Below are 57,167 nucleotides of genomic sequence, written 5' to 3' on the forward strand. Positions count from 1 at the left end.
GCAGCCTTGAGCCGCGCAAGCGCGTGCACCACGCCGGCCGGCACCGGTCGCCCGCTGATCGGGAAGTTCTCGACCGCCCGGGCCGTCTGCGCCCCCCACAGGGCGTCGGCCGGCACCTGGACCTCACCCATCGAGTCGTGCTCTGTCCGGAACGTCTGCTTGGCGGCGTCGCTCATGCCCTCATCATCCCCAGAAAGCGCGTCCTTTCACCGAAAGGGCTGTCGTATGCCGTTGCGCGGGCGCAGGCTTGTAGGGCGCGGGCGCCGACGCGACACCACTGTCCGATGCAGCACCAGAAGGAGATGCCCATGGCTCACCGCCCCGTCCTCACCGCGGCTCTCGTCTCCGTCGCAACCGCCCTCGCCGGAGCCGCGGTCGCGGTCGCCGCCCCGCCCGGTGACGTGCTCGTCTCGAACGGCAGCCGGCCGACGCCCTTCTCGCAGAACAAGCAGAACGAGCCGGCTGTGGCCATCGATGCGGCGAACCCCAACGTCGTCGTGGCGGGATCGAACGACGAGATCGACCTGGAGTCGTGCGCCGCTGGTGACCCGTCCACCTGCCCGTTCACCCCGGGCGTCGGTGTCTCCGGCGTCTACTTCTCGTTCGACAGCGGCGCGAGCTGGACCCAGCCGACCTACAACGGCTGGACGGCACGCGACTGCCTCGGTCCGGCCGCCTGCACGCCGCACCCCGGCCCGATCGGGACCCTGCCGAAGTACTACGAGAGCGGCCTGGTCTCCGACGGCGACCCGGCGGTCGCGTTCGGTCCGCGGATGAAAAACGGCACCTTCTCCTGGGCCAACGGCTCACGCCTCTACTACGCCAACCTGACCTCGAACTTCAACGCGAAGCGCACCGAGACCTTCAAGGGGGCCGAGGCGATCGCCGTGTCACGCACCGACGACGTCGCCGCCGCCGCGGCGGGCCAGGACAACGCCTGGATGAGCCCGGTGCTGATCTCCAAGCAGTCCGCGACGACGTTCTCCGACAAGGAGCAGGTCTGGGCCGACAACGCCTCGAGCAGCCGCTACTTCGGCAACGTCTACGTCTGCTGGGCCTCGTTCCGCAGCAACAGCAAGGGCCAGGCCCTGCCGACGCCGCTCAACGTCGCGCGCTCGACCGACGGCGGCAGCACCTGGACGCAGAAGCAGGTGGGCCCCGCGACCGACAACCGCAACAACTCGCAGCCCGACGGGTGCACGGTCCGCACCGACAGCCTCGGCAACGTCTACGTCTTCGGCATCGGCACGCGCGGTGGCGCCAGCTACCAGATGATGTACAAGTCCACAGACGGCGGCGCCCACTGGGCCGGCCCGACGCTGATCACCACGGTGACCGCTCCCGGGGTCCCCGACCCGGTGCTCGGCCGCCCCGTGATGGACGGTGTCGCCGGCGCACGCGTCGACCTGGCCGCCGGGCCGAGCGTCGACATCGCCAACGGTGCACCGAGCGGCGCCGGCGCGACGAACGAGATCGTCATGACGTGGTCCGACGGGCGCGCCGGGCTCAACAACGAGCAGCTCATGCTCGAGAGCTCGACGGACGGCGGCGCCTCGTGGGTGGGCCCGACCGCGGTGCCGCTCCGGACGTTGGACAAGAGCACCGCGACCGACCGACCTGTCTACACGGCGCCGGCGCTCTCGCCCAACGGCAAGGACCTCTACGTCACCGTGAACGCCTTCACGACGCCCTACCAGCCGACCACGACGACACCCCGCAACCTCGTCGGTGAGGTGATCCACGCCGACGTGGCGGCAGGCGTACCCACCGGCTGGAAGCTGCTGCACCGGGGCGCGGACGGCGACCCGCGCGGCACGTCGCAGAACGGCCTGACGGCAGAGTTCCTCGGCGACTACGTCTACACGGCGGCCACCGACAGTGGGGCGGTCGGCGTGTGGAACGACGCGCGGAACGCCGCGGACTGCCCGGCCATCGACGCATACCGTGCCTCGCTCTACACGAGCACCCCGGCCACCCCGCCCGACGTGCTCGCGTCCTGCCCGGCGACGTTCGGCAACAGCGACATCTTCGGGGCCCACGTGCTGGATCCCACCCCCTGAGCCGGTCCTCCCGCTCACCGGCCGGCCCGACCGCACCAGCGGCCGGGCCGGTCAGCTGTCGAGGGTCGGCACAGGCTCCTCGCGTCCGGTCCCGGGGCAGCCCTCGGAGCCCGCGCACGACCAACCCGCCGGGGACGTATGCCGTGTGCTGGGCCGCGCGGCCGGGGTGACGTCCGCCTCGGGTGAGCGGCGAGGCGTCAGGGCCTCTGCCTCGGTCGCGTCGACGGCGTCCCGAGGCGGGTTGCGGATGAGCAGCCAGGAGACGAGGCCACCCAGGGCCAGGAGGCCCGCGCAGAGCAGCATCGCCGACCGGTACCCGGCCGAGAAGGCCTGCGGCACGCCATACGCGGCCCCGCTCAGCCCGACGACCGCCGGCAGGGCGGCGACGGCGAGGAGGCTGCCGGCACGGGCCACGGCGTTGTTGACCCCGCTCGCGACGCCGGCGTAGCGGTCGGGGGCGGCTGCGAGCACGGTCGCGGTGAGCGGGGCCACCAGCAGCGTCAGACCGAGTCCGAAGACCGTCACGCCGGGCAGGACACCGCTCCAGTAGCTCGACCCGGCACCCGCCCCGGAGAGCAGGAGGGTGCCGATCCCGCATACGACCGGTCCGACCGTCATCGGCAGCCGCGGCCCGATGCGCGTGGCCAGCTCACCCCCGCGGGCGGCGAGCAGGAGCATCAGCACCGTGATCGGCAGCGTCGCGAGGCCGGCCTCGAGGGGCCCGTAGCCGAGGACGGTCTGCAGCTGCAGCGTGAGGAAGAAGAAGACGGCCCCGAGCGCGGCGTAGACGAGCAGCGTCATGGCGTTGGCGGCGCTGAACTGCCGGGAGCGGAACAGCGCCGGAGGAACCATCGGGTGGGAGCTGCGGCGCTCGACGACGACGAACGCGGCCCCGAGGGCGAGCCCGAGGGCGCCGACGAGAAGTGCCCGCGTCGACCCGAGCGCCTCGTGCTCGATGAGCGCCAGCGTCACGGTCCCGAGGGACACGGTCGCGAGCACGGCGCCGACGACGTCGAAGCGGCGCTCGGCCAGCGGGTCGCTGGTCTCGGGGACGTGCCGCAGCGCGATCCACACCGTGGCCGCACCGAGCGGCACGTTGACGAGGAAGGCCCAGCGCCAGCTGGCGTACTGCACGAGCCACCCACCGACGAACGGCCCGACCGCCGAGGCGACGCCGCCGAGCCCTGACCAGGCGCCGATGGCCTTGCCGCGGTCGGCAGGACGGAAGGAGCCCTGGATCATCGCCAGGCTGCCCGGGGTCAGCAGTGCCCCGCCGACCCCCTGGAGCACGCGGGCCACGACCAGCTGGCCGGGTGACTGCGCCAGGCCGCACGCGGCCGAGGCGACCGTGAACCACGCGACGCCGACGACGAAGATCCTGCGTCGGCCGTAGCGGTCGCCCAGCGACCCGCCGAGCAGGATGAGCGAGGCGAGGGCGAGCAGGTAGCCGTTGGTGACCCACTGCAGGTCGGCGAGGCTGGCGTGCAGCTCGTCGCCGAGGCGCACCAGTGCGACGTTGACGACCGTCCCGTCGAGCAGCGCCATCCCCGAGCCGAGGACGGCGGCCGCGATGACGAAGCGGCCGGTGCGTGACGCGAGGGCGACGTCGCTCATTCCGGCAGTCTGTCACCCGGGGCGACGCAGGCCCATGGGCTGTTCAGCGTGGGACGTCAGCGTGGGCAGTCGTCGACCGGCAGCGCCGCGCGCCTTGCGGCCCGGGCGCCACGCAGGCTGAGGAGCGAGTCCACGGTGAGCACGATGAGGGCGACCCACACGATGCCGAAACCGATCCACCGCTCGGCCGGCATGTGCTCACCCAGCAGGAACACGGCACAGAGCAGCTGCATGACCGGGGTGACGAACTGGATCAGCCCGACCGTCACGAGCGGGATGCGCCGGGCGGCCGCAGCGAAGCACAGCAGCGGCAGCGCCGTGACGACGCCCGAGAGCACGAGCAGCGAGGTGTGCCAGGCCCCGTGGTGCCCGAACTGCAGGTCCCCCTGCGCGCCAACCACGAGGAGCGCGATGACGGCGACCGGCGCCAGCACGACGGTCTCGACGGTCAGGCCGTGGATCGCGTCGAGGCTGACGCCCACCTTCTTCTTCGTCAGGCCGTACAGCGCGAACGACAGCGCCAGGACGAGCGCCACCCATGGCACGCGCCCGCCGCTGACGCCGAGGTAGACGCCGGCGGCGACTCCGATGCCGACCGCCACCCACTGGAGCACCCGCAGGCGCTCGCGGAGCACCACGACGCCGAGCGCCACCGTGACGAGCGGGTTGAGGAAGTAGCCGAGCGCGGCCTCGGAGGTGTTGCCCGAGGTCACCGCCGCGACGTAGACGACCCAGTTGACGGCGATGAGCACCGCGGCGACGGCCGTGCCGGCGAGCAGCCTGGGTCGTCTCAGCAGTGGCCGGACCCAGGAGAAGTCGCGCACGACGAGCAGCACGACGACGCAGAAGAGCAGCGTCCACAGGATGCGGTTGGCGAGGATCTCCCACGGCCCGGCGGGCTTGAGCGCGTCGAAGTAGAGCGGGAAGAGCCCCCAGATGCCGTATGCCGCGAAGCCGAGGAGGGTGCCCCGGCCAACCTCCCCGGTGGGCGCCGTCGAGGGCGGCGTGACCGTGGTGACGCTCTGGCGGGAGCTCACGCCCCCACGGTCCAGGTGTCCCGACCCGCGAGCAGCGCGTCGATGTCGGCGTCGGTGACCTCACCGGTGCGGGCGGAGGTGATCTGCTCGCGCAGCGAGTCGTCGTAGGTCGGGCGCTGCACGTTGCGGAACACGCCCATCGGGACGTGGCCGAGGTCGGGGCTGTCGAGCCGCGACAGGGCGAACGCAGCCGACGGGTCCTCGGCCGCGGCGTCGTGGACGACGATGCGGTCAAGGTGGGCCTCGGTGCGCGGGACGACGGCGAGCGAGCCCCGGTCGTCACGGACGACGACGTTGTCGCCGGCGGCGACCTCTTCACCGTCGGTGAGGTGCAGGATGCGCGCGGCCGCCTCGGTGCGGTCCTTGAGCACGTCGAAGACGCCGTCGTTGAAGATCGGGCAGTTCTGGTAGATCTCCACCAGCGCCGAGCCGCGGTGCTCGGCCGCGGCCCGCAGCACCGAGGTCAGGTGCTGCCGGTCGGAGTCCATCGTGCGCGCCACGAAGCTGGCCTCGGCGCCGAGCGCCAGCGAGACCGGGTTGAAGGGCCGGTCGAGCGAGCCGAGCGGGCTCGACTTGGTCACCTGGCCGACGTGCGAGGTGGGGGAGTACTGGCCCTTGGTCAGGCCGTAGATCTCGTTGTTGAAGAGCAGGATCTTGAGGTTGACGTTGCGGCGGAGCGCGTGGATCAGGTGGTTGCCGCCGATCGAGAGGGCATCGCCGTCACCGGTGACGACCCACACCGACAGGTCCTCGCGCGTCGCGGCGAGGCCGGTCGCGATGGCCGGGGCGCGCCCGTGGATCGAGTGCATGCCGTACGTGTCGAGGTAGTACGGGAAGCGCGAGCTGCAGCCGATGCCCGAGACGAAGACGATGTTCTCGCGCTTGAGGCCGAGCTCCGGCAGGAAGCCCTGCACCGAGGCGAGGATCGCGTAGTCGCCGCAGCCGGGGCACCAGCGCACCTCCTGGTCGGAGGTGAAGTCCTTCTTCGTCAGGGCCGAGCCGTCGGCGAGGCGGGGGACGCCCGCGGTGCCGGTGGCACCCGGCGCAGCAGACGGCATACCGAGTTCGATGGTCACTTGGCGGCCTCCTTCAGGGGCGCGTCGGTCAGGGAGGTCACCGCGGTCGCGATGACGTCGGCGAGCTCGCCCGCCTGGAAGGGCAGGCCGCGCACCGACGTGTGCGACTCGACGTCGACGAGGTACTTCGCGCGCAGCAGCATCGCGAGCTGGCCGAGGTTCATCTCGGGGACGATGACGCGCGAGTAGGAGCGCAGCACCTCGCCGGTGTTGGCAGGGAAGGGGTTGAGGTGGCGCAGGTGCGCCTGGGCCACGCGGGCGCCGGAGGCCCGGGCCAGGCGTACGCCCGCGGCGATGGGCCCGAAGGTCGAGCCCCAGCCGAGCACGAGCACGTCGGCGTCGCCCGTCGGGTCGTCGACGGTGAGCGGCGCGATCGTGTCGGCGATGCCGTCGATCTTGGCCTGGCGCAGCCGCGTCATGTGGTCGTGGTTGTCGGGGTCGTAGGAGATGTTGCCCGTGACGTCGGCCTTCTCGATGCCTCCGACGCGGTGCTCGAGGCCCGGCGTGCCGGGGATCGCCCACGGGCGGGCGAGCGTCTCGGGGTCGCGCAGGTAGGGGTGGAAGGTCGGCTCGCCCTTGGCGTCGACGGCGTTGGGCTCGGTCGCGAAATCGACGGCGAGGTCGGGCAGCTCCGCGGTGTGCGGCAGCCGCCACGGCTCGGAGCCGTTGGCGAGGTAGCCGTCGGACAGCACGATGACCGGGGTGCGGTAGGTCGTCGCGATGCGCACGGCCTCGACGGCGATGTCGAAGCAGTCGGCCGGTGTCGAAGGCGCCACGACGGCCACCGGCGACTCGCCGTTGCGGCCGAAGAGCGCCTGCAGCAGGTCGGCCTGCTCGGTCTTGGTCGGCAGGCCGGTCGAGGGGCCGCCGCGCTGGATGTCGCACACGACGAGCGGCAGCTCGAGCGAGATGGCGAGACCGATCGTCTCGGCCTTGAGGGCCAGGCCCGGGCCGGAGGTCGTGGTGACGCCGAGCGCGCCGCCGAAGGAGGCGCCCAGGGCGGCGCCGACCCCCGCGATCTCGTCCTCGGCCTGCATCGTCGCCACGCCGTAGCGCTTGAGGCCGGCGAGCGTGTGCAGGATGTCGGAGGCCGGGGTGATCGGGTAGCTGCCGAGGAAGAGCGGCAGGTGCGCGCGGTGCGCGGCGGCGACGAGGCCGAGCGACATGGCGACATTGCCGGTGACGTTGCGGTAGGTGCCCGCGGGCATCGTGGCCGGGGCGACCTCGTAGGAGACGGCGAAGTCCTCGGTGGTCTCGCCGTAGTTGTAGCCGGCCCGCAGGGCGGCGAGGTTGGCCTCGAGGATCTGCGGCTTGTCGGCGAACTTGGCCTTGAGGAACGCCTCGGTGCCGTCCATCGGTCGCGTGTAGAGCCAGGAGAGCAGGCCCAGCGCGAACATGTTCTTCGCGCGCTCCTTCTCCTTGCGGGTCAGGTCGGTGAACTCGGCGAGGGCCTCGACGGCGATCGACGTGAGGGCCACCGGGTGGACGTCGTAGCTGTCGAGCGTCCCGTCCTCGAGGGGGCTGGTCGCATAGCCCACCTTGGCGAGGCTGCGCTTGGTGAACTCGTCGGTGTTGACGATCACCGTCGCACCGCGGGGTAGGTCGCGCAGGTTCGCCTTGAGCGCGGCCGGGTTCATCGCGACGAGCACGTCGGGGGCGTCGCCGGGCGTCAGCACGTTGTGGTCGGCGAAGTGCAGCTGGAAGCTCGAGACGCCGGGCAGGGTGCCCTGGGGCGCGCGGATCTCGGCGGGGAAGTTCGGCAGTGTCGACAGGTCGTTGCCCAGCAGTGCGGTCTGCGAGGTGAACCTGTCACCGGTCAGCTGCATGCCGTCACCGGAGTCGCCGGCGAATCGGATGACCACTCGATCGAGCTTCTGGACCAGTTTGGTGCTCATGCTCTGCGACGTCCCTCGAACTTCCCTACGAAGTGCCCGGAGCCCGGTGCGGCGAGCACCTTTACATCGTAGTTCGCGCCCTATTGACATCTGCGCCGGTTGTCAGGTCGTGGACACGGCGCAACGGCTCTGACGGCGACCGTGGCGGGGCCCGCACAGCGGGAGCCGGTCTGGATAGGCTGGTTGACATGTCCGGGTACGTGGCCGTCGCAGCGGTGCTGGGGGCGGGCGTCCTGCTCGTCACGGCAGCGATGGTGGCCCGGCGCCTGCTGGCCCCGCGCGCCCCGCACGCGGCCAAGCTGACGACGTACGAGTCCGGCGTCGACCCGGTGGGCGAGGGCTGGGCCCAGACGAAGGTGCGCTACTTCGTCTTCTCCTTCCTCTACGTCATCTTCGCCGTCGACGCCGTCTACCTCTTCCCGTGGGCAACCGTCCTGCGCGACGCGGACCTCGGGCGCGCGAGCCTGGTGGAGATGGGCCTGTTCATCGGCGTGCTCGTGCTCGGCCTGGGCCACGCGGCGCGGCGTGGACTGTTGAGGTGGGTGTGATGGCGGGCGAGTCCGCGCAGCAGCCGGGCGCGCAGGCGGGCGGCCAGCCGGTCGCCCTGCCGATGCCGACGGTCGGCCCGGCCTCGATGGGCGTGGTCGGAGGCCACGCGCCCCGGCCGATCAAGGTCGTGCTGAACTGGGGCCGGCGCTACTCGCTGTGGGTCTTCAACTTCGGGCTCGCCTGCTGCGCCATCGAGTTCATCGCCGCGTCGATGGGCCGCCACGACTTCATCCGCCTCGGCGTCATCCCCTTCGCGCCGGGCCCGCGCCAGGCCGACCTCATGGTCGTCTCCGGCACCGTCACCGACAAGATGGCGCCGGCGATCCGCCGCCTCTACGACCAGATGCCCGAGCCGAAGTACGTCATCTCCTTCGGCGCCTGCTCCAACTCCGGCGGCCCCTACTGGGACTCCTACTCCGTCACCAAGGGCGTCGACCAGGTCGTGCCCGTCGACGTCTACGTCCCTGGCTGCCCGCCGCGCCCCGAGGCGCTGCTGCACGGGATCATCCGCCTGCAGGAGCAGATCGCGAGCGAGCGCCTCTCGGCCCAGAAGCTCAAGGGCAGGTATGCCGGCACGCGCGTCGCGAGCGCCGGTGACGTCCGCCGTCCCCTCCTTCGCCGACCCGCCGCGCCCGCCGCGCCTGCCGCTCCGGCTGCCCCCGCCGCACCCGGGGAGGGTGGACGGTGAAGGTCACCGACGTGCGCGACGTGCCCTTCCCCGAGTGGGTCTCGGCGGTGCAGGAGCTGCGCGAGGAGGGCTACGCGTACTTCGACTGGCTGACGGCCGTCGACCAGGCCGACGCAGCCGAGGACGCGGGCTTCGACCTCGTGTGCCACCTGCTCGACACCCGCGAGCCGCGGGCGCTGCGTTCCGTCCTCCTGCGTACCCGGGCCCCGGAGGGCCGCCCGGTCCCCTCGCTGACGGGCGTCTTCCGCGGGGCGGGCTGGCACGAGCGCGAGACGCACGAGATGTTCGGCATCGACTTCGAGGGCTTCGACGACGGCAGCGGCCTCGGCCTGCGCCCCCTGCTGCTGCCGGACGGTTTCGAGGGCACGCCACTGCGCAAGTCGTTCGTCCTCGCCGCGCGGGCGTCCAAGGCGTGGCCGGGCGCCAAGGAGCCGGGGGAGGGCCACGACTCGGCGCGCGCCCCCGGCCGCCGCCGCGTCCAGGCCCCCGGCGTGCCCGGCCCGGAGTGGGGTCCGCGGTGAGCCTGCACCTGGCCCCCGGGCTCGAGGTGGTGCTGCGCGCGGTCGCCGTGCTCGCCGCCTTCCTGGTGCTGCCGCTGCTCGTCGGGCAGACCGAGCACAAGGTGATGGCGCACATGCAGGGCCGGCTCGGGCCGATGTATGCCGGCGGCTTCCACGGCTGGGCCCAGCTCGTCGCCGACGGGGTGAAGTTCGTCCAGAAGGAGGACATCACCCCCGCGCGCGCCGACCGGTGGGCGTTCCGGCTCGCGCCGTTCGTCGCGCTCATCCCGTACCTCGTGGCGCTCGCCGTCATCCCGCTCTCGCCGCGCGTCGTGGGGGCGGACGTCGAGGCGAGCGTCGTGCTCGTGCTCGCCGTCATCGGCGTCGGCATCATCGGCACGCTGATGGCCGGGTGGGCCTCGGCCAACAAGTACTCCCTGCTCGGGGGCATGCGCGCCGCCGCCCAGCTCGTCTCGTACGAGCTGCCGATGGTGCTCGCCGTCGCCTCCGTCGCACTCGCCGCAGGCACGCTCTCGCTCGTCGGCATCGCGAACGCCTGGAACCCGTGGTGGCTCCTGTGGCAGCTGCCCGGCATGGTCGTCTTCCTCGTCGCGGCCCTCGCCGAGCTGCAGCGGCCGCCGTTCGACATGCCGCTCGCCGACTCCGAGATCGTCTTCGGCGCCTTCACCGAGTACACCGGACTGCGCTTCGCCTTCTTCCTGCTCGCCGAGTACGCCGGCATCGTGGTGATGTCGCTGCTCTTCGCGGTGCTCTACCTCGGCGGCTGGGCCGGTCCGCTGGAGTCGTGGCTCGGCTGGCTGTGGACCCTGCTCAAGGGCTTCGTCGTCGCCGTCGTCGTCATCTGGCTGCGCGTGTCGTGGCCGCGCATGCGCGAGGACCAGCTCCAGCGCCTTGCCTGGGTGTGGCTCGTGCCGCTCGCGCTCCTGCAGCTGGCCATCACCGCCGTCGGGGTGGTGCTCACCTCGTGACCCGCCCCGCCTCCCTCCACCCGTCGAAAGGCCAGACTTTGCGGCTCCGTGCACGTCGAGAGGCCACCCTTTGCGGATTCCCAACCGTCGAGAGGCCACTCTTCGCGACCGCGGGCCCGCGCCCTCGACGTGACCACTCGACTGCAGCCCACCCGCATACTTTGGCCACTCGACGGTGGGGCATGCGCAAACTCTGGCCTCTCGACGGTGGGTCATGCGCAAACTCTGGCCTCTCGACGGTGGAAGGGCGGTGAGCGGACGTGGGTGACGGCATACTCCCGGGGCTCGTCAAGGGGCTCGCGACGACGGCGAAGTCGCTGACGCGGCACACGCACACGGCGGAGTACCCCGACGTCGCGCCGGCCCTCCCGCCGCGTTCGCGCGGTGTCATCGCGCTCACAGAGGAGAACTGCACGTCGTGCATGCTGTGCGCGCGCGAGTGCCCCGACTGGTGCATCTACATCGACTCGCACAAGGAGGAGCTGCCTCCGACGACGCCCGGCGGCCGCGCCCGCCAGCGCAACGTCCTCGACCGCTTCGCCATCGACTTCTCGCTCTGCATGTACTGCGGCATCTGCATCGAGGTGTGCCCCTTCGACGCGCTGCACTGGAGCCCGGAGTTCGAGTACGCCGAGGTCGACATCCGCGACCTGCTGCACGAGAAGGACCGCCTCGGTGCGTGGATGGCGACGGTGCCTCCGCCGCCGGCGCTCGACCCCGGCAGCGCCGACCCCGCGGAGGTCGCCGCGGCAGCCCGGCCACCTCGCGGCTCCGCCGGTGGGAGTACGGGTGCAGCCGGCGCGCCTGCCCGCCCGACCCGGGTGCGCCGCCAGCCCGGGGCCACCGTGCCCACCCCGTCCGCCGCATCCTCCTCGCCGGCCACGCCGACCACCCCGCAGGCCACATCGACGACCCCCCAGGCCACCCCGCCGGCCGTCGAGCGCACGAAGGTCATGCCCGCGGTGGAGGCACCCCAAGCAGAGGCCCCGGGCACCGTCGCACCGCCATCGAGCGCAGAGCAGACCGCCCCGATCCCGGTCGCCGAAGCAGCCGACGCCGCTGCCGCGCAGGGCGACTCGACCCAGGTGCTGCCCACCGTCTCGACCGACGAGAGCGCGGCCGACGACCACGACGGCGGCAGCTCCGGCAGCGCCGGCAGCGACACCGGCGGTGGCGCGTGACGACCCGCGACATCGTCTTCACCGCTGTCGGGGCCATCACCGCGCTGTCGGCCCTGCTGTCGGTGACGACCAAGCACGTGGTCCATGCCGCCCTCTGGCTGCTCGTGTCGCTCGGCTCGCTCGCCGGCGCCTACCTCGTGCTGGGGCAGGAGCTCGTCGGCCTCGTCCAGCTCCTCGTCTACGTCGGCGCCATCGTCGTGCTCGTCCTGTTCGCCCTGATGCTGACCCGCGCGCCGATCGGGCCGCACGAGCAGATCGACACGCCCTGGTGGCAGCGGCTGGCCGGTGCCCTGCTCGGCGCGGCGACCACCGTGCTGCTGGCCTCGCTTCTGCTGCCGTTCTTCTCGGACGCGAGCGTCGACCTCGACCAGAGGGCGAGCGCCACCCCGCAGATCGCCCAGGCGGTCTTCGGCACGTGGGTCTGGCCCTTCGAGCTGCTCTCGGTGCTCCTGCTCGTCGCGCTCATCGGCGCCTTCGCGGTCTCCCGGCTCGTGCTGGGCGACGGTGGGCGACGTCCCGCGGCCGGCACCCGGCCGGAGCCGGGCGCCGCCGGTGCCGCCGGTGCCGAGGGTGCCGAGGGCCACGTGAGCCGACCCGAGCCGGACGGCGCCACCGCCGCCCTGCCCACCGCAGGCGCCGGGGAGCGCGCATGATCCACCTGTCGCTGCCCGCCGCCCTGGCAACGCTGCTCGCCGGGTTCGGCGTCTACGGCGTCCTCGCCCGACGCAACGCGGTGCTCGTGCTCATCGGGGTCGAGCTCATCCTCAACGCCGCCAACCTGCTGCTCGTCACGGCCGGCACCCGCGCCGCAGGCTCCTACGCCGCCGGCCCGGTGCTCACGCTCTTCGTCATCACCATCGCCGCGGCCGAGATCACGGTGGCCCTGGCCATCATCCTCGTGATGTTCCGCCGCGCAGGCCACATCGACCTCACCGCAGTCCCGGACCTCACGGACGAGTCCGACGGCAACCGGCGGCCGGCGGCAGCGGGGGAGGGCACTCCGTGAGCTGGGTCGTGCGGCTGGTCGTCGTCCTTCCGGCGCTGGCGGCCCTCGCGGGCCTGCTGGCGCGCCGCCAACGGGTCCTCGCGGCCGGGATCGCCGTCGGCAGCTCCGCCGTCGTCACCGTGCTGGCCTTCCTCGAGTGGGTCGCGCCGACCCGCAGCGCCGACATCGGCACGATCGGGCGCCTGCCGCTCGGTGACCTGTCCGTGCCGCTGCACCTGCTCTCCGACCGACTCTCGGGCCTGACCGCGTTCGTCGTCGCGCTGGTCGTGCTCGGGATCCAGGTGTTCACCACGTGGTACCTCCACGACGACCCTCGCTACACCCGCTTCGCCGCGACCGTGTCGCTCTTCGCCGCCGGCATGCTGCTCGTCGTGCAGTCGGGCGACCTCGTGCTGACGCTCGTCGGCTGGGAGGTCATGGGCTGGTGCTCGTGGCTGCTCATCGGCCACGACAGCGAGCGGGCGGCGGCGCGACGGGCGGCGTACAAGGCGTTCCTCGTCACCCGGGTGGCCGACATCGGCATGGTCGTCGGCATCATCGCGCTGTCGGTGCGGGCGCGGTCCACCGACCTCATGGCCGTGCTCACGGCGCCCGGCAGCCACCCGCTGCTCACCGTCGGGCTCGTCGGCGTCGTCATCGGCGTGGCCGGCAAGTCGGGCCTCGTCCCCTTCCACGACTGGCTGCCCGACGCCATGGAGGGCCCCACGCCCGCGTCGGCCCTGATCCACGCCGCCACCATGGTCGCCGCCGGCACCTACGTGATCGCCCGGCTGTTCCCCCTCTACGCCACGCACGACGGAGCCCGCACCCTGCTCGCGGTGCTCACCGCCGTGACCATGGTCTACGCCGCCCTGCTCGCACTGGCCCAGACCGACCTCAAGCGGATGCTCGCCTACTCGACCCTGAGCCAGGTCGCGATCATGCTCTCCGCGCTGGCCGCGGCACCGCCCGAGCTCGGACCCGGCGCCGGAGTCGGCCACCTCATCGCGCACGCCTTCTTCAAGGCGCTCCTCTTCCTCGGTGCCGGCTGGCTGTCGGTGCTGGCCGGAGCCACCGCCCTGGCCGCGCTGCGCGGGCGACTGCGCCCGACGGGGGCGCTGCGCTGGTCGATGGGCATCGGCCTGGCCGCCCTGGCCGGGGTGCCGCCGCTCGTCGGCTTCTTCACCAAGGACACCGTCATCGACGCCGCCCTCGAGGGAGCCACCAGCGGCGGCGGCCTGCGGGCGTGGATCGTCGTCCTGGCGCTCTTCGTCACGGTCGTGCTCACCGCCGCCTACTGCACCCGTGCCTGGCTGCTGCTCGACACCCCTGTGGCCGCCACCGGCCCCGCACCGCAGCCGCCACCCGCCGTGGTCGCCGAGGAGGAGGTCGCCATCGTGATGAGTGCCGACAGCGCGGACGACGCCGAGGTCGAGCGCGTCCACGCCCACGGCCACCCGACCATCACGCTGTCCGCCGCGCTCGTCGTGTCGGTCCTCGCCGCCCTGACCGTCGTCGGGGTCCTCTTCCTGCTCAGCCTGCGCGGGGCGGTGCAGGTGGGAATCCTCAGCGCGCTGCTGTCGGTCCTGCTCGTCGCCGGCGCCGCGTATGCCGTGTGGTCCGTCAGCGACCGCGGCCGCGTCGACGTCGCCGACCGCATCCCGGTGGGCGTCCGCGACTCGGCGGTGCGCGGCTTCGGTGCCGACACGGCACACGTCGGCTTCGGCCGGGCCGTGACGGCGCTGGCCCGCCTCGTGGTGGCGCTCGACCGCGACGTCGTCGACGCCTACCCGCGCGCCACGGCCGTCGTCGCCCGCGCAGCGGGTCGGGCGGGGGAGCGCGGCCACCGCGCCGTGCCCTCGCTCTCGGTGCTCAGCCTGCTCGTCGGGGCCGTGATCGTCGCGATCCTCGGGGTGACGGCGTGGCGGTGACCCTCATGCTCCTGCTGCCACTGCTCGGAGCCATCGCCTGCATCGCCATCCCCGGCGAGTCCCGGGTCGAGCGCGGCATCGCCCACGGATGCACCCTCGTGACCGCGGTGCTCGCCGTCGTCGTCGTCGCGGACCGCCAGTCCGTCGATGTGCCGTGGATCCGGTCGCTCGGCGTGCGGTGGCACTTCGGCGTCGACGGACTCTCCGCCGCGCTCGTGCTGCTGACCGCGGTGCTCGCCGTCGCCGTCGTGGCCCACGCGCTCTCGGGGCCGATCCCCAAGGGCGGCACCGGATCGACGTTCCTCGGCTGCATCCTGCTCGTCGAGACCGGCGCGCTCGCGACCTTCATGGCCCGCGACGCCGTGCTCTTCTTCATCGCCTTCGAGGTGGTGCTCGTGCCGATGTGGGTGCTCGTGCGCCGCTTCGGCGACGACCACGTGCGCGACGAGACGCGCGCCGACGCCGCCGGGCGCTTCGTGCTCTTCACCGCGCTCGGGTCGACGCTGATGCTCGTGGGCATCCTGCTGCTCCTGCACCACCAGGGCACCAGCGACCTCGCCCTCCTCGCCGCCCGTCACGGCGCCGGGCTGTCCCGGTCGCTGCAGGTGGCGATCGCCGCGCTGCTGCTGCTCGGGCTCGGCATCAAGGTGCCGCTGTGGCCGCTGCACACCTGGCTCCCCTCCGCCCACACCATCGCCCCGACCGCCGGCTCGGTGCTGCTGGCCGCCGTCCTGCTCAAGATGGGCACCTACGGCATCGTCCGGCTCGCCGTCGGCACCGTGCCGCGAGGGGTGGCCGAGCTCAGCCCCGCGCTCGCGGTGCTGGGCGTCGTCGGCATCCTCTGGGGAGGCCTCGCCTGTCTCGTGGAGCGCGACCTCAAGCGCCTCATCGCCTACAGCTCCGTGGCCCACATGGGCTTCGTCGCCCTCGCGATCGCCTCGGGCAGCGAGACGGGCCTGCAGGCCGCGCTCTTCGGCAACATCGCCCACGGCGTCGTGTCGGCCCTGCTCTTCTTCGTCGTCGGTGACCTCAAGGAGCAGTGGGGCTCGGCAGACCTGCGGGTTGCCCGAGCGGCGCTGCGCGACAGGGCCCCCCGCTTCGGGTTCGCACTCGTCGTGGGTCTGGCCGCCGCCCTCGGCCTGCCGGGTCTCGTCAGCTTCTGGGGTGAGTTCCTCGCGCTGTATGCCGCGTGGTCGCCGGCGCCCGGCCGCCCCGTCGGGCTGATGCGGGCCTGCGTCGTGCTCGGAGCCGTCGGGCTCGCACTGGCCGCCGCCTACTCGCTGAGCGTGGCCCGCATCGTGTGGGCGGGGGAGGGCAGCGACGCTGCAGAAGGAGCGGCGGCCGAGCCGGTCGCCGACGCCCGAGGCGTGCGCTGGGCCGTCGCCATGTCGCTCGTCGTCGTCATCGTCACGCTCGGCGTGCTGCCGCACCTGCTGCTCGGCCTCTCCGACGCCGCGACCACGGGACTGCTGTCCGGGCTGGGAGCGGGCCGGTGAAGAGCCTGACCATCGACTACACCACCGTGCTGCCCGCCCTGCTGCCGGTCGTCGGCCTCGTCGTCGTGCTCGTTGCCGACCTCGTCAACCCCCGCCTGCGGCAGACGCCGTATGCCGTCGCGGCCCTCGCCGCCCTCGGGTCGGCGCTGGCGACCGTGCCGGGTCTCTCGCTCGGCGGCGGCTCGACGAGGCAGACCTTCTGCCTCGTCGCACGCGGGGCCCCCGCGGGCGGGACGCTGCCGGGGATCGACGGGCTGCCGCAGGTGTGCCTGTGGCAGGCCGATGCGCTCGGCAGCACGCTGCAGCTCGCCGCCGCCCTCTCGGCGCTGGTGTGCATCGCCCTGGCATGGCCAGGTGCCCGGCGCGACCGCCGCGCGGACAGCACCCGTGAGCCGGTGGAGGCCGTGCTGCTGCTCGCCGCCCTCGCCGGCACCGTCGTGGTGGCCGCCAGCCGCGACGTCGGCACGTGGCTCATCGCGCTCGAGCTCGCGACCCTGCCCGTCATCGCGCTGGTCGCGCTCTCCGGCCGCCGCTCCGCCGTCGCCGGCGCGACCCAGCTGCTCGTCACGTCGCTCGTGTCGTTCGCGCTGCTCGTGCTCGGGGTGGCGCTGTGGTTCACCGCGACCGGCAGCCCGTTCCTGACGCCCGATGCCGCGCTCTCCTCGGGTGGGGTCTTCGGCCTCGCCGAGGCCCTCACCAGCAGTGCCCCGACCGGCGCCGCCGGGGCGACGCCGGTCGTCTATCCCTCCCTCGCGAGCGGACTCGTGGCCCTGGCCACGGTGCTCGTCGTGGCCGGTGTCGGCTTCAAGCTCTCGCTCGTGCCGTTCCACGCGTGGACGCCCACGGCCTACGCCGGCTCGTCGGTGCCCGTCGCGACGTTCCTCGCGACGGTCTCGAAGGTCGCGGCCCTCGCGGCGCTGCTCGTCGTGCTGCGGGCGGTGGCCGTGCTCGGCACGCCCGCCGTCCTGTCGATCGCGATCCTCGCCGCGCTCAGCATGACGCTCGGCAACGTCATGGCCCTGCGACAGGACGACGTCGTGCGCCTGCTGGCCTGGTCGACCGTGGCCCAGGCGGGGTGGGTGGTGCTCCCGCTCGTCAGCATCTCCGCCCTCGGCGTCGCTGCCAGCGCGACCTACCTGCTCACCTACGTCGTCGCCACGCTCGTGGCCTTCGCCGTCGTGGCGGTGACGCTCCGGGACCAGCCGGGCGACGCGCGTCACCTCACGGCATACGCAGGCCTCTGGCAGCGCAGTCCCTGGCGGGCCGGCGCGCTCGCGCTCGCACTCACCTCGCTCGCCGGGCTGCCGCCGGGCGTCATCGGCCTCGTCGGCAAGATCACGGCGCTGCGGCCGGTCGTGGCGCAGGGCTGGGTCTGGCTCGCCGTCATCGCCGCCGTCAACGCGGTGATCGGGGTGGCCGTCTACTTGCGCTGGTTCCGGGTCGTCATCAGCCCGCCCGCCGGTGCCGCGCCGGAGCGCGCGTCCGCGGCCGCGACCCTGGCGGCAGCACGGCGACGTCCGGGCCTGGTCGCCGGTCTCGTGCTTGCTGCGGCGGTGCTCGTCGTCGTCAGCGTGCAGCCCGACCTCCTGCTCCAGCTGCTGGGCTGACCCGGGGGTCGCCGCCCCTGCCGGGGCACGTCAAGAGCCCCGAGGCGGTGCCTCGGGGCTCTCGGTCCGGCCGGTGCGTCTCGCGGTTGAACCGTCGGCCGGGTCTGTGGGGGTCAGGCGGTCTGGGGGACCCGCTGCGGCTCGGCGGTGGCGAGCCTGATGTCCTCGGCGGTCTTCGCGTGCCACAGGCCCAGCAGCCCGAGGACCAGGAAGATGCCGGCGCCGACGAACGAGGCGATGGCGCCGTAGAGGGCGATGGTGCCCATGGTGCCGAAGGCGTACGCGTTGAGGAGCAGGCCGCGCAGCGTGTTGCCCATGAAGAGGGTCTGGCGCAGCTGGCCGAGCTCGGCGACCTTGGCCTGGTCGGCGTTGGGGTCCTTCGACATCGTCATGAACTCGCCGGAGACCTGCTCGTACGTGCGGTTGTTCGAGGCGGCGTTCATGTGGACGAGGATGTAGTGGTCGGCGAAGGCCTTGGCCTGGTCACCCGTGGTCATCTTCTGGCCGGCGTAGGGCAGGAGCGCGTCCTTCTGCTCCTGGGTCTCGAGGGCCTTCGCGCCGGGCATCGTGATGTCCTGCTGGCTCAGCTGCTGCTCGACCTGGCCGGCCACGAAGCTGTGCGCGTACGTGAGGAGTCCGCCTGCCACGAGGAGGACGGCGGCGAGGAGCAGGCCGGTCCACGAGATCAGCGTGTCGAGGGTCTTGCGCATCGTGTGCTTCTTTCCTGGAAGGGATGTCGGTTTTCCCAACACCCGCAAACTACTACTACGTGTAGTAGTGGCTCGGAGGTTTCCGCTCGTCCCGGTCTGAGGCGTGCGTCACAGATGTCCGCGACGTCCTGCGCCCAGTGGGCTCCCAGCGGACTTCCAGCGGGAACACGCGTTGTCGGTCACTCGTTCAACCGGCATGCACAAGCACTTCAACGGGCTCAAGACCGCTGCCCTCTTCGGCGGCATCTGGGCCCTGCTGCTGGCGGTGGGGGCGCTCGTCGCCGGCGGCCGCTACATCTGGGTCTTCGCGCTCATCGGCGTCGGCACGACCGCCTACGGCTACTGGAACAGCGACAAGCTGGCCATCCGGGCCATGCACGCCTATCCCGTTTCCGAGGCGCAGGCCCCCGCGATGTACCGCATCGTCCGCGAGCTCTCGACCCGCGCCGGCAAGCCGATGCCGCGGCTCTACATCTCGCCGACACAGGCGCCCAACGCCTTCGCCACCGGACGCAACCCCCAGAACGCCGCCGTGTGCTGCACCGAGGGCATCCTCAGCCTGCTCGACGAGCGGGAGCTGCGCGGCGTCCTCGGTCACGAGCTGATGCACGTCTACAACCGCGACATCCTCACCAGCTCGGTCGCGGCGGCCATCGCCGGCGTGATCACCTCGATCGGCCGGATGCTCATGTTCAGCAGCATGTTCGGCGGAGGCGGCTCCGACGAGGACCGCCCGAACCCCTTCGCCCTGCTCGCCATGAGCCTGCTCGCCCCCATGGCCGCGATGATGATCCAGATGGCCATCAGCCGCACCCGCGAGTACGACGCCGACGAGGACGGCGCCAAGCTGACCGGTGACCCGCTCGCGCTCGCCTCGGCGCTGCGCAAGCTCGAGACCGGTGTGGCGCGGGCGCCCCTGGCGCCGTCCCAGGACGTCGTCAACGCCAGCCACATGATGATCGCCAGCCCCTTCCGCGCCCAGGACGTGACGCGGTTCCTCTCCACGCACCCGCCGATGGACCAGCGCATCGCCCGCCTCGAGGGGATGGCCGGCGGCCCGCTGCGGCACTGAGGCTCCGGCCCCACCGTCTGGCCCCGCCCCTCGGCAACCTCGCAGGCAACCCCGGCGACGACGGCCCGGTCCATCTGGCAGGCTCGCTCCCATGCGCAGTCTCACCCTGGCCGAAGCCCGCGAGCGATCCTCGCTGATCACCGTCACGTCGTATGCCGTCGAGCTCGACCTCGACCAGGGCGCGGAGGTCTTCGGCTCGCGCACCGTCGTCCGGTTCACCTGCGCGACGCCGGGCAGCGACTCCTGGGTCGACCTCAAGGCGGTCGCGGTGCAGAGCATCGAGCTCAACGGGCAGGTCCTCGATCCCGACGCCGTCTCGGACGGCCGGCTGACGCTGTCCCGCCTCGCCGCCGAGAACGAGCTCACCGTCGTCGCGACCATGGCGTACAGCCACGACGGGCAGGGCCTGCACCGGGCCACCGACCCGGCCGACGGGCAGGACTACGTCTACGGCCACCTCTTCCTCGACGCGGCCCCGAGCGTCTACGCCTGCTTCGACCAGCCCGACCTCAAGGCCCCCTACGACGTGACCGTCCGGGCGCCGCAGGACTGGACCGTGATCGGGAACGGCGCGGCCACCCGCGGCGAGGACGGCACGTGGACCCTCGCCACGACCAGGCCGCTCGCCACCTACTTCGTGACGGTGTGCGCGGGGCCGTACGTCTCCGTGCGCGACGAGCACGACGGCATACCTCTGGGCATCCACGCGCGCGCCTCGCTGCAGGAGCCGCTCGAGCGGCACGCCGCCGAGCTCTTCGACGTCACGAAGCGCTCCTTCGACTACTTCCACGGCCTCTTCGGCATCCGCTACCCGTTCGGGGAGTACCACCAGGTCTTCGTGCCCGAGTTCAACGCCGGCGCCATGGAGAACCCCGGCTGCGTCACCTTCCGGGATCAGTACCTCTACCGCGGCGCCGCGACCCGCGACGAGCTGCTGACCCGCGCCAACACGGTCAGCCACGAGATGTCGCACATGTGGTTCGGCGACCTCGTGACGATGAAGTGGTGGGACGACCTCTGGCTCAACGAGAGCTTCGCCGAGTACATGAGCCACCGCTGCCTCGTCGACGCGACCGACTACACCGACGCCTGGGTCGACTCCTCGATCGTGCGCAAGGTCTGGGGCTACGGCGCCGAGCGCTCGCCCTCGACCCACCCGGTCGCCGGCGTCGAGGCCCTCGACGCGCAGAGCGCGCTGCAGAACTTCGACGGCATCTCGTACGCCAAGGGCGCGGCCGCGCTGCGCCAGCTCATCGCGTACGTCGGCGACGACCGCTTCATCGCGGGCGTCCGGGCGTACCTGACCGACAAGTCCTACGGCAACGGCACCCTCGCCGACTTCCTCGGCGCCATCGAGCAGGCGAGCGGCAAGGACCTCACGGCGTGGTCGCGCGCCTGGCTGCTCACGGCCGACCGCGACACCATCTCGGTCGAGGTCGACGAGCAGAACGGCGTCGTCGAGCGTGCCGTGGTCATCCGCGAGTCGCCGGCCGACCGCCCGGCCGACCGGCCGCACGCCTTCGACGTGGCGGGCTGGACCGACGGGCGCGAGCTCGGCCGGGTCCCGGTCACCGTCACCGAGCCGATGACGACGATCGCCGAGCTCGAGGGGACCCCGGAGCCGGCGGTCCTCGTGCCCAACGCGTCCGACCTGACGTGGGCTCGCGTACGCCTGTCCGACGCGACCGTGGCCGCGCTCCCGGCGCAGCTCGGGCAGGTCCCCGACGCGCAGGCGCGGGCCGTCGTGTGGTCCGCGCTCATCGACGGGGTGCACGGCGCGACCGTCTCGCCGGCCTCGTTCCTCGACGTGTTCGACGCCGCCTGGCCCGCCGAGACGAACTCCTCGATCCTGACCCGGGTGGCGGCCTACGCCGAGCACCGGGTCGTGCCGTACTTCGTCCCGCGGCCCGAGCAGGACGCCGCGCTGGCGCGGCTCAACCGGGCCGCCACGGGGCTGCTCGAGGGCGCGGCCCCGGCCACGACGGAGTCGCTCGCGGCGGCCCGTCTCGTCGCCGGCACCAGCGACGACGAGGCGCTGCTGCGCGCCTGGGCCGACGGCCAGGGCCTGCCGGCGGGCCTCGAGGACGACGGTGACTTCCGCTGGATCGTCGTGCGCAACCTCGCCGCCCGCGGCCTCATCGGCGGCGCCGAGATCGACCGCTTCCGCGCCAAGGACGACACGCTGCAGGGCGGCCTCAACGCCCTGATGTGCCGGGCGAGCCTGCCCGACCCGGAGTCCAAGGCGTGGGCGTGGCAGCAGCTGACCGGCCGCGAGGGGCGCTCCAACTACGAGATGGTGCACCTCGCCCGGGGCATGTGGGTGGCGCCCGACGACGACCTCGTCGCCGACTACGTGCCGCGCTACTTCAGCGACGTCCCGGCGATGTCCGGCTGGGTGGGGGAGGACGCCCTCTCGCGCGTCGTGCTCGTCGCCTTCCCGCGGGTCTTCACCGAGGAGACCGCGAGCCTGAGCTCGGAGACCATCGCCCGCGATGACCTCACGCCCGCCGTCCGCAGGTCGCTCGTCGACGCCGACGCGGAGCTGCGCGAGGCGCTGGCGTCCCGCCAGACCTTCGGCGCGGCCGTCTGAGGGTGCCTCGCACGTGAGTGGCGTCCCGGATCCCGATGACCTGCTCGACGGCGTACCCGTCGGCGGGTGGGTGATCGAGCTCGCCGACGTGGGCGCTCCCGCGTGCGAGGCGCTGCTGCGTGACTACTACGTCGAGGTCAGCGACCGGTGGTACCAGCTGCGGGAGGGGCGGGACTCGACTCCCGAGGAGATCGAGACCGGCTACCCCCGCATGCGCAGCGACGACCTCGCCCCGCCGACCGGTGTGTTCCTCGTGGCCCGGCGTGCCGACGCCCCGGCCGTCCTCGGTGGCTGCGTGGGCCTCCGGCGCCTCCGGGACGGGTCAGGTGCACGGGTGGCCGAGCTGCGCCGGCTCTACGTGCGGCCCGAGCTGCGTCGAGCCGGCCTCGGCACGAGCCTGCTGCTGTGCGCCGAGGAGGTGGCGCGGGTCTGGGGCGTCGAGGCGATGCGCCTGGACACCCGGCTCGACCTCGAGGAGGCCCGGGCGCTCTACCTGCGCCACGGCTGGTCCGAGGTGCCGCCCTTCTCGGACGCCTTCTACGCCGAGGCGTGGTACGCCAAGCGGCTCGACTGACCGGCGCCGGGCGGGCGCAGGTCACCAGGGGCTGGGCTCGTAGTCCTTGACGAAGCAGCCGTAGAGGTCCTCGCCGGCCTCGCCGCGCACGATGGGGTCGTAGACGCGGGCGGCGCCGTCGACGAGGTCGAGCGGGGCGTGCCAGCCCTCGGCGGCGATGCGCAGCTTCTCGTCGTGCGGCCGCTCGTCGGTGATCCAGCCGGTGTCGACGGCCGTCATGAGGATCCGGTCGCTCTCGAACATCTCGCCCGCGCTCGTGCGCGTCAGCATGTTGAGCGCCGCCTTGGCCATGTTGGTGTGCGGGTGGCCGGGGCCCTTGTAGCGGCGCGAGAACTGCCCCTCCATCGCCGAGACGTTGACGACGTACGCGCGCCGGGCGCCCGCCGCGACGGCCGCCCGCATCGCCGGGCGCAGCCGGGAGACGAGCAGGAACGGTGCCGTCGAGTTGCACAGCTGGACCTCGAGCAGCTCGAGCGGGTCGACCTCCTCGACCTTCTGGGTCCAGGAGTTGGTGCGCTGCAGGTCGGGCAGCAGGCCGCCGGCGTCCACGGCCGTGCCGGCCCGGTGTGCCTCCAGGCTCGCGTTGCCGGCGGTGAGCGCCAGCGCCGTCATCGACGCCGCGGTCTGCGCGGCCAGGGCGTGCTCGACCGACTCGCCGTCGTGGTGCGCGACGGCGTGCTCGCGCAGGGCCCCGGCGATGGAGGCCGGGTGCGCCTCGCTGACCCGGTCGAAGGTCACCATCTCGGGCAGAGCAGTGCCCTCGGGCAGCGGCGCCGACTCCAGCTCCACGAGCTTGCCGTACGCGCCGGGGGAGCGGCGCACGGTCTGGGCGGCGTTGTTGATGAGGATGTCGAGCGGGCCGGCTGCGGCGACCTCGTCGGCGAGGGCGATGACCTGGGTGGGGTCGCGCAGGTCGATGCCGACGATCTTGAGGCGGTGGATCCAGTCGGCGCTGTCCTCCATCGCCGCGAAGCGGCGCACCGCGTCCTTGGGGAAGCGCGTGGTGATCGTGGTGTGCGCGCCGTCGCGGAGCAGCCGCAGGGCGATGTACATCCCGATCTTCGAGCGGCCGCCGGTGAGCAGGGCCCGCTTGCCGGTGAGGTCGGTGCGCTGGTCGCGCTTGGCGTGGCTCTTGCGCGCGCAGTCGGGGCAGAGCCAGTGGTAGAACGCGTCGACGAGGGTGTAGTCGCGCTTGCAGATGTAGCAGCCGCGCGGATTGACCAGCTCGCCGGCGAAGGCGCCGTTCGCACTGGACACCAGGGGGATTCCCTTGGTCTCGTCGTCGATGCGCATCGGTGATCCCGTCGCCGTCGACTCGATGACCTGCCGGTCGGCCTTGCGCTCGGCCCACGTCTTCGCGTTGCGCCGGTCCTTCTTGAGGCGCTTGTACATCAGCGACGCCGCCCGCTTGAGCGTCTCGAAGTCGGGGTCGTCCAGGTCGAGCGACGGTGCCAGGGCCAGCACGCGCACGGCCGTCGCGACGTCCTCGGGGTCGAGGCGCACGATGGCGGAGGGATCGAGCTCGGTTTCGGTCAGACTCACCGCGCAAGGGTACGGGCGGCCCCCGCCGGGCCCCCAATCCGCTGCGCCCGCGCCCCACCGCGAGCACCGCGCCCGGCCGCCCGATGACGTATGCCGCCGGGCCGGCGACCGTCCGCGTCCACCGGGAGCGTGGTGGGGGACGGCCGCGAGCCCGACGGCATACGCGGGGGAGGAGCCGCCGGTCAGCTTGCAGGCTTGACGGCGAGCGTCACGGAGACGTCCTGGCGCGAGCCGCCGCGGATGATCGTCAGCGTGGTCTTGTCGCCGGCCTTCATCTCGCGGATCTGCGCGACGAGCGCCGTGGCCGAGTCGACAGGGTGGCCGTCGACGGCGATGACGACGTCGCCGCTCTTGATGCCGGCGTTGGCGGCCGGGGTGCCGCCGCTGACGGACACGACCTGTGCCCCGGCCCGCTTGGCGCTGCCGTCGGTGACCACGGTGTCGCGGGTGCTGACCCCGAGGAAGGCGTGCTGGGCCTTGCCGCTGCTGATCAGCTGGTCGGCGATGGACTTGGCCTCCTTGACGGGGATCGCGAAGCCGATGCCGATGTTGCCGCTCTGGCTGCCCTGGCTCTGTCCGAGGGAGGCGATCGAGCTGTTGATGCCGACGAGCTCGCCCTTGGAGTTGACGAGGGCGCCACCGGAGTTGCCGGGGTTGATCGCCGCGGAGGTCTGGATCGCGTTGGTCACGACCTCGTCACCGGAGGACTGCTGCTGCCCGAAGGGCGACGAGCTCGAGCCGCCGGTGCTGACCGGTCGGTTGAGCGCCGAGACGATACCGGTGGTGACGGTGCCCGAGAGGCCGAGCGGGTTGCCGACCGCCATGACGGGGGCGCCGACCTTGAGGGCGTCGGAGCTGCCGAGGCTGATCGGCACGAGGTCCTTGGGGGCACCGGACAGCTTGATCACGGCCAGGTCGGTGGAGGGGTCGGTGCCGACGACGGAGGCGGCGTAGGTGCGGCCGTCGTTGAGCGTCACCGTGATGGAGCCGTTGCCGCCCGCGCCCTCGACCACGTGGTTGTTGGTCAGCACGTGGCCCTGGTCGTCGTAGACGACTCCGGAGCCCGCGCCGGCACCCTGCGACGTGGTGACGTCGATGCTGACGACGCTCGGCGCGACGGCGCCGGCCACGGCCGTCCAGTCGGGCGCGGTGGCGCTGCCCTGGGTGATGGTGGGCGAGGTGTTCTGGTTGCTGTTGGTCGTCGCCGTGGCCGTGGGCGTCGCCGTGGAGGAGCTGCCCTCGCCGGCATGGGTCAGGGCGTAGGTGCCGCCGCTCGCCAGGACGGCCGCGATGAGCGCTGCGCCGAGCGTCTGCCCGAGGCGGCTGTCACGCCGGGGCTGGGGCCGGGAGGAGGTGCCGAGCGGCGACGTGGGCCCCGACGGAGGCCCGACCGGGGGCTGCGAGGCGCCCGTCAGCGGCTCCGTCACCGGCTCGGGAGCGGCCGGGCGGCTGTAGTAGTCGGCCTGCGGGATCTGCTGGGTCTCGTTCTCGGGTGCCATGGGACTGGCTCCTCCTTGCTGGTTCGCTTGCCTCCATGAGACCTACCCAGCTTGGGTCGCTGTTGTGGCCTTCCTAGGAATCGGCTGTGCCTTGACCCGATGCCCGGCGCGGAGCGGTGATGGCCCGCGTCGGTGCCACGGGCAGCTCCACGACGAACGTCGCACCACCGCCGGGGGTGTCCTGGATCGCAACGCGCCCACCGTGGGCCTCGACGATCGCGTGAACGATGGCCAGGCCCAGGCCGTTGCCGCCGCCGCTGCCGCGGCTGCGGGAGCGGTCGGCGCGGTAGAAGCGCTCGAAGACGTCCGCTCGTTCCGGCCGAGGTATGCCCTGGCCGTGGTCCCGCACGTGGAGCGCGACGTGCCCCTCGTCGGCGTGCCCGACGAGGATCTCGATCGGGGTCGTCGCGGGGGTGTGCACCCGGGCGTTGGTCACGAGGTTCGTGACGACCTGCCGCAGCTGCTGCTCGTCGGCCTGCAGCTCGGTCGGCTCGATGGGGCCGTCGATGCCGCTGGCGACGATGTGTCGGTCGGGGGCGATCGTCCGCGCGTCCTGGGCGGTGTCGGCGGCGAGGACGGCCAGGTCGACGGGCTGGAACTCGAGGGGGCGCTCGCCGTCGAGGCGCGCGAGCGTCAGCAGGTCCTCGACCAGGCCGCTCATCCGGTGGGCCTCGGACTCGATGCGACCCATGGCACCGGTGACGGCCTCACCGGTGGGCAGCGCCCCCTGCCGGTAGAGCTCGGCGTAGCCACCGACGGCGGCGAGCGGGGTGCGCAGCTCGTGCGAGGCGTCGGCGATGAAGCGTCGCATCTTGGCCTCGTTGGCCTCCCGCACGGCGAAGCTCTGCTCGATGCGGGTGAGCATCGCGTTGAGTGACCGGGACAGCGAGGCCACCTCGTCGTCGGTGTCGGGCACGTCGATGCGCTGGGTGAGGTCGCCGACGGCGATCTTGGCGGCGGTGTCCTCGATCCGGGTCAGTGGCCGGAAGGTCCGTCGCACGAGGTACCAGCCGACCACACCGGTGACGAGCAGCGTGATGGCCCCGATACCGGCGGCGTAGAGCAGGAAGGTGGTGACAGTTCGATTGAGCGGCCCAAGGGGGAGGGCGAGGACGTAGATCTCGGTGTGCGGCTCGTTGAGCTGGGCGATGGCCAGCCATCTCGCGTCGCCGTCGGACGAGCCGATCTCGAAGGTGGCGCCGCGCTTGACGACCTCGGGGCTGGTGGGCTTCAGCGGCGGTGGCTGGGCGTGCTCACGCTCCGTCGCTGCCTCCCCGAGCGAGCGGCTCTTCCCCGTGCGCACGTCGATCACCCGCGTGGTGAAGTTGGTGGGCAGTCGGGGCGTCACAGCGCGCAGCTCCGCCGGGTCGATCGAGCTGAGGCTTGCCGAGTAGACCTGCAGCTCCTGCTTCGTCTGGTTGACGAGGTAGACGCGGAGCAGGGCGCTGACCACCAAGGAGGTCACGGCCAGCGCGACCGCGATGAGCCCCAGGGTGACCGCGAGCAGTCGCCAGCGCAGCGGCATGGCCCGCAGGCGGGACGCCGCAGGCTGCCGTCCGGCACGCCGGGCCGCCGGATGGGCGGTCACGTCGACCATCCGGTCAGGTCGTGGTCAGCTCTGGGGGCACCCGCAGAACGTAACCCACACCGCGCTTGGTGTGGATGAGAGAGGGCCCGTCGGCGTCGATCTTGCGCCGCAGGTAGGAGATGTAGGACTCGACGATGCCCGACTCGCCGCGGAAGTCGTAGTCCCAGACGTGGTCGAGGATCTGCAGCTTGGACAGCACCCGGTTGGGGTTGAGCAGCAGGTAGCGCAGCAGCTTGAACTCGGTCGGCGACAGGTCGATGACCCGCCCGCCGCGGCGCACCTCGTGCGAGTCCTCGTTGAGCTCGAGGTCGTGGAAGCGCAGCGTCGCGCCCTCGTCGGCCTGCCCGCGGGTGCGGCGCAGGACCGCGCGGATGCGGGCGATGACCTCCTCGAGGCTGAACGGCTTGGTGACGTAGTCGTCGCCGCCGACGGTGAGGCCCTGGATCTTGTCGCCGGTCGCGTCGCGCGCCGTCACGAAGACGATGGGCTGCTGGCGGCCGCGGTCGCGCAGGCGCCGGGTCACCTCGAAGCCGTCGACGTCCGGCAGCATGACGTCGAGCACGACGAGGTCCGGCTCGGACTCCTCGGCGAGGGTCAGGGCCGTCGTGCCGTCGCCCGCGGTCTCGACCTCGAAGCCGGCGAAACGCAGGGACGTCGCGAGCAGCTCGCGGATGTTCGGCTCGTCCTCGACGACGAGCAGGCGGGCCTCGGGGGTCGGTGCTGTCTGGGTGTCCACGACACCAGTGTCGGCGTGTTTGCTGGGAGTTGGCTGGGAGCCGCTGGGATCATTCCTCCGCGCCCGGTGCACGCGACGACGCCCGCGGTGTGTGGTCCCACCGCGGGCGTCGCTGTCGTATGCCGTCAGCCTCGGCCCGCGGGTCCGCTGGGCCGAGGCGTTCGGTTCAGAGGTCGTCGGCGTCGACGATGCGGTACGCGTAGCCCTGCTCGGCGAGGAAGCGCTGGCGGTGCGCGGCGAAGTCCGCGTCGACGGTGTCGCGGCTGACGACGGTGTAGAAGTGCGCCGTGCGCCCGTCGCCCTTGGGTCGCAGGACGCGGCCGAGGCGCTGGGCCTCCTCCTGCCGCGAGCCGAACGTGCCGCTGACCTGGATCGCGACGCTGGCCTCGGGAAGGTCGATGGAGAAGTTGGCGACCTTGCTGACCACGAGGGTCGTGATGTCGCCGGTGCGGAAGGCGTCGTAGAGGCGCTGGCGCTCTTTGACGGTCGTCTCGCCCGTGATGACCTCGGCGCCGAGCCGCTCGGCCACCTCGTGGAGCTGGTCGAGGTACTGCCCGATGACGAGCGTCGGCTCCCCGGCGTGCTGCTGGGCGAGCTTCTCGACCACGGGCAGCTTGGCGTCGGAGCACGACGCGAGGCGGTAGCGGTCGTCCGGCTCGCTCACGGCATACGCCATCCGCTGGCCGTCGGGCAGGCTGACCCGCACCTCCACGCAGTCGGCGGGAGCGATGTAGCCCTGGGCCTCGATGTCCTTCCACGGCGCGTCGAAGCGCTTGGGCCCGATGAGGCTGAAGACGTCGGCCTCGCGGCCGTCCTCGCGCACGAGGGTGGCGGTCAGGCCGAGGCGGCGGCGCGCCTGCAGGTCGGCGGTCATGCGGAAGATCGGCGCGGGCAGCAGGTGCACCTCGTCGTAGACGACCAGGCCCCAGTCGCGGGCGTCGAGCAGGTCGAGGTGGGCGTAGGCGCCCTTCCGCTTCGTCGTCAGCACCTGGTAGGTCGCGATCGTGACCGGCCGGATCTCCTTGCGCGCACCGGAGTACTCGCCGATCTCGTCTTCGGTCAGGGTCGTCCGCTTGAGCAGCTCGTCCTTCCACTGCCGCGCGCTCACGGTGTTGGTGACGAGGATGAGCGTCGTCGCCTTGGCGGCGGCCATAGCGCCGGCGCCGACGAGGGTCTTGCCCGCGCCGCAAGGGAGCACGACGACGCCGGAGCCGCCGTGCCAGAAGCCGTCGACGGCCTGCTGCTGGTAGGGCCGCAGGTGCCAGCCGGCCTGGTCGAGGTCGATCGGGTGGGCCTCGCCATCGACGTAGCCGGCGAGGTCCTCGGCCGGCCAGCCGACCTTGAGCAGCTCCTGCTTGAGGGTGCCGCGCTCGCTCGGGTGCACCACGACGGCGAGGTCGTCGATGCGCTCGCCGGTCAGCGGCTTGATCTTCTTGTGCCGCAGCACCTCCTCGAGCACCGGCCGGTCGGTCGTGCGCAGCACGAGGCGGGTGCCCTCCGGGGAGTCGGCGAGGCCCTCCTTCTCGAGGGTGAGCCGGCCGTAGCGGTCCATCGTGTCGGCCACGTCGACGAGCAGGGCGTTCGGGACGGCATACCTGCTGTGCGTCATGAGGGCGTCGACGACCTGCTCGGCGTCGTGCCCGGCGGCGCGGGCGTTCCACAGGCCGAGCGGGGTGATCCGGTAGGTGTGCACGTGCTCGGGGGCGCGCTCGAGCTCGGCGAAGGGTGCGATGGCTCGCCTCGCGGCCTCGGCGTTCGGGTGGTCGACCTCGAGGAGGAGGGTCTTGTCGCTCTGGACGATCAGGGGTCCGTCATTCATCGTCTCGTCCAACCCCTCCGGGCGCGTCGGTGTTCCCGCTCACGGCTGACAGTATGGGCGCATGCGATCCCCACAGGTCGAGGCGGCGACGGGGCTGCCCGCGAAGGTGACGATCTACGAGGTCGGCCCCCGCGACGGGCTGCAGAACGAGAAGACCGTCGTGCCGGCGGCCACGAAGGTGGAGTTCATTCGGAGGCTCGAGGCGGCCGGGCTCGCGACGATCGAGACGTCGTCGTTCGTGCCGGCGAAGTGGGTGCCGCAGATGGGTGACGCCGAAGAGGTGCTCGGTGCGCTCGGGGCGGACGGCGGGGGTCGCCGACGGCCTGCCCTGGTGCCCAACGAGCGCGGCCTCGACCGCGCCGAGGAGCTGGGCCTGACGGCGATCGCGATCTTCGGCTCGGCCACGGAGACCTTCGCGCAGAAGAACCTCAACCGGTCGGTGACCGAGCAGTACGCGATGTTCGAGCCGGTCGTGAAGCGCGCGCTCGCGGGCGGCATGTGGGTGCGCGCCTACGTCTCCATGTGCTTCGGCGACCCGTGGGAGGGCCCGGTGCCGGTCGCGCAGGTCGTCGACACGGCCGAGCGGCTCATGGACCTCGGCTGCCACGAGCTGAGCCTCGGCGACACCATCGGCGTCGGGACCACCGGGCACGTGCACCGCCTCCTCGACGCGCTGGAGGCCAGGGGCATCGGCACCGACCGGATCGCCGTGCACTTCCACGACACCTACGGCCAGGCGCTCGCCAACACCATGGCGGCCCTGCGCGACGGCGTCTCCGTCGTCGACGCGTCGGCGGGCGGCCTCGGTGGCTGCCCCTACGCGAAGTCCGCCACCGGCAACCTCGCCACCGAGGACCTCGTCTGGGCCCTGCACGGCGCCGGAGTCGAGACCGGCGTCGACCTCGAAAAGCTCGTCGAGACCTCGGTCTGGATGGCCGGGCAGCTCGGCCGCCCCTCGCCCTCCCGCGTCGTCAAGGCCCTCACCGGCGCCTGACCCGCGCCGCCCCACCCGTCCCTGACCGTCGAGAGGCCACGTCTGGCCCCTCCTCAACCGTCGAGAGGCCACGTGTGGCCCCTCTCCAACAGTCGAGAGGCCACGTGTGGCCCCTCTCCAACCGTCGAGAGGCCACATGTGGCCGCTCAGCTCTCGACGGTGGCCCCGGTGATCCGGTGGACCGAGAAGGACTTCTCGTGGCCCGACTCGTCGGTGGCGCGGACCCGGCCGCCCTCGACCCGCTGCGGGTGGATCAGGTGCCGGCTCGTCGAGCCGTGGCCGTCGGAGTAGCCGATCCACACGCCGTGCCGCTCGGCGACCGCGTCGCGCAGGAGCGAGAGCGTCACGACCGGGTCCATGGCCAGGATGCGCGGGCCGGGCCGGCCCTCGTCCTCCGCGCGCCGCTGGTCGGCCGTCGCCTCGGCGGCGCGCAGCCCGTCGACGAGCGTCTGCGTGTGGTCCCGGTCGACGGGGGAGACCATGGGTCCGGGGCCCCGGCGACGCGACCCGACCCGGCGGCGGGGGGTTTCGGCGTGCACGACGGTGCCGTCCTGGCCCTCGTGCACCGGTGCGAACCCGTTGTCGCGCAGCAGCTCCACGAGCACGCGCGGGTCGGCGGAGGTCACGAGCACCGTGGGCGCCAGCCGGCGCAGCCGCAGGGGGGCGAGCTCGCGCGAGGCGAGCATGGTGTCGAGCACCGACTCGTCGTCGGAGCGGATGTATGCCGCCGCGCCGCCGACGCGCGTCTGCCCGTGCCTGCGTGCCACGTCGGACACGAGGTACTCGAGCGGCTGGGGGAGCGGGGTGCGGCTCGACCGGCGCACGGTGTCGACGAAGTCCGCTGCGGTCCAGCCGGCGTCGAGCGCGCGGCGGACCGACTCGGGGGTGAAGCGGTAGACCGTGGCGCCGCCCCGCGACTCGACGTCGGCCGCGAGGCGCATGAAGGACCCCAGGCCGCCGACGAGGCGCCCCGGGGCCACGGCGGTGAGGTCGGCCTGCACGAGGATGTGGTCGACCGGCGCCGGCAGGTGCGGCGACATCGCTGCCGCGACGTCCTCGACCGACGTGGGCGACCCGAGCAGGGCCCGCCCCACCTCGGACAGCGCGCCCCGGCCGGTGACGCCCAGCCACTCGGCCTCGCGCAGTACCGCCTCGACCGCCTCGTCGAGCACCGCGGCGGACCGGTTGGGCCGCCGCCACGCGAGGCGCCGGCGCAGGGAGTCGTGGTCGGCGGCGGACCCCGCCTCGAGCGAGGCCAGCTCGCGCAGCACCTCGCGCCGGATGGCCCGGATCGCCGGCCACTGCACGTCCGGACCCAGCGCGTTGGCCGGTCCCGTGCCCGTGCTGCGCCGCCCGACCAGGTGCGGTGCGCGGGTCGAGGCGAGCCAGGCGGTGGCGAGGGTGGCCCAACGGTGGCCGCCCTCGCTCGAGCTCCACTCGTCGAGGTCCGACGTGGGAGCCCACACCGGCTCCACCTCGCCGTCGTCGGCGACGAGCCCGGCGGCATACGCCAGCTCGACGACGAAGGCGGCGTGCTCGGGGTCGAGGTCCAGCGACTGTTGCGTGACCCGAAGGTCGCGCACGGACAGCCCCCCGGCGCGCAGCACGCGCGGCGGGTCGGCGCCCCAGATGGCGGCGAGCTCGTCGACGTGGGTGAGCGACTCGCTCGCCGCGCCACCGGCGGCGGCGTCGACGAGGCTGACGTGGCGGGCCGCGATCTCCGGCGGCGTCAGCTCGAGCGACCGGTGCAGCCGTCCCTCGCGCAGCACGAGCCCGACCTCGCGCGGAAGCGCGACCCGGTCTACCGACACGGGCACGAGCAGGTGGTGCTCGAGCAGCCAGCGAGCCGTGGTGTGACCGGGCCCGCTCGTCGGGAGCACCCCGAACGCCGGCCCCCACGTCATGCGCTCGAGCATCGTGCGGGCCTCGTCGGGTGCGTCGGCCAGCGCGGCACGGATGTGGTCGGCATCGCCGTCCTCGGGCGGTGACGACGGACGGAGCTCGCGCATCGGCGCACCCAGCCCGGCGACCGAGCTGCCGAGCACCTCCGGCACGGTGCGCACGACGTGCTCCCCGTCGGACCCGCGCCAGAGCAGCGCCGCGCGCCACAGGTCCTCCACGATCGACCCCACCGTCTCGACGTCGTCCGACCCCAGCAGCTGGAGCACCGCGCCGCGGCCGGCTCCCTCGCCGGCCACGACGAGCGCCTCGAGCACCTGCAGGTGTCCACGGTCGAGGGCCTCGACGGCCCGCTGCACGCTGGCCCGCGTGCCGGCCCGCGCTGCGAGGCTCGTCAGGTCGGCCGGGGCCGGGCGCGCGAGGTCGGGTCGCGCGAGGACGAGGTCGATCAGCTCTGCGTCACTGCGGCCGCGGATGTCGTCGGCGAGGCTCCGGCTCGAGGTGGCCATCCTCCCAACCTACTTCCACGCGCCGATCGCCCCACGCCCGAAGCCCGCCCCAGGCCTGCGGCGCCGCACGGCCCGCTAGCGTTGCCCCCATGAGCGCGCTCTCGCCTGCCGCCCCCGTCGAGCCCGCCCGGGCGCTGCCGACCGGGGAGCAGTGGACCATCGGCCACGGCGGCTTCGAGGCCACCGTCGTCGAGGTGGGCGGCGGGCTGCGCACCCTGAGCCGCGACGGCGTCGACGTCGTCGCCGGGTACGCCGCCGAGGAGCCGTGCGCGTCCGGACGCGGTCAGCAGCTCATGCCGTGGCCCAACCGGCTGCGCGACGGCCGTTACGCCTTCGGCGGCACCGAGCACCAGCTGCCGATCACCGAGGTGCCGCGCGGCAATGCGAGCCACGGCCTCGTGCGGTGGGCCCTCTGGGAGCTCGTCGAGCTCGAGGACGACCGGGTGACGGTGGGCTACCGCCTGCACCCGCAGCCCGGCTGGGACCACTTCCTCGACCTGCGCACCACCTACCTGCTCGACGACTCCGGCCTCGTCGTCACGGCCGCTGCCCGCAACGTCGGGCCGACCGCGGCGCCCTTCGGCTACGGCGCCCACCCCTACCTCGCGATCGGGGACACGCAGCTGCCCGACGTCGAGCTGCACGTCCCGGCAGCCACCTGGGTGGAGGTCGACGACCGCCTGCTGCCGGCTGCCACGCACCCGGTCGACGGGCAGCCGTGCGACTTCCGCGAGCCGCACCGTGTGGGGGAGGTGACGCTCGACACCGCCTACACCGATGTCCTGCGCGACGACGACGGCATGTGGCGCGTCACCGTGGCGGCGGCCGACCGGGGCGCGACGCTGTGGGCCGACGCCTCCTTCCCGTGGCTGCAGGTCTTCACCGCCATCGCCGAGGACCGCAAGGGCGAGGTCGGCATCGCCGTCGAGCCGATGAGCTGCCCCGCCGACGCCTTCAACTCCGGCCGCGACCTCGTCGTGCTCGAGCCCGGTGAGGAGTGGACGGGCACCTGGGGCATCAGCCCCGCCTGACCCGGACACACGGCATACGCCCTCGGGGGGAGAACCTGCGCGGGGCGGGAATTCGCGTTGCGCGATGCAGTTAGGCTGGACGGGAGCGCAAGGAGCGCCATCGAGTCGCGTCGTCGGACGGCCGACCGAGATCTGAACGAGGTGGACTGTGCCGACTGGCAAGGTCAGGTTCTACGACGCGGAGAAGGGCTTCGGATTCATCTCCGAGGACTCGGGCGCGGACGTCTTCCTGCACGCGAACGCCCTCCCCGCGGGGGTCACGACCCTCAAGAAGGGCGTGCGGGTCGAGTTCGGCATCGTCGAGGGCCGCAAGGGCGCCCAGGCGCTGTCGGTCAAGGTGCTCGACCCGGTCCAGTCGGTGGCCGCCAACAAGTCGGCGCAGACGCGCAAGTCGCCCGAGGAGCTCGTCGTCATCATCGAGGACGTCGTGCAGCTGCTCGACGGTGTCGGCAACGGCTACCGCGCCGGGCGCCGTCCGGAGCGCAAGCTCGCCTCCAACGTCGCCCGGGCCCTGCGCGGGCTCGCCGACGAGCTGGAGAAGTGACCCGATGACCGTGACCGCAGCCCGGACCGACGCCGTCCTGCTCGCCGCCGTCGACCTCGCCCGCAGCGCCCTCGAGGAGATCGCCGAGCCCGGCACCGTCGGCGCCCACCTCGGCATGGACCTGCTCGAGGAGCGCCTCGGCATGCACTGGTTCGAGTGCACGTCGCCGGGCTACCGCGGCTGGCGCTGGGGCGTCAGCGTGGCGCGCGTGCCGCGCGCCAAGGTGGCCACGGTCTGCGAGACGAACCTGCTGCCCGGTCCCGACGCCGTGCTGGCGCCGGAGTGGCTGCCGTATGCCGACCGGCTGGCTCCCGGCGACCTCGGCGCCGGCGACGTGCTGCCCTTCCGGCCCGACGACCCCTACCTCGAGGCGGGTTTCGAGGCCACCGGGGAGGAGGACGTCGACCAGATGGCCTTCTTCGAGCTCGGGCTCGGTCGGCCGCGCGTGCTGTCGGCCGAGGGCCGCGAGGCAGCCGCCACCCGGTGGTACTCCGGCGACAACGGCCCTGCTTCCGAGGTGGCCGTCAAGGCCACGGCCCGGTGCACGACGTGCGGCTACTTCCTGCCGATGGCGGGGGCGCTGCGAGTGACCTTCGGCGTCTGCGCCAACGAGTGGAGCCCGTCCGACGGTCGGGTCGTCTCGCTCGACCACGGCTGCGGCGCCCACTCCGAGACCGACATGGAGCACCCCGAGCCGACCCCGGTGGGGGAGCCGATCGTCGACGAGTTCGCGGTCGACCTCGAGCCGGCGCAGCAGCATTCGGAGCAGCAGGCTCCCGAGGCCTCGTCCGAGCGCACCTCCGAGCAGTCCTCCGAGGAGCCTTCCGAGGAGTCCGCGGAGGCCGCCGAGGAGTCCGCGGAGGAGTCCGGGCAGGACTCGGGCGAGGAGCAGCACGGCTCGGACGACCCGGTCACCGACTGACGTCCGACGGCGCGGGGGTCGCTCAGGCGGCGTCGCGAGCGTTCCCACGCCCCCGGCGTACGTAGGCCCAGCCCAGGGCACCGAGCGCCAAGCCGGCCACGCACGTCCACGGCCACCACGAGCGGTCGCCCTCGTGCAGTGCCGGCACCAGGAGCGTCACGACGAGTGCCACGAGCCACGCGGCGAGCCCGACCTCGATGATCCGAAGCATCGGCACGCGCAGCGGCTCGATCACGTCGGCGCGGGCGCCCTCGGGGCGGGGCTGCCCGGCCGCCGCGTCGGACGGCGCGGGGTCCGCGGCGGGGGTGGTCTCGTCGGTCACGCCCACAGCCTAGGGTCTCGTTTCGTGCCCGAATCATGCCGCCACTAAGGTGTGCCGCATGTCGACGCAAACGCGCACCAAGACCCCGACGCCGACACGGTCGGGGCTCGACGGCTTCTTCAAGATCACCGAGCGCGGCTCCACCGTCGCGCGTGAGGTCCGTGGTGGCGTCGTCACCTTCTTCACGATGGCCTACATCATCGTGCTGAACCCGATCATCCTCTCGAGCGCCATCGACGGCTCCGGGAACCTGATCGGCGGCACGACCGACCCCATCCAGAGCAAGCTGCTCGTCGCCGTGGGCACGGCTGTCGTGGCCGGCGTCATGTCGATCCTGATGGGACTCTTCGCCAACTTCCCGATCGCCCTGGCCGCGGGTCTGGGCATCAACGGCCTCATCGCCGGCATGGTGGTCACCCACTCGAGCGAGAAGATCACCTACGCCGACCTCATGGGCCTGGTGGTCATCGAGGGCATCATCATCCTCGTCCTCGTGCTGACCGGCTTCCGCAGGGCGGTCTTCAAGGCGATCCCGGGCACGCTCAAGGTCGCGATCTCGGTCGGCATCGGCCTGTTCATCGCCTACATCGGCGTCATCGACGCCGGCTTCGCGCGCCGACCCAGCACCCCCGGCACGGTCCCCAGCGAGCTCGGCATCGGCGGCAGCCTCGACGGCTGGCCCACCCTCGTCTTCGTCGTCGGCGTCTTCCTCATCGCCATGCTGCTGATCCGCAAGGTCAAGGGCGCGATCCTCATCGGGATCGTCGGGGCCACGGTGCTCGCCATCGTGCTCGAGGCGATCTTCCACATCGGCCCGCGGGTCTTCGACAAGACCGGCGCCCTGACCAACCCGTCGGCCTGGGCGCTGACGGTGCCCAAGCTGCCCGACAGCATCACCAACACCCCCGACCTCGGCATCCTCGGACAGTTCAGCCTGCTCGGGTCGTTCAGCAAGATCGGCGTCGTCACGTCGATCATGTTCGTCTTCTCGCTGCTGCTCGCCGACTTCTTCGACACCATGGGCACCGTCGTGGCGATCGGCACCGAGGCCAAGCTGCTCGACGAGGACGGCAACCCGCCGCACACCGACCGCATCCTCGTCGTCGACTCGGTGGCGGCCATCGCCGGTGGCGCCGGTGGTGTCAGCAGCAACACCTCCTACATCGAGTCGGCCTCAGGTGTCGAGGAGGGCGCCCGCACGGGCCTCGCGGCGATTGTGACCGGGGTGCTCTTCCTGCTCGCGACCTTCCTGGCGCCGCTGTTCGCGGTCGTCCCGTCGGAGGCCGCGGCGCCAGCCCTCGTCATCGTCGGCTTCCTGATGATGTCGCAGGTCAAGAACATCGAGTGGGACGACATGGACATCGCGCTGCCGGCGTTCCTGACGATCGTGCTCATGCCGTTCACCTACAACATCACCGTGGGCATCGGGGCCGGCTTCATCGCGTGGGTGCTCGTCAAGATCGTCCGTGGCCGCACCCGCGACGTCCACCCGCTGCTGTGGGTCGTGGCCGCCTTCTTCGTCGTCTACTTCATCAAGACGCCGCTGCAGACCCTCTTCAGCTGAGTCACCGAGAACGTATGCCGTCAGGCCCCCTCCCGACCGGGAGGGGGCCTTCGCGCGTGGTGGGCGATCCACTTGGGCGTCCGGCCTCGGGAATGATTAGCAGAGGTAATGAGTTAAGGTAACTATCGCCCAGACTGCACTTCCGAGGACCCACTTGCGTACCAAGACTCTGACCACCCAGCTCTCCCGGGCTGAGCTCGTCTCCCTCTCCAACGACATCCGACTGGCCTGCATGCGCATCTCGCGCCGGGTCCGCTTCGAATCCGACCGCGAGCTGCCGCCGCACCAGTACTCCGTCCTCGTCCGCCTCGAGGAGGAGCCGCGCACCAACAGCGAGCTCGCCGACATCGAGCGCGTCTCTGCGCCGAGCATGAAGCGCACCACGAGCGCGCTCGTCGAGCTCGGACTCGTGTCCCGTGCCGACGACCCCACCGACGGCCGGCAGGTGATCCTGTCCCTGACGCCCGAGGGGCTCAAGGTGCTCCGGCGGATCCGCCGGCACCGCGACGAGTGGATGCTCTCGCGCTTCGAGCACCTGACCGACGAGGAGCGCGAGCTGCTCCAGCGCGCGGCCGTCGTGCTGTCGAAGGTGGCGAGCAAGTGAGCCCCACCTTCCACTCGCTCTCCATCCCCAACTACCGCATCTACGCCTCCGGCGCGATCGTCTCCAACGTCGGCACGTGGATGGGCCGCGTTGCCCAGGACTGGCTCGTGCTGACGGTCCTGACCAACCACTCGTCCTCGGCGCTCGGCATCGTCACCGGGCTGCAGTTCCTGCCGTTCCTGCTGCTGGCGCCCTTCGCGGGCATGCTCGTCGACCGCTTCCCCAAGCGTCGGCTGCTCTTCCTGACCCAGAGCGCCCTGCTGCTGACGGCGCTGGCCCTCGCCGTGCTCACCGCCACCGGCGTCGTCCAGCTCTGGCACGTCTACCTGCTCGCCTTCCTCCAGGGCATCGCGACGGCCGTCGACAACCCGGCGCGGCAGACCTTCGTCTCCGAGATGGTCGACAGGGAGCACCTGCCCAACGCGGTCGCGCTCAACAGCGCCTCGTTCAACCTCGGTCGCCTCATCGGCCCGGGCGTGGCGGGCCTGGTCATCGCGTGGTTCGGCCTCTCGCCGGCCCTCTTCGCCAACGCCGCGACCTTCGTCTTCGTGCTCGTCGCGCTGCTGCGGATGAACGCCAGCCTGCTGACCCCGTCGCCGCGGGCCCGGGGCAAGGGGCAGATCCGCCAGGGCCTGCGCTACGTCAAGGGCCGCCCCGACATCGTCCTCGTCATGGCGCTCGTGTTCGTGCTGGGGACCTTCGGCATGAACTTCCAGATCACGATGGCGCTGATGGCCACGAAGGTCTTCGACAAGGGCCCGGGGGAGTACGGCCTGCTCGGCTCGATCATGGCCGTGGGCTCGCTCACCGCGGCCCTGCTGTCGGCGCGCCGGGCCCGGCCGCGGCTTCGCGTGCTGCTTGTGGCGCTGGCCGGCTTCACCATCTCGACCGCCCTGCTCGCGACGGCCCCGAACTACGTGCTCTTCGCCGTCTTCCTCGTGCCGACCGGGCTGTCCGCGCTGACCGCCCTGACCACGGCCAACGCCATGGTCCAGGTCAGCGTCGACCCCGTCATGCGCGGCCGTGTCATGGCCCTCTACATGGCGATCTTCATGGGCGGCACCCCGGTCGGCGCACCGGTGATCGGGTGGATCGGCGACGTGTGGGGACCCCGATGGACGATCGCCATCGGCACCGTCGCGGTCGGCCTGAGCCTCCTGGCAGTGGCCTTGTGGTTCACCCGTAGGCAGAATGTCGCGGTGACCATCCAGACCCAGCGGCGCCCGCGTCTGCGCATCCAGCTCGCCTCGCCCGTGCCCACGACACCCGAGGTGACGAAGTGAGCTTCAAGTTCCGTCACCGGGTCACGGTCGCCGCGCTGGCGCTCTTCCTGCTCATCGCGGTCGTGGCGGCGGTCGTCAACCGCTGATCGCGGGCACGCGCACCGACGACGCACCGAAGCGGCCACCTCATCGAGGTGGCCGCTTCGCCGTTCTCCAGTGCGATCAGCTCGTCCGCGTCAGGGGAGCAGTCCGCCCGACGACGGGCACGTCACGACCTTGTCGACGAGGACGCACACCACCTTGCCCTTGAGGGGGTCGAGCACCCGGACGAGGTTCTTCGGGTCGCCGCTCAGCAGCGGCAGGTGCGGGAGCGCGAGCAGTCGCACGATCTCGGCGGGCAGGGTCGGGGAGGGCACGCCGGGCACGCTGGGCAGGCTCGGCACCGGGACCGTCACCGAGGGCAGCGGGACGCCGGGCACGGAGGGCAGCGGCACGGGCAGGCCCGGTCGGCCCTTGCTCGGCGTCGGGGTCGGCTTGGGGGCAGGGTCGGGCTTCGGCCGAGGTGCCGGCGTCGTGGACGGCTTGCCCGTCTTCGAGGGGGAGGGGGACGGCTTCGCCGAGGAGCGTGGTGTGGGGTCTGCGCTCGACGAAGCCGTCGACTGGGGGGCCGGCGACACGGCATACGCGAATCCGGAGCCGGCGGGGGTGGCCGTGCCGGTGCCTGCGGCGGGGCGCGCGGCGGGCAGCGCGCTCATCGGTACGACGGTGACGCCACGGCGGTAGGCATCGGCGATGGACAGCACGGTGCGGACGTAGCTGTCGGACTGGTTGTAGCGCAGCACGGCCTGGTAGGCGGCCCCCGGCTTGCGCAGGTCGGTCCCGCCCGAACACAGGAGCACACCCGCACCCGTGACCGCGTCGGTGAGGCTCTGCGGGTTGGCCACCCCGTCGCCGTCGGCATCGCGCCCGGCCATCCGCCAAGAGCTCGGGATGAACTGCATCGGGCCGACCGCGCGGTCGAAGACGGAGTCGTGGTCGAGCGAGCCGCCGTCGGTGTCGGTGATGCGCGCCGTGCCGTTGGAGCCGTCGAGGGGGATGCCGATGATGCCGGGTCGGGCGATGCCGCGGGTGTCGAGGACGTTGCCGCCGTACTGCGCGTGGTTGCTCTCCACGCGGCCGATCGCGCCGAGCAGCGCCCAGTCGATGCCGCAGCCGGGCTTGATGCCGTCGAGCACGCCGGCCGCGCGCTGGTAGGCCGCGAGCGCCACCGAGGGGATGCCGTTCGCGTCCAGGCGCACGGGGGCGAGGGAGTCGATGGCCGTGACCGCGCCCTTGGCGTCGGCGGGCACGCCGACCCGGGCGTAGTCGGAGGTGTAGGTCTGGTAGATCGGTGGGAGCTGCATCGGGGCGGGCGCCGGCCCGGCCTGCGGGTAGAGCGGGCTGCCCCCGGTGATGGGCTGGTCGGGCACGGTGATCGCCGACGCCGCTGCAGGTGCCACCGTGTCGTTGCCGCGGGTGGCGGCGAAGGTGATGCCTGCCGTGGCCAGGGCGATGACCGGGACGGCGGCAGCGACCCGGCGCGCGGTGGTGCCCGCGCGGACGATGCGAACCATGGGAACTCCTCGTGCGTCGGCCGCCCCCGTTGGCGGTCTGGACGGTCAACGAGGCACGTACCCCGAAGGTCACGCCCGCCCGGCACACGCATACGAGAAGGCGCGGCGACCCGCCTACGGGTGCCGCGCCTTCTGGCCGTGGGGCCTCAGCCCAGCTGGGAGACCACGTGGTCGATGGCCTGCGTCAGCCGGGTGACGTCGTCCGGCTCCACGGCGGGGAACATCGCGATGCGCAGCTGGTTGCGGCCGAGTTTGCGGTAGGGCTCGACGTCGACGATCCCGTGGGCGCGCAGGGTCGCGGCGACGACGGCGGCGTCGACGGACTCGTCGAAGTCGACGGTGCCGACGACCTGTGACCGGGCGGCCGGGTCGGCCACGAACGGGCTCGTCCAGGGGGTCTGCTCGGCCCAGTCGTAGAGACGACTCGAGGACTCCTTCGTGCGGGCGACGGCCCAGTCGAGGCCCCCGTTGCCGAGCATCCACTGCAGTTGGCTGTCGAGCAGGGCCAGCGTGCTGATGGCGGGGGTGTTGTAGGTCTGGTCCTTGCGGGAGTTGTCGATCGCCGTCGGCAGGCTGAAGAAGTCGGGGACCCACCGGCCCGACGCGGTGATCTCATCCACGCGGTCGAGGGCGGCGGGCGAGAAGGCCGCGAGCCACAGGCCGCCGTCGGACGCGAAGCACTTCTGCGGCGCGAAGTAGTAGACGTCGGCCTGCGTGATGTCGACCGGCAGACCACCGGCTCCGGACGTCGCATCGATGAGCACGAGCGCGTCGTCGTCGGCGCCGTCGACCCGCCGCACGGGCGCCATGACCCCGGTGGAGGTCTCGTTGTGCGGCCACGCATACACGTCGACGCCGGCCTCGGCGTGGGGCGCCGCCAGCGTGCCGGGCTCGGCTGTGACCACCGTCGGCTCGCCCAGGAAGGGGGCCGAGCGCGTGACCGAGGCGAACTTGCTCGAGAACTCACCGAACGCCAGGTGCTGCGCGCGCTCACGTACGAGGCCGAAGGCGACGATGTCCCAGAACGCCGTCGAGCCGCCGTTGCCGAGGACGATCTCGTAGTCCTCGGGCAGCGAGAAGAGGTCACGCAGGCCCTGGCGTACTCCGGCGACGAGGTGGCGGACCGGCGCCTGGCGGTGCGAGGTGCCGAGGACCGTGCGGCCGAGCGAGGCGAGGTGGTCGAGCTGCTCGGGGCGCACCTTGGAGGGCCCGGAGCCGAAGCGTCCGTCGGCCGGGAGCAGCTTGGCCGGGATCGAGACGGGCTTGGTCACTGCGGGGGCTTCGGTCACGGCGCCCATTCTCACCCCGGTGCCCACGTGGTGGACAGCCGTGCTCGGTCTCTGGACGCCGATGCGCCAGGCGGCAGGGGTTGTCCACAGGCCCGCAGCGGGAACGGACCGTCGCGGGCCACGCTGGTCCGATGGACCTCGAGCAGCTCGCCGACCGTGACGTCGTCAGCGCCGCCCGCCTCACCAGAGCCGGGAGCGGAACGGGCACCATCGCTGCCGCCGTGCGCGCCGGCGACCTGACGCCGCTGCTTCGCGGGTGGTATGCCGTCCGCCCCGTGCGCGACGCCCGTGACCTCCACTGGCTGCGCACCGTCGCGGCCTGGCACCGGTTCGGGGGTCGGGCGCTGATCAGTCACCAGTCCCTGCTGGTCGCGCAGGGCCTTCCCGACTACCGCCTCGATCTCGGCACCATCCACCTGACCCGCCGTGGGCCCGGGCCCACGCGCAACGGCCACGACGTGAAGATCCATCGCGCGCTGCCGGGCCTGCCGCCGGTCGCCGTCTTGTCCGACCGGGTGCCGACCGCGGTGGGCATCGTGCAGGCCGGGCTGGAGGGCGTGCCGCTCAGTGCCCTCGTCGCGGCCGACGCAGCCCTTCGGCGTGGGCTCGTGACCGAGGAGGAGCTGGACTCGGCGTGCCGGCTGCTCGGAGGATGCCGCGGCATCGGCCCGGTGCGGGCGATCCTGCGCGAGGCCGATCGCCGTGTCGGGTCACCGGGGGAGAGCGTGATCGGCCACCGGTTGCGCGCGCTGGGGCACGCCCTCGACCCACAGTTCGAGGTGGCGACTGACCTCGGCGCGAGGTTCGCAGACTTCCGCATCAAGGGCACCCGGGTGCTCGTCGAGTTTGATGGTGCGGAGAAGTACGTCGACCGCGGAGCCGCCTTCGAGGAGAAGAGGCGCGAGGACGCGATGCGCCGGAAGGGCTGGTTCTTCGCCCGGTACGTGTGGCGAGAGCTCGATGACATCCCGCTCATCCGGGGCCGGGTGGAGCAGGCCCTGGCCGACTCCCGGCGCTGGGCGGCGTGAGTCAGGGGTGGCCGGTCCGTGTGGAAGTGCGCTCTCGCCGCAGGAGTGCGCGTTGCAACGCGCACTCCTGCGCCGGACGCGCACCTACGGAGCGGAGGCGCACTCCTGCGCTGGCTCAGTGGGCGATGTCGGGCGTCCACCCGGCGACGTCCTCGGGCTTGCGAGGTCCCTCACCGATGTAGCGCGACGACGGCCGGATGAGCCGACCGGTCTTCTTCTGCTCGAGGATGTGCGCCGACCAGCCGGCCGTGCGCGCGCACGTGAACATCGGGGTGAACATCGACGCCGGCACCTCGGCGAAGTCGAGGATGACCGCCGCCCAGAACTCGACGTTGGTCGCGAGCACCCGGTCGGGGCGGCGGGCCTGCAGCTCGGCGAGCGCGGCCTTCTCGAGCGCGGCGGCCGCCTCGTAACGCGGGGCGCCGAGGCGCTCGCACGTCGCGCGCAGCACGCGGGCCCGCGGGTCCTCGGCCCGGTAGACGCGGTGGCCGAAGCCCATCAGCCGCTCGCCGCGGTCGAGGACACCCTTGACGTATGCCGTCGCGTCGCCCTGCTCCTCGACGCCGTCGAGCATGTGGAGCACCCGCGAGGGCGCCCCGCCGTGCAGCGGACCCGACATGGCACCGACCGCGCCGGACAGGGCGGCCGCAACGTCGGCGCCCGTCGAGGTGATGACGCGGGCCGTGAAGGTCGAGGCGTTCATGCCGTGCTCGGCGGCCGAGACCCAGTACGCGTCGACGGCCTCGACGTGCTTGGGGTCGGGCTCGCCGCGCCAGCGGATCATGAACCGCTCGGTGATGGTCCGGGCCTTGTCGACCTCCTTCTGCGGCACCATCGGCTTGTCGAGCCCGCGGGCGGACTGGCCGACGAACGACAGCGCCATGACGGCGGCCCGGGCGAGGTTGTCGCGCACCTCGTCGGCGTCGATGTCGAGCGTCGGCTTGAAACCCCACACGGGCGCGAGCATGGCGAGCGCGGACTGGACGTCGACGCGTACGTCCCCGGTGTGCACGGGCAGCGGATAGGGCTCGGCGGGCGGCAGGCCCGGGTCGAACTCGTTGTCGACGAGCAGGCCCCACACGTGGGCGAAGTCGACGTGCCCGACGAGGTCGTTGATGTCGACGCCGCGATAGCGCAGCGCCCCGCCCTCCTTGTCGGGCTCCGCGATGGTGGACTCGAAGGCGATGACACCCTCGAGGCCGGGCTTGAAGTCGGGGTCGGGCGTGCTGTCGGCCATGTCGATCCTCGCTGTCCAGGCGGTACCACCGCGGTGTGGAGACCCAGCGGCAGCCGAGGGCCCGCGTGTCGGCTCTGGCTGCCAGACTCACCGTATGCCGTCAGCCGCCGACCAGACGATCTTTGGTGACGCACTTTTCAGCACCCGAGACCAACATCACGACGGGGTGCGCTTCGAGGGCACCGACTTCACCGGCGCGCACGCCGAGGGGCACACCTTCCTCGAGTGCTCGCTCGTCGGTGCCACGCTCGACGAGGCGCACCTGGCGGGCTCGCGCTGGTCCGAGTGCGAGTGGGAGCGCGTCGGTGGCGTGGGCCTGAACCTCGCCGAGGCGAGCATCGTCGAGACCACGGTCGAGGGCTGCCGCCTCGCCGCGGTCTCCGCCTGGAGTTCGACGTGGCGCGACGTCACGGTCCGCGGCGGCAAGGTGGACTTCCTCAATCTCCGTGGGGCCCGGCTCAAGGACGTCGCGTTCGTCGACTGCGTCGTCGGGGAGCTCGACCTTCAAGAGGCAAGCATCGACGGGCTGACCTTCGAGGGGTGCACGCTGGTCGCGCCGACCTTCGGCCGGGGGACGTATGCCGGCCTCGACCTCTCCGGGGCCACGCTCCGTTCGCCGGTGGGGCTCGCCGCCCTCAAGGGCGCGACGTTGAGCCGGACGCAGGTCATCGACCTGGCCGACGCGCTGGCCGCCGAGCTCGGCATCCGAGTGGCGGACTGACTCCCCGAGCTCAGTTGATCTGGTTGGGCCTGCCCCGGCGCAGGGCCGTGGCCGCGGCGTCGCGGGCGCGGTCGGTGGCGCTGAGCCTGTCCTGCGGGCGGATGCGCTTGGTCAGGTCCGCGCCGGCGGCGAGCGTCGTCAGGGGCAGGTCGATCTCCGGGTGCACGGCGACCGGCTCGTCACCGTTGAAGACGAGCCAGTGGGCGGCGTCGCCCTTGTAGACCTTGAGGATGCTGCCGTCGGTGAGTGAGGTCGCATGGCTCATCGCGAGCCGTCGGGCACGCTCGCTGGAGACGGCCTTGTTGACGGCGTCCTTGGCCGGCTCGCGCAGTGCCTGGGTGGCCACCCAGATCTGGGGGCCGTACTTGATGCCGAGCTTGAGGGTCTGGGTCACGAGCTTGCCCTTGCCTGCCATGGGCCAACCCTAGTCTGACCTCATGGACACCCCAGCCTCCCGACGACCGTCCGCCGCTGCCGGTGCGCCGGACGGTCTCGCCGCCGTACGCCGCGTCGACTACTCCGGCGACGGGCTCGTCGAGTCCGACGTCTCCGACTCCCCGTTCCTGCAGGCGCGAGAGTGGATCGACGCCGCCGTGGCCGCCGCGGCCGAGCGCGAGGACGTCCCCGAGCCCACCGCGATCTCCGTCGCGACCGTCGACCCCTCCGGCGCCCCCGACGTGCGCACCGTGCTCATGCGCTTCTTCGACGAGCGCGGACCCGGCTTCGTGACCAACCTCGACTCGGCCAAGAGCCGGCACCTCAGGGCGAACCCCCGGGTGGCGGCGGCCCTGACGTGGCCGTCCCTCTACCGCGCCATCCGTTTCCGGGGCACGGCGCAGCTCGTCGAGCGGGACGAGGTCGAGGCCTACTTCGACTCGCGGCCCTACGGCTCGCGTCTGTCGGCGTGGGCGTCGGACCAGTCGAGCCCCGCCGCCGACCGGGCCGAGCTGGAGCGCCGGTGGCAGGAGGTGCTCGAACGCTTCCCCGACACCGGGGGAGCACACGACGTGCCGGTGCCGGACTTCTGGGGCGGCTGGCGGGTGCGCTGCGACGAGGTCGAGTTCTGGGCCGGTCGGCGCAACCGCCTGCACGACCGCATCGTCTTCCGCCGCACGGGCGAGGGCGACCTCGCGGACGCCTCGGCCTGGGAGCGGCTGCGGCTGCAGCCCTGACTTGGAGCGGGACAGGGAACAGGGCAGTCCGACGAGGTCGGACTGCCCTGCTTCATCCTTGGTGTGGATGGGGCGCGACTATCGCGTGGCCACCTCACACGGTCCGGAAGAAATCACTTCTCGGATCACCTCCCTTCGGTCTCGACCCTTCGACGTTACGTCGCGGTGTGGCGGGGCGGCAAGACCATTTACGCCGAATGTCGTCGAGCTTGCGCCGTGGCGTACGTCCGGTCGGTCGGCAGGCGGATGACGGTGCCGGACCGACGCGGCGCGGCGACGCCTCCGAGGACCAGGAGGAGCAGCACCGCCAGCTCGAGGTAGGTCGCGTAGCTCGCGACGGCGGCGTACAGCGCCCTGCCGCGGTCGAAGTCCACGCCGAAGAGCACGGCCAGGACAGCGGCAGCCACGAAGCCGGCCGCCCAGAGCCGCGCAGGGGTGGCCCACGGGACCCGCGCCTCGAACGACGCGGAGGCGTCCGGGGCCACCCGCGGAAACAGCGCCACCCAGACGACGTAGCCCATCGACTGGGCGAAGGCGAACACGACCAGCACCCGGACGGCGACCGCCGGGCTCGTTCCAGGGGGAGCCAGCGAGGCCAGCACGGAGTGGCCGTCACCCACGACGCTGCGCACGATGCCCGGGTCGGCGCTGAACCCCGAGCGCCCTGCGCCGGCGAGGAGGGCGAGGGGCACGACGACGGCCCAGAGCACCTGCACGGCCCGGAAGGCGAGACGCCCGCGCGGCGAGGTGATGCGACGCGACCAGTCCCAGAGGAAGAGCAGGGGCGCGAGCAGGTGCAGGTGCGTGAGCACGAGGAAGTAGTAGGAGGGGAACGCCAATGACGCGGCGGCCACAGGGGCCAACGCGGCCCAGGCCACGACCCGCCGTCGGCCCGCGAGCCCGTGGTACGCGGCGACGCCGAGGACCGCGCAGCCGAGGACGATCTCGGCCAGCCGCCCCGAGCCAGGCGCCACGCCGGCGATCAGCCTGCAGCCGGCCACCCCGGTGACGAGCACGGCGAGCAGGTGGAGGAACGGCCGGGTCAACAGCCCCGAGAAGCGGCCGACGAGATAGCGGAGCTCGAGGACGACGCCGAGCAGCCCGAAGAGGATGAGGCCCACGACCGCCGTGGCCATCGGTGCCGCGGACGCCAGCAGCAGGGCTGCCACGGCGGCGGCGAGCACCAGCAGGGTCACGGTGCGCGATCGCAGCACCGGCCCCGTCTCGGTCGTCACCTCGCCGCCAGTCACCCGCCCATGCTGTCGACGGCCCGGCGGTGCGGCCACCCGAGTAACCCGATCGTTAGGGTCCTGTGGCGTGACCGAGACTCAGTCGGAGAGCCCGCGACAGGGGGCCGGCAGCCTGCGCGCGATCGCGCTGTCCGCGTACGGCCCGACATTGCTCGGCTCGATGGGTGCGGGCGCGGTCACGCCCATCGTCGCCGTGTCGGCGCGCGAGCTGGGCGCCTCGGTCGGGACGGCCGCCCTGCTCGTGGCCATGCTGGGCGTGGGTCAGCTCCTCGGCGACCTGCCCTCGGGCGCGCTCGCCGCGCGCATCGGGGAGCGCCGGGCGCTGCTCATCGCGGCCGTCGTCGAGGCCGTCGGGATGGTGCTCGCCGCCCTGGCCGGCGGGCTTGTCGTGCTCTTCGCCGGCGTGCTCGTCGTCGGGCTGGCCGGCTCCCTCTTCGGGCTCGCGCGGCAGGCCTACCTGACCGAGGCCGTCCCGGTCGCGATGCGCGCGCGGGCGCTGTCGACGCTCGGCGGGGTCAACCGCATCGGCTCCTTCGTCGGTCCGTTCATCGGCTCGCTCGTCATCGTGCGCTGGGGGACGGAGTCGGCGTACGCCGTCGGCGGGGTCGCGAGCACGGCCGCCTTCGTCCTCGTCCTCCTCGCCCCCGACATCACCGCGCAGGCGCACCGGGTCGTCGGGCGCGGCGTCCCGCGCAGCGTGGCGTCCGTGCTGCTGCAGCACCGCCACGTGCTGCTCACGCTCGGCACCGGCGCGATGTGCGTGGCCGGGGCCCGTGCGATCCGGGAGGCGCTCATCCCGCTCTGGGCCGAGTCGGTGGGCTTCTCGCCCGCGCAGACCTCGCTCGTCTTCGGCGTGGCCGGCGCCATCGACATGGCGCTCTTCTACCCCTCGGGGTGGTTGATGGACCGCTACGGCCGGGTCGCGGCGGCGGTGCCGAGCATGGTCGTGCTGGGGCTGGGGATGGCCGTGCTGCCATTCGCCACGAGCCTCGTCGCCGTCACCGCGGCTGCGTCGGTGCTCGGGCTGGGCAACGGCCTGGGCGCGGGACTGATCATGACCCTGGGCGCCGACGCGTCACCGGCTGACGGCCGGGCGCAGTTCCTCGGCGGCTGGCGCCTGTGCGCCGACGTGGGAAGGGCAGCGGGCCCGTTGGCGTTGTCCGGGCTGAGCGCCGTGCTCTCGCTCGGCGCGTCCGCGGTCGTCCTCGGCGCGGGCGCCCTCGTCGGGGCCGGCTGGCTGCGCATCTGGGTGCCGCGACACGACCCCACCCGGGCACCGGCGCCGGGCGGGCTCTGACCGCTGCCCGACTCTGAGAGGGTATGACCGTGACCGACCTGATCGACACCACCGAGATGTACCTCCGCACCATCTTCGAGCTGGAGGAGGAGGGCATCGTGCCCCTCCGCGCCCGCATCGCCGAGCGTCTCGGCCACTCGGGCCCCACGGTGTCGCAGACGGTGGCGCGCATGGAGCGCGACGGCCTCGTCGCCGTCACGGGCGACCGTCACCTGGAGCTGTCCGAGCGCGGCCGCCTGCTGGCCACCCGCGTCATGCGCAAGCACCGCCTCGCCGAGCGCCTCCTCGTCGACGTCATCGGCCTCGAGTGGGAGTACGCCCACGACGAGGCCTGCCGGTGGGAGCACGTCATGTCCGAGAAGGTCGAGCGCAAGATCCTCGGCCTCATCGGGGAGGGCCTCGAGTCGCCGTACGGCAACCCGATCCCGGGTCTGGCCGAGCTCGGCGTGGAGCAGGAGCAGGACTTCCTCGCCGGGCTGCGCACCTTGGCTGCCGTCGTGGGCGACGACCCGTCCGTCGTGACGATCCGGCGCATCGGCGAGCCGGTGCAGGTCGATCCCGAGGCGCTCGCGCTGCTGACCAGCGCCGGTGTCGTGCCCGGCGCGCGGGTCGAGGTGGTGCGCGAGGGAGGCCGCGTCCTGGCAGTCCGGGAGGGCGGCGAGCCGTCCGCCGGGGTGTCGCTGCCCGACGACGTCGCGGTCCACGTCTTCTGCCAGGCCGCCTGACCTCGTTTACGCGATCCCGGAAAAGTCTTTGACTTCCCGTGTCCTGAACGTGACAACCGATGGGGTGCTTGGGTACGGTTGGCCCCACTTGCTCTCCCCGTCGAGCAGGTGCCCCGGGTCGGACCGCCTAGTCCTGCCATCGACCCGAGGCTCGGCACGAACCGCATGGCAGGAGCGGGGGAACCACTTTCTGCGGACGTCGTGAGACGTCCTCGGGGTGAAGCCCTCCGTGGACCGATATCGGTCCGAGCGAAGGCCGGGCTAGTACCTCCAGCCCGAACCCGACAGCTCACCTCGCCGGCGTCGAGAGGTCAAACGTGGCTCAGAACGTTCCCGGGCGCCACCGCGCCCCCGGTCGCTTCAGCGCGCTCGCGGAGCTGAAGACGATCGCCAAGGAGTCTGCCCAGCCCGCCGTCAAGGGTGCCGCCATCGTGGCCGCCTCCGGTGGACTCGTCGCCTCGTTCGCCGGCACGGCGAACGCCGCCGACGGATCGAGCAGCGTCGTGGCGGCCCCGGCCGCCGTCGGTCCCGCGGCCGGCACCCTCACGGCAGGCAACGCCCTGTCGGCCATCGGCTTCGCCAAGCCCGCGCTCAAGCAGGCCAAGGCCGCGCCGGTCGTCATCGAGGACATCGCGGTGAAGACCCAGCGCGCCGAGCAGAAGGCCGCCGAGGAGGCTGCGACCAAGGCCGCCGCGGACCGCCAGGCCGCCTCGCAGCGGGTGTCGCGCTCCGCCGAGCGGGTTGCCCTGAACCCCGCCCCGGCTGCGGACTCCGCTCCGGCTCCCGCCCCCAGCGCCTCCGGCATCGTCGGCATCGCCCAGTCGCTGTTCGGCATCCCGTACGTCTACGGCGGCACCACCCCGTCCGGCTTCGACTGCTCGGGCTTCACCTCCTACGTCTACCGCCAGGCGGGCATCTCGATCCCGCGCACGGCGTCCGCGCAGCAGGCGGCGGCGACCCGGGTCAGCAGCCCGAGCCCCGGTGACCTGGTCTTCTTCGGCTCGCCGGCCTACCACGTCGGCATCTACGTCAGCCCCGGCCGCATGATCGACGCGCAGCGTCCCGGCACCACGACCGGCAACCACTCGATCTGGACCACGCCGTCCGGCTACGGCCGCTTCTGAGCGCCGCCTCTCGCACACACGCCCTGTGCCCCCACCGCATCGCGGTGGGGGCACAGCGCGTTCCCCGGCTCGTCCCGTGGCCCGTGGTTGACTGACGTGATGACCGTCCAGCCTGCCGCAGAGTCCACGACCCACATCGAGCTCGACCTCTGGAGCGACCTGGTCTGCCCCTACTCGTGGGTGGCCAAACGCCGTCTGCAGGCCGCCATCGCGGCCTTCGAGCGTCCGCACGACGTGACGGTGCGCCTGCGCGCCTTCGAGCTCGACCCCGACGTCCCGGTTGGCGGGTCGGTGCCGGTGCGCGAGCACCTGTCGGTGCGCTACGGCGGGGGAGACGCGGGAACCGGGCGGCTGATGAACGCCAAGGCGTCCGAAGAGGCCCAGGCCGACGACCTCGTCTTCGACTGGGACCGTGCGGTGCGGGCCAACACCTTCGACGCTCACCGGCTGTGCGCCCTGGCCGGTGAGATGGGTGGGCCGGCCCTGCGCTCTGCCGCCGACGAGCGCTTCCACGCCGCCCACTTCGGCGAGGGCCTGGCCATCGACGACCACGAGGTCCTCCAGCGCCTCGCCGCCGAGTGCGGCCTCGACGAGCGGCGGGTGGCTGCCGTCCTCGCCTCGGACGAGTACGCCGAGCAGGTGCGTGCCGACGAGCGCGAGGCGCGGTCGATGGGGGTCACCTCCACGCCCTTCGTCCTGGCCAACGGGTATGCCGCCCTGTCGGGTGTGAGGCCCGTCGACGACTACCTGGCCCTCCTTCGCGGCGTCGCCACGCAGTCCGTCTGACGGGGTCCGTCGGCCGACGGGGTCACGGCGGCCCGCGGCGGCATGACGTGACGGCGGCGCCCGCTACGGGGCCGCCTGACCCGGGGACGGCGGGAGGGCGGCATACGCCCTCGCGGTGTCGAGCAGGTCGGGTGGGCCCTCGTCGACCGGGACCACCTGGCTGAGGCGGGTCAGCTCGATGACTGCGCGGATCGGAGCGGCGCGGGGGACCACGAGGCGCAGCTCCTGGCGGCGGTCGCGCAGCCGCTCGGCGAGGCGGAAGAGGGAGGCGACCGCGGCGCTGTCGAGGAAGGTCGTGCCGGTCAGGTCGAGCACGGCGAGGGTGACCTGCTCGGGGACCGAGTGGCTCACCCCGTCGGTCACGGCGCGCGCGTTCGACAGGTCGAGCTCGCCGATGACCCGGACCACCGCGGTGGTGCCCACGCGGGCCGTGTCGACCTTGGCGAGGTCACTCACCGGACGCCCCCGACCCGCCCGGGGCCTCGGGCCCGCCGGTCGTGGGGGAGGCCACCGGGATCCGCCGGCGCAGGCGCACCGTGGTGCCGTCTGCCGTGTGCTCGACGACGACCTCGTCCATGAGGGCGTGGATCAGCTGCAGGCCCCACCCGCCGCCGCGCTCGGCAGGCCGGCGCCAGCGGCCCTCGTCACCCACCACGATCTCCAGGGTGCCGCCCTCCAGGCGCGCCTCGACGGCGAGTGCACCGGGCGCCGGGTCGCCGCTGTACGCGTGCTGGACGACGTTGGCGCAGGCCTCGCCACAGGCGACGAGCACCTCGCCGGCCGGCTCCTCGGGCACCCCGGCGCGGGCGAGCCAGCGGCGCATCGCGCTGCGGAGCTGCACGAGGTTGCGCGCCTCCGCGGGCAGGCGCAGACGCAGCTCACCGTCCACCGTCGGCAGCTGGCGCACGGCCAGGACGGCGACGTCGTCGGAGACGTGCGCGTCGTCGAGCAGGGTGTGCAGCAGGCGGTCGCAGAGCGTCTCGAGGTCGTCCTCACTGTCCTCGCCGGGGGCGGCGCAGACCTCGGTCGTCAGGCGTTCGATGCCGTCGAGCAGCGAGGCGCCCCGCCGCTCGACCAGGCCGTCGGTGTAGAGCAGGAGGGTCGCACCGGGGGGCAGGATCGCCGTGTCCTCGGTGAACGAGCTGTCCGGTGTGACGCCGATCGGAGGGGCGAGAGCCTCGGAGAGGCGGGTGGCCGCCCCGTCGGCGACGACGAGCGGAGGCGGGTGGCCGGCGTTGGTCCACCTCAGCTCGCAGGTCGTCGGATCGAGCACGAGATAGACGAGGGTCACCATCTCCGGCTCGGGCAGGCGAGCGACGAGCCGGTGCACGCCACGCATCACGGCCTTGGGGGACGGGTCCTGCAGGGCGTAGGCGCGGAGGGCCATCCGGACCTGGACCATGGTGGCAGCCGCCCGCAGGCCGTGGCCGGCGACGTCGCCCACCGCCAGCCCGACGAGGCCGCCGGGCAGCTGCACGACGTCGTACCAGTCGCCGCAGACCTGCACGTCGTCCGTCGCGGCCACGTAGCGGGCGGCGAGCGAGATCCCGGGCACGTGGGGGAGGCTGTCGGGCAGGAGGCTGCGCTGCAGGGTCTCGGCGACGTCGTGCTCGTGCCGGGCTCGGGTCCCCTCGTGGCTCAGCAGCTCCTGGGCCCGCGAGCGCTCCTCGATCTCCTGGACCAGGCGGGCGTTGGCGGCCGAGAGCTGTCGGGTGCGCTCCTCGACCCGGTGCTCGAGCTCGGCGGCGGCGGTCGCGAGCGCGGCCGCCGCCTGCACACGCTCGCTCACCAGCGCGGCGAGGAAGAACGAGGTGAGGGCGACACAGGCGTTGAAGGCCTGCAGGATGAGCATCTGCTGGAGAAGGGTCCGGCCGGCGAACTGGCCGAGGCCCTCGGCCGCCGACCAGGTGGTTACCGTGGAGGCCACGAGGGCGGCGGGTGCGGCACCGCGCAGCTGGAGTCGCCACGCCGCCCAGCCGAGGACCGGCAGGGAGAGGAACAGCACGGGCAGCCGCATCAACGCTGCGGCGGTCACGGCGGCCGTGGTCAGCACGAGGACGACTGCGGCTTGCAGCCACTGGCGCGGCGCCCACGAGCGCTGCTCGCGGAAGAGTGGGAGACACAGCAGGAAGGGGGTGAACGCCAGCACCCCCATGGCGTCACCCGTCCACCAGACGGCGAGCGTGGTCGGCACCTGACCGCTGGTGATCGAGCCGGATGCGAGGAGGACCGTGGTCCCGATGGTGGCGCTGACCAGCATGCTGCCGAGGGCCCCGATGAAGACGATGGCGACCGCGTCGGCCTGCCGGTCGAGCTGCCTGCGGAAGCCCACCCGTCGAAGCAGTGTGACGGCCAGCACGGGGGCCAGGGTGTTGCCGACCGCGATGCCGACTGCGGCGGCCAGTTCGGCACTGATCGGGACGTTGACGGCGAAGGCGGCCACGGCGATCACCGGCCACATCGAACGTCCGTAGACGAGCAGCGCGGCGACGGCGACGCCGGTCGGTGGCCAGAGCGGGGTGACGTCGTTGCCCACGAGCGAGAGTCGCAGGCCCAGCCGGGCGCTCAGGTAGTACGCGGCGCCGATCCCCAACGCCACCACCACGCGGCGCGTGGGTGTGGACCCGGCTGGCGCATCCGCGTCCGAGGGTGACTCGGTCGTCACCACGCCCGCCGTCATCGCTGGGAGCAGTTCGGCTGCACGCGCCCCGCCATGGGCACGACTCTAGGAGAGGAATGCGGTCGTGGCGAGAGCCGCTCGGCCGGTAGGCGGACGGTCGGGGGCGTATGCCGTGTGTCCGGCCACACGGCATACGTCCTCGGGTGCTTTGGCGCGGGTCCTACGCGTCGCGGGGGTAGTCGTCGTCGTCGCCCGGGACGACCTCGTGCTGCTCGAGCCGGTCGGCCTCGTCCGCCTCGTCGGCGGGCTCCGAGGGGAGGGTGTCGGAGGAGTCCGACACGGCCTCGGCGTCGGGCGCGGCGGGCGGGTCGACGGGCGCCTGCTGCTCGAGGAGGTCGGCCTCGGGGACGTCGTCGTGGTCGGGGTGCGGTGCGGTCACGTGCTCCTCCTTCTCGGTCACGGCCTCTTGTCTCAGCATGGCACGAGTGGTATATGAAATCTATGGCGCACGCCATAGATCGCACGAGGCGATCGTGGCCCTCCGAGGAGCATCACGCAGACGATGGAGGTGAACATGATGCTGATGCGCACTGATCCCTTCCGAGAGCTGGACCGACTCACCCAGCAGGTGCTGGGCACCGGCGGCTCCTACGCCCGGTCGTCACTCATGCCGATGGACGCCTGGCGCGACGGCGACACGTTCCATGTCGAGTTCGACCTCCCGGGTGTGGCCCCGGACGGCATAGACCTCGACGTCGAACGCAACGTCGTGACGGTCAAGGCCGAGCGGCGGCCGCGCTACGACGAGAAGCAGCTCATCGCCGCCGAGCGGCCCTTCGGCGTCTTCAGCCGGCAGCTGGTGCTCGGCGACAACCTCGACACCGACCACATCGAGGCCGCCTACGACGGCGGGGTGCTGACCCTGACGATCCCCGTCGCCGAACAGGCCAAGCCCCGCAAGATCGAGATCAGCGCAAACCCCGAGGACCGGCAGGCCATCGGCGCCTGACAGGGGGTGACGCGACACCGGAAGGCAGGTGGTGGCGCAGGACAGGTCGACGGACGAAGGAGCTCCCCGGTCGGTGCGTTCGCAACTCGCGCGCCTGACGCTCGAAGCGCGACGCCCACGCCTTGACGGCGTATCGGTTCGCACCGGCCGGGGTCATGGGAAGAGAAGATGGTTCGCGGTCCCGGCCGATCGCTCGCGACCGGCCGGGACCCTTCATGACAGGGAGGACTCGCCGTCGATGACCGGACGGCCGGACCTGTATGCCGTGCTCGGGGTGGCTCCGGACGCCACCCAGGAGCAGATCCGGCGCGCCTACCGCTCGCTGGTGCGACGCCACCACCCGGACACCCGGGGCGAAGGTGGCGAGGGTGGGGGCGCCGCCGAGGGCGCCGCCGAGGGTGACCGGGCGCTGCAGCGGGCCATCGGAGCGTATGCCGTGCTCGGGGACCCGCAGACGCGTGCCGACTACGACCGGTTGCGTTCAGGCTCGCGCGCCGACGGGTCGGCCCGCGGGGCCCAGATCGAGGTGCGCCGCCGTGAGCGCGGGGAGGGGGCCGACGACGAGCGGGCGGCTGGCGTCGCACGCCCGGCGATTCGCGTCGGGCCCGTGCGCTGGCATCGTGGCTAGCAGTCTCGGTGGCCCGACGGGATGAACAGCCCGGCCAGGCGAGCGGCGGGGGCGCCGGCGCTGAAATCCTGCTCGCACTGCTTAGAAAAGCGTGTGGTGCCCCTGTAGGCCTTCGGTTGATGGACGACGTCGCTGGGTCGGTTGATCCTTGACACTCGTTGTCGTCATTGTCTCGTGCGGTTCTTGCTCGTGGCACCCCCGAGCGGAGCCTTGTTGCGGACCGGGCCGCTGCTCTCGCGCTTGACCGTGCGCAGCAGCTCGTTGCCGATCCAAAACTGTAAGGTGTCCGGTCCGACGTGCACGTCGCAGCGTTCCCCGGCGCGGTGCTTGCCGACCGAGACCTGGCCCAGGACACGCACACCACACCGACCGTGGAGACCTTCCGGGCGACCCATTCGGGCCCGCTGCGATTCGGCTCCACGGCCGCCGGCCGCCGGGGTGCCCCGGCATACCGGTGCGCCGGGGTGTCCATGCCCAGGCCCTGGTGGGGCCGGTCCGTGTTGTAGGCCGCCACCCAGGCATCCAGACGGGCCTGGGCATCGGCGAGGGTGTCGAACACCGCCTCGCTGAGGAACTCGGCCCGCAGCGAGCGGTGGAACCGCTCGATCTTGCCGGTCGTGGTCGGCGAGCGGGGCTTGGTCAACAGGTGCTCGATGCCGTTGCGGCGACAGATCGCATCGAAGAGCACCTCGACCGGTGGCGTGTTGAACCGGCCGGTGAAGACCTTCCCGTTGTCGGTCAGCACCTGCTCGGGCACCCCGTAGGTGTTCAGAGCCAGGGTGAACGCGTCACACACCGGCTGGGTCCGCTCCCGCGGCATCAGCCGGGCGCTGACACAGAACCGGGAGTAGTCATCGACCCCGGTCAGGCACTTGAGCGTGCTGCCGTCCCGCAGCAGGATCCCGCCCACGACATCGAGCTGCCACAGCTCGTTCGGGCGGGCCCGTTCCCACCGCTTCCACTCCCGTTGCCGTCGACGACGACCCGCCGGATCGATCAGCGCAGCCCGCCGCAGCGCCCGGTACACGCCCGACTCACTCGCCGACAGTCCCTGCCGCTTCAGCTCGTGCACGATCCGCCGCGCGCCCCATCCCGGATGCCGACGCCGCGCCTCCAGGACCGCGACCTCGACCTCCGGCTCCATCTGATGCGGACAGCTCAACGGCCGATGCGACCGGTCGACCAGCCCCTCCAAGCCAGCCCGCTCGTACCGCGACAGCCACGCATGCAGGGTCTGCCTCGAGACACCCCACGCCGCAGCCACCTCGGACACCTGCCGGCCATCCCCGATGACCGCCAGCACCGCCTTGTACCGTTG

51 protein-coding genes, 1 pseudogene and 1 riboswitch (2 of these 53 only partly in view) are annotated in these 57,167 nt (G+C 72.5%); of the genes and pseudogenes, 30 read left to right on the plus strand and 22 right to left on the minus strand.

What is annotated here, in order from left to right; translation table 11 throughout:
- Positions 1–176 carry the beginning of a class II fumarate hydratase gene (locus AB0316_RS14365; RefSeq protein WP_366273698.1) on the minus strand. It extends 1,237 nt beyond the left edge of the window, so the window shows 176 of its 1,413 coding nt (coding positions 1–176); its start codon is at positions 174–176; its stop codon lies off the left edge, out of view.
- A 132-nt stretch (positions 177–308) separates the two neighbouring features.
- Between AB0316_RS14365 and AB0316_RS14370 the strand changes: the two genes are divergently transcribed.
- Complete coding sequence (locus tag AB0316_RS14370) at positions 309–2,060, plus strand: sialidase family protein (RefSeq protein WP_366273699.1); 1,752 nt, start codon at positions 309–311, stop codon at positions 2,058–2,060.
- 51 nt (positions 2,061–2,111) lie between these two features.
- Here AB0316_RS14370 and AB0316_RS14375 read toward each other — a convergent pair whose 3' ends face one another.
- The 4 genes from AB0316_RS14375 to AB0316_RS14390 are packed head-to-tail and all read right to left on the minus strand — an operon-like array spanning position 2,112 to position 7,682.
- Positions 2,112–3,674: an MFS transporter gene (locus AB0316_RS14375; protein ID WP_366273700.1), complete on the minus strand. Its 1,563-nt coding sequence runs from the start codon at positions 3,672–3,674 to the stop codon at positions 2,112–2,114.
- 56 nt (positions 3,675–3,730) lie between these two features.
- Positions 3,731–4,711 carry an EamA family transporter RarD gene (gene rarD / locus AB0316_RS14380; RefSeq protein WP_366273701.1) on the minus strand — a complete coding sequence of 327 codons (981 nt, stop codon included), beginning with the start codon at positions 4,709–4,711 and terminating at the stop codon, positions 3,731–3,733.
- Positions 4,708–5,787 (minus strand): 2-oxoacid:ferredoxin oxidoreductase subunit beta, encoded by a 1,080-nt coding sequence (locus AB0316_RS14385; RefSeq protein WP_366273702.1) that lies wholly within the window; start codon positions 5,785–5,787, stop codon positions 4,708–4,710. Before AB0316_RS14385 ends, rarD begins: the two co-directional genes overlap by 4 nt.
- Complete coding sequence (locus AB0316_RS14390) at positions 5,784–7,682, minus strand: 2-oxoacid:acceptor oxidoreductase subunit alpha (protein WP_366273703.1); 1,899 nt, start codon at positions 7,680–7,682, stop codon at positions 5,784–5,786. The genes AB0316_RS14385 and AB0316_RS14390 overlap by 4 nt, the downstream gene beginning before the upstream one ends.
- Positions 7,683–7,870: 188 nt before the next feature.
- Here AB0316_RS14390 and AB0316_RS14395 point away from each other — a divergent pair, with 188 nt between their 5' ends.
- The 10 genes from AB0316_RS14395 (at position 7,871) to AB0316_RS14440 (ending at position 17,608) form a co-directional block, all read left to right on the plus strand.
- The gene (locus tag AB0316_RS14395; RefSeq protein ID WP_366273704.1) at positions 7,871–8,230 is read left to right on the plus strand and encodes an NADH-quinone oxidoreductase subunit A; all 360 of its coding nucleotides are present in this window, start codon (positions 7,871–7,873) and stop codon (positions 8,228–8,230) included.
- A gap of 62 nt (positions 8,231–8,292) precedes the next feature.
- Positions 8,293–8,919, plus strand: coding sequence for an NADH-quinone oxidoreductase subunit B family protein (locus tag AB0316_RS14400; protein ID WP_366273766.1), 627 nt, complete (start codon positions 8,293–8,295; stop codon positions 8,917–8,919).
- Positions 8,916–9,440 carry an NADH-quinone oxidoreductase subunit C gene (locus AB0316_RS14405; protein ID WP_366273705.1) on the plus strand — a complete coding sequence of 175 codons (525 nt, stop codon included), beginning with the start codon at positions 8,916–8,918 and terminating at the stop codon, positions 9,438–9,440. The genes AB0316_RS14400 and AB0316_RS14405 overlap by 4 nt, the downstream gene beginning before the upstream one ends.
- On the plus strand, positions 9,437–10,408 hold the full coding sequence (gene nuoH / locus AB0316_RS14410) for an NADH-quinone oxidoreductase subunit NuoH (RefSeq protein WP_366273706.1): 972 nt from the start codon (positions 9,437–9,439) through the stop codon (positions 10,406–10,408). The genes AB0316_RS14405 and nuoH overlap by 4 nt, the downstream gene beginning before the upstream one ends.
- Before the next feature lie 260 nt (positions 10,409–10,668).
- Positions 10,669–11,589, plus strand: a complete 921-nt coding sequence (locus AB0316_RS14415; RefSeq protein ID WP_366273708.1) for a 4Fe-4S binding protein — start codon at positions 10,669–10,671, stop codon at positions 11,587–11,589.
- Positions 11,586–12,242 (plus strand): NADH-quinone oxidoreductase subunit J, encoded by a 657-nt coding sequence (locus AB0316_RS14420; RefSeq protein WP_366273709.1) that lies wholly within the window; start codon positions 11,586–11,588, stop codon positions 12,240–12,242. Before AB0316_RS14415 ends, AB0316_RS14420 begins: the two co-directional genes overlap by 4 nt.
- The gene (nuoK, locus tag AB0316_RS14425) at positions 12,239–12,595 is read left to right on the plus strand and encodes an NADH-quinone oxidoreductase subunit NuoK (RefSeq protein WP_366273710.1); all 357 of its coding nucleotides are present in this window, start codon (positions 12,239–12,241) and stop codon (positions 12,593–12,595) included. The genes AB0316_RS14420 and nuoK overlap by 4 nt, the downstream gene beginning before the upstream one ends.
- Entirely contained in the window at positions 12,592–14,505 is a 1,914-nt protein-coding gene (locus AB0316_RS14430) for an NADH-quinone oxidoreductase subunit L (RefSeq protein WP_366273711.1), read from the plus strand. Before nuoK ends, AB0316_RS14430 begins: the two co-directional genes overlap by 4 nt.
- Positions 14,496–16,001, plus strand: a complete 1,506-nt coding sequence (locus AB0316_RS14435) for an NADH-quinone oxidoreductase subunit M (protein ID WP_366273712.1) — start codon at positions 14,496–14,498, stop codon at positions 15,999–16,001. The genes AB0316_RS14430 and AB0316_RS14435 overlap by 10 nt, the downstream gene beginning before the upstream one ends.
- A complete protein-coding gene (locus tag AB0316_RS14440; protein ID WP_366273713.1) occupies positions 15,998–17,608 on the plus strand; it encodes a proton-conducting transporter membrane subunit in 1,611 nt (536 codons plus the stop codon). Before AB0316_RS14435 ends, AB0316_RS14440 begins: the two co-directional genes overlap by 4 nt.
- Before the next feature lie 113 nt (positions 17,609–17,721).
- Here AB0316_RS14440 and AB0316_RS14445 read toward each other — a convergent pair whose 3' ends face one another.
- Positions 17,722–18,318, minus strand: a complete 597-nt coding sequence (locus AB0316_RS14445) for a hypothetical protein (protein ID WP_366273714.1) — start codon at positions 18,316–18,318, stop codon at positions 17,722–17,724.
- A gap of 196 nt (positions 18,319–18,514) precedes the next feature.
- Here AB0316_RS14445 and htpX point away from each other — a divergent pair, with 196 nt between their 5' ends.
- From htpX to AB0316_RS14460, 3 genes are all read left to right on the plus strand, one after another.
- Positions 18,515–19,390, plus strand: coding sequence for a zinc metalloprotease HtpX (htpX, locus tag AB0316_RS14450; protein ID WP_366273715.1), 876 nt, complete (start codon positions 18,515–18,517; stop codon positions 19,388–19,390).
- A gap of 91 nt (positions 19,391–19,481) precedes the next feature.
- Positions 19,482–21,980 (plus strand): aminopeptidase N, encoded by a 2,499-nt coding sequence (gene pepN, locus AB0316_RS14455; RefSeq protein ID WP_366273716.1) that lies wholly within the window; start codon positions 19,482–19,484, stop codon positions 21,978–21,980.
- A gap of 13 nt (positions 21,981–21,993) precedes the next feature.
- Positions 21,994–22,554: a GNAT family N-acetyltransferase gene (locus AB0316_RS14460; RefSeq protein WP_366273717.1), complete on the plus strand. Its 561-nt coding sequence runs from the start codon at positions 21,994–21,996 to the stop codon at positions 22,552–22,554.
- Positions 22,555–22,575: 21 nt separating this feature from the next.
- Here the strand turns inward: AB0316_RS14460 and AB0316_RS14465 are convergent, their stop codons facing one another.
- The 5 genes from AB0316_RS14465 to AB0316_RS14485 form a co-directional block, all read right to left on the minus strand.
- Complete coding sequence (locus AB0316_RS14465) at positions 22,576–24,096, minus strand: SDR family NAD(P)-dependent oxidoreductase (protein WP_366273718.1); 1,521 nt, start codon at positions 24,094–24,096, stop codon at positions 22,576–22,578.
- A gap of 182 nt (positions 24,097–24,278) precedes the next feature.
- Positions 24,279–25,595, minus strand: a complete 1,317-nt coding sequence (locus AB0316_RS14470; protein ID WP_366273719.1) for a trypsin-like peptidase domain-containing protein — start codon at positions 25,593–25,595, stop codon at positions 24,279–24,281.
- A gap of 73 nt (positions 25,596–25,668) precedes the next feature.
- Positions 25,669–27,183, minus strand: a complete 1,515-nt coding sequence (locus AB0316_RS14475; RefSeq protein ID WP_366273720.1) for a HAMP domain-containing sensor histidine kinase — start codon at positions 27,181–27,183, stop codon at positions 25,669–25,671.
- Between the two features lie 13 nt (positions 27,184–27,196).
- Positions 27,197–27,919, minus strand: coding sequence for a response regulator transcription factor (locus AB0316_RS14480; RefSeq protein WP_366273721.1), 723 nt, complete (start codon positions 27,917–27,919; stop codon positions 27,197–27,199).
- A gap of 166 nt (positions 27,920–28,085) precedes the next feature.
- Positions 28,086–29,738 carry a DNA repair helicase XPB gene (locus AB0316_RS14485; protein WP_366273722.1) on the minus strand — a complete coding sequence of 551 codons (1,653 nt, stop codon included), beginning with the start codon at positions 29,736–29,738 and terminating at the stop codon, positions 28,086–28,088.
- 61 nt (positions 29,739–29,799) lie between these two features.
- On the opposite strand from AB0316_RS14485, the gene AB0316_RS14490 reads away from it, so the two are divergent.
- Positions 29,800–30,732, plus strand: coding sequence for a hydroxymethylglutaryl-CoA lyase (locus AB0316_RS14490; RefSeq protein WP_366273723.1), 933 nt, complete (start codon positions 29,800–29,802; stop codon positions 30,730–30,732).
- Between the two features lie 146 nt (positions 30,733–30,878).
- Here the strand turns inward: AB0316_RS14490 and AB0316_RS14495 are convergent, their stop codons facing one another.
- Positions 30,879–33,140, minus strand: coding sequence for a helicase-associated domain-containing protein (locus AB0316_RS14495; RefSeq protein WP_366273724.1), 2,262 nt, complete (start codon positions 33,138–33,140; stop codon positions 30,879–30,881).
- 89 nt (positions 33,141–33,229) lie between these two features.
- Here AB0316_RS14495 and AB0316_RS14500 point away from each other — a divergent pair, with 89 nt between their 5' ends.
- The 3 genes from AB0316_RS14500 to AB0316_RS14510 all read left to right on the plus strand — a co-directional run bounded on the left by AB0316_RS14500 (position 33,230) and on the right by AB0316_RS14510 (position 35,637).
- Entirely contained in the window at positions 33,230–34,171 is a 942-nt protein-coding gene (locus AB0316_RS14500; RefSeq protein ID WP_366273725.1) for an aldose 1-epimerase family protein, read from the plus strand.
- A 148-nt stretch (positions 34,172–34,319) separates the two neighbouring features.
- Positions 34,320–34,715 (plus strand): cold-shock protein, encoded by a 396-nt coding sequence (locus AB0316_RS14505; protein ID WP_366273726.1) that lies wholly within the window; start codon positions 34,320–34,322, stop codon positions 34,713–34,715.
- A 4-nt stretch (positions 34,716–34,719) separates the two neighbouring features.
- On the plus strand, positions 34,720–35,637 hold the full coding sequence (locus AB0316_RS14510) for a DUF3027 domain-containing protein (protein ID WP_366273727.1): 918 nt from the start codon (positions 34,720–34,722) through the stop codon (positions 35,635–35,637).
- Between the two features lie 22 nt (positions 35,638–35,659).
- Here AB0316_RS14510 and AB0316_RS14515 read toward each other — a convergent pair whose 3' ends face one another.
- Complete coding sequence (locus AB0316_RS14515; RefSeq protein ID WP_366273728.1) at positions 35,660–35,959, minus strand: DUF2530 domain-containing protein; 300 nt, start codon at positions 35,957–35,959, stop codon at positions 35,660–35,662.
- A 58-nt stretch (positions 35,960–36,017) separates the two neighbouring features.
- On the opposite strand from AB0316_RS14515, the gene AB0316_RS14520 reads away from it, so the two are divergent.
- The 3 genes from AB0316_RS14520 to AB0316_RS14530 all read left to right on the plus strand — a co-directional run bounded on the left by AB0316_RS14520 (position 36,018) and on the right by AB0316_RS14530 (position 39,410).
- A complete protein-coding gene (locus AB0316_RS14520; RefSeq protein ID WP_366273729.1) occupies positions 36,018–37,523 on the plus strand; it encodes an NCS2 family permease in 1,506 nt (501 codons plus the stop codon).
- 154 nt (positions 37,524–37,677) lie between these two features.
- Entirely contained in the window at positions 37,678–38,127 is a 450-nt protein-coding gene (locus AB0316_RS14525; RefSeq protein ID WP_366273730.1) for a MarR family transcriptional regulator, read from the plus strand.
- A complete protein-coding gene (locus AB0316_RS14530) occupies positions 38,124–39,410 on the plus strand; it encodes an MFS transporter (RefSeq protein ID WP_366273731.1) in 1,287 nt (428 codons plus the stop codon). Before AB0316_RS14525 ends, AB0316_RS14530 begins: the two co-directional genes overlap by 4 nt.
- Before the next feature lie 176 nt (positions 39,411–39,586).
- Here the strand turns inward: AB0316_RS14530 and AB0316_RS14535 are convergent, their stop codons facing one another.
- Entirely contained in the window at positions 39,587–40,963 is a 1,377-nt protein-coding gene (locus AB0316_RS14535) for a hypothetical protein (protein WP_366273732.1), read from the minus strand.
- 146 nt (positions 40,964–41,109) lie between these two features.
- Positions 41,110–42,234 (minus strand): phosphoserine transaminase, encoded by a 1,125-nt coding sequence (serC, locus tag AB0316_RS14540; protein ID WP_366273767.1) that lies wholly within the window; start codon positions 42,232–42,234, stop codon positions 41,110–41,112.
- Positions 42,235–42,383: 149 nt separating this feature from the next.
- On the opposite strand from serC, the gene AB0316_RS14545 reads away from it, so the two are divergent.
- Positions 42,384–43,280 carry a hypothetical protein gene (locus AB0316_RS14545; protein ID WP_366273733.1) on the plus strand — a complete coding sequence of 299 codons (897 nt, stop codon included), beginning with the start codon at positions 42,384–42,386 and terminating at the stop codon, positions 43,278–43,280.
- Between the two features lie 115 nt (positions 43,281–43,395).
- Here AB0316_RS14545 and AB0316_RS14550 read toward each other — a convergent pair whose 3' ends face one another.
- Positions 43,396–44,517, minus strand: coding sequence for a citrate synthase 2 (locus AB0316_RS14550; RefSeq protein ID WP_366273734.1), 1,122 nt, complete (start codon positions 44,515–44,517; stop codon positions 43,396–43,398).
- Positions 44,518–44,611: 94 nt separating this feature from the next.
- On the opposite strand from AB0316_RS14550, the gene AB0316_RS14555 reads away from it, so the two are divergent.
- Complete coding sequence (locus AB0316_RS14555) at positions 44,612–45,238, plus strand: pentapeptide repeat-containing protein (protein WP_366273735.1); 627 nt, start codon at positions 44,612–44,614, stop codon at positions 45,236–45,238.
- 10 nt (positions 45,239–45,248) lie between these two features.
- On the opposite strand, the gene AB0316_RS14560 is transcribed toward AB0316_RS14555, so the two are convergent.
- Entirely contained in the window at positions 45,249–45,653 is a 405-nt protein-coding gene (locus AB0316_RS14560) for a hypothetical protein (RefSeq protein WP_366273736.1), read from the minus strand.
- Between the two features lie 22 nt (positions 45,654–45,675).
- Between AB0316_RS14560 and pdxH the strand changes: the two genes are divergently transcribed.
- Positions 45,676–46,410, plus strand: a complete 735-nt coding sequence (gene pdxH / locus AB0316_RS14565; RefSeq protein WP_366273737.1) for a pyridoxamine 5'-phosphate oxidase — start codon at positions 45,676–45,678, stop codon at positions 46,408–46,410.
- A 188-nt stretch (positions 46,411–46,598) separates the two neighbouring features.
- Here the strand turns inward: pdxH and AB0316_RS14570 are convergent, their stop codons facing one another.
- Positions 46,599–47,660, minus strand: a complete 1,062-nt coding sequence (locus tag AB0316_RS14570) for a hypothetical protein (protein WP_366273738.1) — start codon at positions 47,658–47,660, stop codon at positions 46,599–46,601.
- A 67-nt stretch (positions 47,661–47,727) separates the two neighbouring features.
- Between AB0316_RS14570 and AB0316_RS14575 the strand changes: the two genes are divergently transcribed.
- The 4 genes from AB0316_RS14575 (at position 47,728) to AB0316_RS14590 (ending at position 51,592) form a co-directional block, all read left to right on the plus strand.
- The gene (locus tag AB0316_RS14575) at positions 47,728–48,957 is read left to right on the plus strand and encodes an MFS transporter (RefSeq protein ID WP_366273739.1); all 1,230 of its coding nucleotides are present in this window, start codon (positions 47,728–47,730) and stop codon (positions 48,955–48,957) included.
- Positions 48,958–48,986: 29 nt separating this feature from the next.
- Positions 48,987–49,682, plus strand: coding sequence for an iron dependent repressor, metal binding and dimerization domain protein (locus AB0316_RS14580; RefSeq protein WP_366273740.1), 696 nt, complete (start codon positions 48,987–48,989; stop codon positions 49,680–49,682).
- Between the two features lie 149 nt (positions 49,683–49,831).
- A riboswitch (cyclic di-AMP (ydaO/yuaA leader) is annotated at positions 49,832–49,997 on the plus strand.
- Between the two features lie 2 nt (positions 49,998–49,999).
- Positions 50,000–50,806, plus strand: coding sequence for a C40 family peptidase (locus AB0316_RS14585; protein ID WP_366273741.1), 807 nt, complete (start codon positions 50,000–50,002; stop codon positions 50,804–50,806).
- Positions 50,807–50,905: 99 nt separating this feature from the next.
- Positions 50,906–51,592, plus strand: a complete 687-nt coding sequence (locus tag AB0316_RS14590) for a DsbA family oxidoreductase (protein WP_366273742.1) — start codon at positions 50,906–50,908, stop codon at positions 51,590–51,592.
- Positions 51,593–51,655: 63 nt separating this feature from the next.
- Here the strand turns inward: AB0316_RS14590 and AB0316_RS14595 are convergent, their stop codons facing one another.
- The 3 genes from AB0316_RS14595 to AB0316_RS14605 form a co-directional block, all read right to left on the minus strand.
- On the minus strand, positions 51,656–52,048 hold the full coding sequence (locus tag AB0316_RS14595; protein ID WP_366273743.1) for an STAS domain-containing protein: 393 nt from the start codon (positions 52,046–52,048) through the stop codon (positions 51,656–51,658).
- Complete coding sequence (locus tag AB0316_RS14600; RefSeq protein WP_366273744.1) at positions 52,041–54,257, minus strand: SpoIIE family protein phosphatase; 2,217 nt, start codon at positions 54,255–54,257, stop codon at positions 52,041–52,043. Before AB0316_RS14600 ends, AB0316_RS14595 begins: the two co-directional genes overlap by 8 nt.
- 175 nt (positions 54,258–54,432) lie before the next feature.
- Entirely contained in the window at positions 54,433–54,690 is a 258-nt protein-coding gene (locus AB0316_RS14605; RefSeq protein ID WP_366273745.1) for a hypothetical protein, read from the minus strand.
- 99 nt (positions 54,691–54,789) lie between these two features.
- On the opposite strand from AB0316_RS14605, the gene AB0316_RS14610 reads away from it, so the two are divergent.
- Together AB0316_RS14610 and AB0316_RS14615 are read left to right on the plus strand one after the other, a co-directional pair.
- Positions 54,790–55,221: an HSP20 family small heat-shock protein gene (locus tag AB0316_RS14610; protein WP_366273768.1), complete on the plus strand. Its 432-nt coding sequence runs from the start codon at positions 54,790–54,792 to the stop codon at positions 55,219–55,221.
- A 238-nt stretch (positions 55,222–55,459) separates the two neighbouring features.
- Positions 55,460–55,849 (plus strand): J domain-containing protein, encoded by a 390-nt coding sequence (locus AB0316_RS14615; protein WP_366273746.1) that lies wholly within the window; start codon positions 55,460–55,462, stop codon positions 55,847–55,849.
- Positions 55,850–56,013: 164 nt separating this feature from the next.
- Here AB0316_RS14615 and AB0316_RS14620 read toward each other — a convergent pair.
- Positions 56,014–57,167: pseudogene (locus tag AB0316_RS14620) on the minus strand (IS481 family transposase) (it continues 24 nt past the right edge of the window).

Origin of the sequence: Terrabacter sp. NPDC080008, from assembly GCF_040702505.1 — a bacterium.
GTDB lineage: Bacteria > Actinomycetota > Actinomycetes > Actinomycetales > Dermatophilaceae > Terrabacter.

What these genes read in the sequence shown, in the direction of transcription:
- AB0316_RS14490 (WP_366273723.1), top strand. Translation starts at nt 29,800, where the DNA reads ATGCGATCCCCACAGGTCGAGGCGGCGACGGGGCTGCCCGCGAAGGTG.
- htpX (WP_366273715.1), top strand. Translation starts at nt 18,515, where the DNA reads ATGCACAAGCACTTCAACGGGCTCAAGACCGCTGCCCTCTTCGGCGGC.
- pepN (WP_366273716.1), top strand. Translation starts at nt 19,482, where the DNA reads ATGCGCAGTCTCACCCTGGCCGAAGCCCGCGAGCGATCCTCGCTGATC.
- AB0316_RS14510 (WP_366273727.1), top strand. Translation starts at nt 34,720, where the DNA reads ATGACCGTGACCGCAGCCCGGACCGACGCCGTCCTGCTCGCCGCCGTC.
- AB0316_RS14590 (WP_366273742.1), top strand. Translation starts at nt 50,906, where the DNA reads ATGACCGTCCAGCCTGCCGCAGAGTCCACGACCCACATCGAGCTCGAC.
- AB0316_RS14615 (WP_366273746.1), top strand. Translation starts at nt 55,460, where the DNA reads ATGACCGGACGGCCGGACCTGTATGCCGTGCTCGGGGTGGCTCCGGAC.
- AB0316_RS14395 (WP_366273704.1), top strand. Translation starts at nt 7,871, where the DNA reads ATGTCCGGGTACGTGGCCGTCGCAGCGGTGCTGGGGGCGGGCGTCCTG.
- AB0316_RS14555 (WP_366273735.1), top strand. Translation starts at nt 44,612, where the DNA reads ATGCCGTCAGCCGCCGACCAGACGATCTTTGGTGACGCACTTTTCAGC.
- nuoK (WP_366273710.1), top strand. Translation starts at nt 12,239, where the DNA reads ATGATCCACCTGTCGCTGCCCGCCGCCCTGGCAACGCTGCTCGCCGGG.
- AB0316_RS14445 (WP_366273714.1), bottom strand. Translation starts at nt 18,318, where the DNA reads ATGCGCAAGACCCTCGACACGCTGATCTCGTGGACCGGCCTGCTCCTC.
- AB0316_RS14610 (WP_366273768.1), top strand. Translation starts at nt 54,790, where the DNA reads ATGCTGATGCGCACTGATCCCTTCCGAGAGCTGGACCGACTCACCCAG.
- AB0316_RS14400 (WP_366273766.1), top strand. Translation starts at nt 8,293, where the DNA reads ATGCCGACGGTCGGCCCGGCCTCGATGGGCGTGGTCGGAGGCCACGCG.
- AB0316_RS14470 (WP_366273719.1), bottom strand. Translation starts at nt 25,595, where the DNA reads ATGGCACCCGAGAACGAGACCCAGCAGATCCCGCAGGCCGACTACTAC.
- AB0316_RS14485 (WP_366273722.1), bottom strand. Translation starts at nt 29,738, where the DNA reads ATGAATGACGGACCCCTGATCGTCCAGAGCGACAAGACCCTCCTCCTC.
- AB0316_RS14545 (WP_366273733.1), top strand. Translation starts at nt 42,384, where the DNA reads ATGGACCTCGAGCAGCTCGCCGACCGTGACGTCGTCAGCGCCGCCCGC.
- AB0316_RS14520 (WP_366273729.1), top strand. Translation starts at nt 36,018, where the DNA reads ATGTCGACGCAAACGCGCACCAAGACCCCGACGCCGACACGGTCGGGG.
- AB0316_RS14390 (WP_366273703.1), bottom strand. Translation starts at nt 7,682, where the DNA reads ATGAGCACCAAACTGGTCCAGAAGCTCGATCGAGTGGTCATCCGATTC.
- pdxH (WP_366273737.1), top strand. Translation starts at nt 45,676, where the DNA reads ATGGACACCCCAGCCTCCCGACGACCGTCCGCCGCTGCCGGTGCGCCG.
- AB0316_RS14370 (WP_366273699.1), top strand. Translation starts at nt 309, where the DNA reads ATGGCTCACCGCCCCGTCCTCACCGCGGCTCTCGTCTCCGTCGCAACC.
- AB0316_RS14535 (WP_366273732.1), bottom strand. Translation starts at nt 40,963, where the DNA reads ATGGTTCGCATCGTCCGCGCGGGCACCACCGCGCGCCGGGTCGCTGCC.
- AB0316_RS14500 (WP_366273725.1), top strand. Translation starts at nt 33,230, where the DNA reads ATGAGCGCGCTCTCGCCTGCCGCCCCCGTCGAGCCCGCCCGGGCGCTG.
- AB0316_RS14605 (WP_366273745.1), bottom strand. Translation starts at nt 54,690, where the DNA reads ATGCTGAGACAAGAGGCCGTGACCGAGAAGGAGGAGCACGTGACCGCA.
- AB0316_RS14375 (WP_366273700.1), bottom strand. Translation starts at nt 3,674, where the DNA reads ATGAGCGACGTCGCCCTCGCGTCACGCACCGGCCGCTTCGTCATCGCG.
- AB0316_RS14550 (WP_366273734.1), bottom strand. Translation starts at nt 44,517, where the DNA reads ATGGCCGACAGCACGCCCGACCCCGACTTCAAGCCCGGCCTCGAGGGT.
- AB0316_RS14495 (WP_366273724.1), bottom strand. Translation starts at nt 33,140, where the DNA reads ATGGCCACCTCGAGCCGGAGCCTCGCCGACGACATCCGCGGCCGCAGT.
- AB0316_RS14560 (WP_366273736.1), bottom strand. Translation starts at nt 45,653, where the DNA reads ATGGCAGGCAAGGGCAAGCTCGTGACCCAGACCCTCAAGCTCGGCATC.